The following is a 56,583-nucleotide window of genomic DNA, read 5'->3' as shown; positions in this document are numbered from 1 at the left end:
CGTCGTCATCCCGAAGTCCAGGATGTTGCTGATCGTCTGGGCCAGCGCCGGCACGATGGCGGTGGCGCCGGGTGCGCCGAGGACGATGCGCGGCCGGCCATCCCGGTCGAAGACGATGGTCGGGCATTGCGAACTGGTGCGGCCCTTGCCTGGTGCGATCGATCCCGCCCGGCCCGGCCGCGGATCGAAGCCGTTCATCAGCCCATTGTACATGAATCCCAACCCGTCCGTGATGACACCGGATGGATTGCCGAGCGTATGGGTCAGGGAGACGGCGTTGCCTTCCTCGTCCATGACGGTGACGTGGGTGGTGTCCTGCGGCTCGAAGGGCATGCGGGGCACATGGACCTTCACCCCGGCGCGGATGCGATCGGCGATCCCGCCCGCACGCTGCTTCGACAGGAGCATGTCGAGCGGGACATCGACGAATTCCGGATCCCCCACATGTGCGTCCTTGTCGAGCGCCGCCTGCTTCATCGCCTCGGCAAGGATCCGCAGATGCTCGGCGCCATTGTGATCCAGCGCGGCGAGGTCGAAGCGCTCGAGGACATGCAGGATCTGCAGCAGGCTGACGCCGCCGCCCGGTGGAGCGAGCGTCGCGACCGGATACCCCCGGTAGCTGCCCCAGACAGGGTCCGAGCGGCGGCACTGATAGCCGCGAAGATCCTCGATCGAAAGCAGGCCACCATGGCGCCGGAAGTCGGCGACGATCTCCTCGGCCATCTCACCGCCATAGAAGATCTCGGGCCCGCCCCGCGCAATTCGCTCGAGTGAGCGCGCCATGTCGGGATTCTTCACGATCTGCCCGGGCTTCTTCGGCGCGCCGTCCGGCGTGCAGTAGGTCTCGCGGCCCGTCCGGCTGAAACGCAGATAATCGATCGGGTTGAGCATCCCGGAACTGCGCTGGTCCAAGGTCCAGTAGTAGTGGACGTAGGGGCGGACCATGAAGCCGTCGCGCGCCAGATCGATCGCCGGCCGCAGCACGTCCGCCAATTCCATCGTGCCGAAATCGCGCAAGGCGTCCGTGTAGCCCCGCAGGTTTCCCGGCGTGCCAGGCGCCAGGTAGCCGATCTCGTTGGCATGGTCCTTGACCAGATAGACGAAGCCGTCGCGGGACTGGCCGACCACGGCATCCGCCCACATGTCCTCGCGCGCCGCCATCGGCGCGCGGGCGTAGAAGGTGAGATGCTGATGCACGCCGCGCCGGGGCATGTGGATTTGCATGCTGCCGTAGCCGGCGATGCCCGTCATCAACGGGTCCACCACCCCTTGCACGAAGGCCGCAGCAATGGCGGCGTCAATGGCATTGCCGCCCTTGCGCAAGGCGAGGACACCAGCCTCCGAGGCTTCAGGCTGCGCCGCAACGACCATACCGCGCATCGTTTCCATCTTCTGCAGTTGAGGAGAACAAGGAATGGACGGAGCTTGCCCTTGCGCCAATCGCCCGTCATCCACCGGGATAGGCAACAAGCCATCGGCGAACTTGGTGAGATTGGCTAGCGGCATGCGGCCCATGCAGACCGAATAGTGACCTGCCCCCCCTTTCCTGGATTGCCGTGAGCTGGAAAATGCCGGTTCAGGGCCAGGTGGAGAGACGGGAGGCAGGTCAAGTACGGCGAGACCGGTGTCTGGTATGGCATCGTGGCACCCTGAGGCGTTTCGGAAGATGCCGACCGCAAGCTGCGCGCCGCGCTGGGCGCACCGGAGATCAACGCGCGGATCGCCCGCGCAGGATTCGACCGCTTCGCGGATATGACGCCGAGCGAGACGGACGCCTCCGTGGCGCGGCAGGTCGCCTTTTGGGGGTCCCGGTGCGGGAATCTGGCCCTGTGATCGACTGAACCGGAGAATCCCGTCGCGTCATATGGCACGCTGCATCCCCATGTGGCGCAGGAGCTGGAGAGGCTCGACCGGACTGACCTGGTGGTGCTGTAGTACGGCTGGGCGGATCATTCCCGGCGTGCCGGTCTACTCGCCCTTCATCCGCCGCAAGCAGCACCTGGAACTGGAGTAACAGACCAGCCTGCGCAACGGCTCCCAACAACGGTGCTTCCATCCATGTCCAGCACAGAGACCGTCGTGATCATCGGCGGTGCCATTGTCGGATCCTGCACAGCCCTGTTCCTGCGGGAGTTGGGCTTCATGGGCCGCATCCGGGTGGTCGAGCGCGACCCCACCTACGCCAGGTCTTCGACGGCGCTCTCGGCGGCCTCGATCCGCTCACAATTCGGCTGCCCCGTGAACGTCCGGATGAGCCTTTTCGGTACCGAGTTCCTGCGCAGCATCAAGCGGCGCTTCGGTGATGACGCCGATATAGGATTTGTCGAAAGGGGGTACCTGATCCTTGGCACGCCCGATGTCGCGCCGCTCTGGAAGGAAGGCGTCGCCATGCAGAGGCAGGCGGGCGCCGAAGTGGACCTTCTGACACCCTCGGATGCGCTCACGCGCTTCCCTTGGTTGAACCTAGAAGGGCTTGGCGTCGCCACCTATGGCGTCCGAAACGAAGGCTGGTTCGACGCCTGGTCACTGCTGCAACTCGTCCGCCGCGGGGCGCGGCAGCATGACGTCGAGTATATCGAGGCAGAGGCGACGGGCATCGACACCGCCAATGGTCGCGTGACCATCGTGCGCCTGTCGGACGGCACAAGCATCCCGGCCGATTGGTGCGTCAACGCGGCCGGACCATCTTCCGGTGCCTTGATGCGACGCTTCGGGCTCGACCTTCCCGTGGAACCTCGCAAGCGGACCGTATTCAGCATCCGCGCGCCCCTCGATGGACGCGGCGTGCCCATGGTGTTCGACACGTCGGGGTTCTGGATCCGGCCCGAAGGCGAAGGCTTCATCACCGGCATCGCTCCGCCTGCCGACGCCGACCCCGATGCAACAGGCGACTTCGAGCCTGCACATGAGTTGCTGGAGGCGCTGCTGTGGCCTGCTCTGGCACACCGTATTCCTGCACTCGAGCAGCTTCGCGTCGAACGCGCCTGGGCCGGGCACTACGAGATGAACACGCTGGACCACAACGGGGTCATCGGCCCGCACGACGCATTGCCGAACCTGATCCTGGCGACCGGATTCTCCGGCCACGGCGTCCAGCACGCACCTGCGACCGGCCGGGGCGTCGCCGAGTGGATCCTGCACGGCGCCTATCAATCCCTGGACCTGAGCCCGCTCGGTCACGCCCGCATCCGGTCGGGCACACCGCTGCACGAGACCGTCGTCTACTGAACTGCGAGGTCTTCCACGAGGCTGTCCGGAAAAGTTGCCGTCGTGACCGGTGCTGCACAAGGGCTCGGTCGTGCCTGTGCCGAGCACTTCCTCGATGCGGGCGCGAAGGTCGTGCGTGCCGATCTCGACGTGGAAAGCCTTGGCCCAACAGCCGTATCGACGAACTCATGCTGTGGCACTGGGCCGCCAACGAACGCATCTGAACGTCAGGTCTGACCACCAAGGGCCTCGTCGCCACGCTGACCGAGGATGAGAACACGAAGCCGGGGAAGCTCGTGGCCAGAGCAAGCTGGACAAGGCGATGCTACAGGATGTGCTGGCAAAGAAAGCGTGACGCCTGGTCGTCGGCGCGCACTCGTCCGGCACGTGCAGGATGCGTTCGGGATGCGATGCCGCGAAGCCGGCGCCGCCGGTGGACCGGGTCGGTCGGCGACGCCTATGACAAGGCGATGGCCGAGGCGTTCTTCGCCACGCTCGAGTGCGAACTGCTCGACTGGCCCCGCTTCCGCTCCCAGGCCGAGGCGCGTAACGTAACCGAGGGTGATGCCACCTGCCCCGTGGGAGCATATGACCGATGAACGTCCCGGCCCGCTCGACATCCGCTGGAACTGCGCTTCGCGTCGTGGCTGGATGGGGCCGGCGCTGCATGGCGGTCCTGGGGCTCGGCGTGCTCGCGAGCATCGGACTGCCTGCCGGTGACGGTGCCCATGCGCAGGGGTCGCCGACCCTGGCCGCGATCCGTAGCCGCGGCAGCGTCGTCTGCGGCGTGCAGTCGAACAACCCTCCCTTCTCGCTCCCGGACAGCCGCGGGGTCTGGCGCGGGATGGACGTCGACTCCTGTCGCGCGCTGGCCGCCGCCGTGCTGGGCGATCCCGAGAAGGCCAATATTCGCCCGGTCACGGGGCTGACCCGGTTCCCCGCGGTGCAGAGCGGCGACATCGATGTCCTGTTCGGCAGCACGACCTGGACCACCACGCGCGAGACCCAGCTCGGCCTGGTGTTCGCCGCCGCGAACTACTTCAGCGGGCAGGGCTTCCTGGTGCGGCGTTCGCTCGGCGTCACGCGGCTGAACCAGCTGGACGGCGCGACCATCTGCGTTCCGCCGGGATCCACCACCGAGGTCATCCTGCAGGAATGGTTCCGGGCCAACCGGCTGACCTTCCAGCCCATCCTCATCGATGACCCGAACGAGATCATCCGGGCGTTCCTGGCCGGGCGCTGCGACGTCTATACGCGCGACATGACCGGTCTCTCCGGCTTCCGCATGTCGCAGTCCAACCCGGACGATTTCCTGCTGCTGCCCGAGAACATCACCATGGAGCCGCTGGGCGCCTGGATCCGCAAGGGCGATGACCAGTGGCTGGACGTGGTGCGCTGGACGCAGTTCGCCCTGGTCTGGGCGGAACAGCAGGGCGTGACCGCCGCGACGGCCGACAACCCCGGCCCGGGTGCATCGTCCGACGTGCGGCGCCTGCTGGGCGAGGGCGATATCGGGCCGAGCATGGGTCTCGATCGCCGCTGGGCGGCGAACGCGATCAAGGCTGTCGGCAACTACGGGGAGATGTGGGGGCGCAACGCCGCGCCCTATGGCCTGGCGCGAGGCCTGAACCGGCTCTGGGACCAGGGCGGCCTCATGTACTCGCCACCGCTCCGCTAGAAGCGATCGTCCCGGCACATTGGTCTCGCGGCAGACGCTGAAACGCGAGTTGCGCGCGGATAGGCTATCGCAAGCTCTCGGCCCGACCGAAGCATCACGCCGGAGCCGAGGGCGCCATCAAGGCACGCATCGCCCCGTTCACAAGGATAGCGGGCCAAGGTGTTCAAGGCGTCTCCACCGGTGGCCCGTCCGATGCGCTGCTTGCCGGTCGGAGATTTCGACATCGCGCCGGATTTGGACAGCGTGCGGGCGCGTGGCTCGCACCTCGGAACGGGCGCGACGATCGTGGTCGGCGAAGGCATCAGCACTCTGCGCAAGACGACAGAATGCTTCGCGTTCTTCGCCGCCAATTTCTGCGGCCAGTGTTCCTCCTGCAAGACCGGTACGAATTCGGCGATCCCAACATGCCGCCGATCGCCAATGCCGCGACCCATGGCGGCGCCAACGACTGGGGCAACAGCAGCCGCGGCCGCTGCAGCAACCCTGAGCTCGACGCACTGTTCGAGCGCGCCCAGAGCGAGATCGAACCCCAAGCGCGCGAACCCATGCTTCAGCAGGCGATGCGTATCGTGGTCGAGGATGTCGCGATGATACCGATTTTCCGCCCAAGGAACCTGGACGCGATGCGCGACAATATCGACCGTCAGCCGGTGTCGGATGGCTAGGTTCTCGCTGCCGACATGCATCCTCGGTAGAGCATGGCAGGGATCGGGCGCTTCCACCCGCGTCGTCCCTTCCTCCAGCCTGATCGCCAGGCGGGCGCGGTGCTGGCGCGGGCACGGCTCTCGGCCTAGCCTTGCGCGGGCGGCTGCCTGCCGCCGCTTCCGGAGGATCTCGCCATGATCACGCGCAGGAATGTCCTGACGTCCATGACGGGGGCAATATGCCCCGCAGTGATTGGAGCGGCGGCCGCGCAATCCCGCAACGCGGAGCCGATCACGTCCGAATTCACCGCGCAGATCCTGGCCAGCCCGGATCGCACGCCCGCAGATCGCACCAACGATGTGCGACGCAGGCCCCAGGCGATGTTGGCCTTCATCGGCATCCGGCCGGGCATCACTGCGCTCGATCTCAGCGCCGCCGGAGGCTACACCACGGAGCTGCTGGCGCGCGCCATCGGACCCACGGGCATCGTCTACGGGCAGAGCCGTCCGGCCGGTGCCGCCCGCCCGGCGACCCCACCGCCGGCGCCGGAAGGCAACAGCCGCCCGGATGTCCCGTCCGCGGCCGCGCCATCGGGTCCGCCGCGGCCTTCCCCCGTCGCCCTGGCCGAGCGCGACGCGCGGCTCCGTGCCGCAGGCGTCGCCGCGGCACCCATCATCGCGGTGTCCCGCCCCTTCGAGGATCCCATTCCGCCCGAGCTGAGCGATGCGCGCCTCGATCTCGTGACGCTGATGTTCAACTATCACGACCTCGGCCATCTCGGCGTCGATCGCGCGGCCATGAATGCCGCCGTGTTCCGTGCGCTGCGGTCCGGCGGGCACTACGTCATCGCCGACCATTCCGGTCGCCCCGGAACAGGCATTTCGGAATCCGGTACGCTGCACCGCATCGAGGAAGCGTTTCTCCGCCGCGAGGTGGAGACCGCAGGCTTCCGCTTGGTCGAAGAGGGCGATTTCCTGCGCAATCCGAACGACCCGCGCGATCGGAACACCCCTGAGCCGCCACAGCCAAAGGACGAGTTTGTTCTGAAATTCACCAAGCCCTGAAGGCGGGGCGTCACTGCCTCTACGGTGGTATCCATCTGATCGCCGGCTGAAGATGGACAGCACGGAGCCAGCGGCGTGCTGGTTCGCGGAGACGGTCCGCAGAGAATTTCAGCCCACGTTGCCTTCTGCTGCAGCAATGGGAATCGGAGACTGAAATTCTCCGGAAACGGTGACGCCTGTTTGTCGCGCAATCGCGGCGTTGCCGGCTCAGCATCGAGTGCGCCCAACCCCCGCCCCAGGCGCACCGCGATGCGCATATCCTCGGTCACCTCTGGGGCGTGAACGCCGAGCGTCGCGGACGATCCTGCGCATCAGCCGTCGTATACTTCGACGCCGCTCAACGGTGAGGCCGGCGACGTAGAGCGGGCACATCCGCTGCCGCGCCTTGTGCCCGAGCCTGACGGGAAAGGGCGCGAGCCAACGCTCCAGTTCGGCCTGCCAGCCCGTGCCAACCGCCTCTCTCACCATGATCGGCTCCCCGAAGCCGAGCCCTCATGAATCACGCAACGCAGGCCAAGGAAATCCGAAGTCGATCAGCCCAGCACATCTTCTGCCAAAGTAGTTCTAGGGTGCGCTTGGCCGATAGGCGGCTGCATCGGTCGTGAAATGGGCATGTCCCCAGGACGCAAGCTGCTTGCCGATGATCGCGACGAGACGTCGGTCGAGCGCAGCTGCAAGCACCGGTATGTTCATCCCCAGCCTGTAGGCCAGCAGGCGGCTGCCGGCCACCGCCGCGGCGATGCCGTAGCAGACCTTGTCCAGCGTATTGGGAACCACTCCCATGCTTGCAGCTTTCGCTGCATCCCCACCCGCATAGTTCTTGACGAAGAACACCTTCGAGAACCCTTTCTCCACACGGTCGAAGACGCGGGACGGGAGGGAATTATCCGGCGGGAGATAGGCGCCGAGCGTCGCGCGCAGCAGATTGCCGCAGGTCTCGTCATCAAAACCCGAACGCAGTGTCGCCAGGCTCGCGGCCATGAGCGTCACGATCTCCTTTGGCGTCGTCGCCAGAAGAGCCTCGGGCAAGCCGAGCAGGTAGCAACGGTAGCGGCTGAGTTCGACACGGGCGCGTTCCTGCGCGGTGAATTCGCTCCGGCCCTGGCGCAGCACGTCGGCTGCCATCATGGTGACCGCTATGAGACCGGCAGGCATCTGATCGACCTGCGGGATCGGGATGCCGTAGACCGAGGCATCCCAGCGACCTTTGCGCATGACGTTGAAGCGCACCATCGAATGCATCAGGCGAACCATCGCCGCCGCACGGAAGCCCTCGCCGTCACGAGCAAGCGCGCCGGGCAGCACCGAGGTCGCGAAGAACGTCGCGGTCTCCTTGACGCGCCTGGCTGCGGTCGCATTCGAGAGTGTCCCGGTCAGCGCCATCGGGAGCGCAGCATATCGGTTCATGAAGGTTGCGATGAAGGCGGCGCGGATGGCAATGGGGCTCATGATCGCCATGGCCGCACGCTCAATGCGCGCGCCTTCCTCGACCATCGCCATGTCCAGCCAGGCGGGCACGGTTTCCATCGCCGCGATGAAGTTGCGCAGTTCCGGCGGGGCATCGGCAACGGAATCAATGCCGTGTCTGCAGGCTTCGTCGACCATGCCGATCAGCCGCTTGAAGCCGTATTCCGGCATCAGAGCGACATAAGGGTCTGCCAAACGATCGCCCATGAAGGTGTAGGCGCGGATGAGCGTCATCAGGCCGTCATCGCCGAGCAGCTGTGCACGCTCCGCTTCGCTCGCCGATCGCAGTTCATTCGGATCACCGGGAGCGCCGGCAAAGCGCTCTGGCACGGCATCGAAATCGACGGCTCCGTAGATCGCAGGCGTCGCAACGGCTTGCGAACGCACCTGATCCCAGATCTGCTGCTTATCCATGCTGCTCATCCCTTTTGGAGGCGTGTCAATGCGGCCTCCGGAGCCACGCCGGGCGCACAATAGGAAGCCGCACTTAACACCGGCTTACCGTGTCCATGCTCGGTTTCGGCGTTGCTTGACGAAGCTGCCGATGATCTGGGATGCGGCAGCGCCTTGAACCGTCCCGGGTTCGTCGGAAGCTCCAACTCCCGAGAGGCGTGAGCGACGCCGAGCGAGACAACGAACAAGTATTCGCCTGAGGTTCGCGAGCGTGCGGTGCGGATGGTGCTGGACCACGAGGCGCAGCACCCGTCGCGCTGGGCGACGATCCTGTCGATCGCGGCCAAGATCGCTGCACGGGCCAGACGCTGAACGAGTGGGTGAAGCAGGCGGAGCGTGACACCGTCCGCAAGCCTGGGCCGACGACGGAGATGGCGGCCCGGCTCAAGGCTCTGGAGCGCGAGAACCGCGAGCTACGGCAGGCGAACGAGATCCTGCGCAGGGCGTCGGCGTATTTCGCCCAGGCGGATCTCGACCGCCGGCTCAAGCTATGATCGGCTTTATCGATGATCATCACGGTGCGTACGGGGTCGAGCCGATCTGCAAGGTCCGGCCGATCGCCCCGTCGACCTATCGCGTGCAAGCGGCCCGGCGGCGTGATCCGGCGAGGTCCCCTGTCCGGGCTAGGCGCGATGCCCTCGCGTGTCTGGCCGGAAAGGCGGGCCTTTCGCGGGCTGGGTGCGCAGACCGGGAAATCGTCTGCGACACCATGACTGCGTGGTTGGGGCGCCAGGATTCGAACCTGGGAATGGCGGTACCAAAAACCGCTGCCTTACCGCTTGGCTACGCCCCAGCCGCCTCGCCTCATACCCCTCCCTCCCCCGCTCCGTGAAGCCCCCCACCCCAGCGCCACCACGCCGCGGGCAACAGGGCGGCGCCCTGGGCGGCCGCGGCCGGGTCGGCGAACAGCCCGAAGCAGGTCGCGCCCGAACCGCTCATGCGCGCGAGCAGGCAGCCCGGCAGGGCCCGGATTGCAACGAGCACCTCGGCCACCGCAGGGCAAAGCGCCATCGCCGGCGGCTCGAGGTCGTTTCGCAGCGACGCCAGGTCGCGCGCCATCGCCGCCGCATTCGGCCAGGCATCGGGCAGCACCGCAGGTGCCGAGAAGTCGCCATGCCGCGCCTTGAACACGGCCGGTGTCGCCAACGCGATGCGCGGATTCGCCAGAACGAGGCCGCAGCCCGGCAGGCGCGGCGCGGGCGCCAGCACCTCCCCGATCCCACCCATGCGGCAGGGGCGGGATGCGATGCAGGCCGGGATGTCGGCACCGAGGGGCAGCGCCACCTCGGCCAGTCGCGCCTCGGTCCAGCCGAGGCCCCACAGCACGTTCAGCGCCCGCAGCGCCGCCGCTGCATCCGCGCTGCCGCCGCCGATCCCTGATGCGACCGGAAGGCGTTTCTCCAGCGCCAGCGCTGCCCGCAGTGGAACCCCGGCAGCCACGGACAGCGCCCGCGCGGCGCGCAGCACCAGGTTGTCGGGCTCGGCCGCCAGGAGGCCCGCCTCCTGGCCGGACAGCGTCAGGCCCAGCCCCTCCGCCGGCGCCGCCAGCACCGCGTCCGCGGCCCCGGCGAAGACCACCAGGCTGTCGAGCGTGTGGTAGCCATCGGCGCGCCGGCCGGTCACATGCAGGTGCAGGTTGACCTTGGCGGGCGCCGCCTCCCGGCGCGGCGTGGTCAGCGGCGGTTCTCCGCCACCGGGTTGGCCGGCAGGCCGCTGCGGATCTTGGCCTCGATCCGCGGCCCCTCCTCGCCCTCCGGGCCGAGCGCCAGGGCGCGGCGCCACTGGAACTGCGCCTCCCGCTGGCGCCCCGCGACCCAGTAGACGTCCCCGAGGTGGTCGTTGATCACGCTGTTGCGCGGCTCCAACTCGACCGCGCGCTCCAGCCAGCGGACCGCGCCGGGGATGTCGCCCATCTTGTACAGCGCCCAGCCGAGGCTGTCGGCGACGTTGCCGTCCTGCGGGCGCAACGCCACGGCGCGTTCCAGCATCCGGCGAGCCTCGGCCAGGTGCTCGCCGCGGTCCACCCAGGTGTAGCCCAGGTAGTTCAGCACGCTGGGCTGCTCGGGGCTGAGTTCGAGCGCACGGCGGAAATCCGCCTGAGCGTCCGGCCAGCGCCCGGCGCGCTCCAGCGCGATGCCACGGGCGTAGAAGAGCGGCCAGTTCGCCGCCGTCGGCGCCGGCACGCGGCGGATCGCCTCGTCATAGGCCGCCGCGGATTCCGCCCAGCGCTGGCGGGCGCGCAGCATGTCGCCGAGCCGCGCATGGGGCTGCGATGCGCCGGGGAAGGCGGCGGCGACCCGTCGGAATTCGGCCGCCGCCTCCTCCGGGCGGTCGAGCCGGTCAAGCGTCGCGGCGCGCCGCAACCCCACCATGCCGGCGAGCGGGTCGTCGGCCGGGATCTGATTGAGCTGTGCCAGCGCGGCCTCATGCTGGTTCTCGTCCGACAGTGCATCGGCGGCGAGCAGCAGCGCGGGCGCGAAGCCAGGCCGCAGCCGCAGCGCAAGCCGCGTCAGCGCCAGCGAGAACTCGGCCGCGCCCTGCCCGCGCAGGGCGCCGGCAAGGGCAAGATGCGCCTCCGCCATGCCTTCGACCGGCGAGGCCACGGCGCGGGTCGTCATCATCTGCCGCAGCCCGCGCTCGCCCATGCCAAGGGCGAGGTCGTCCTGGGCGCGCGAGAGCGCCTCGACCAGCCGCTCGGCCTCGTTCTCCTTGCCGCCGCGGGCGAGGATGCCGGCAGCAATCTGCACCAGGCGCAGCGTGTGCGGCTGGTTGTCGCCGATGGCGATGCGCACGAAGCGCTCCGCCTCCCGTGCGCGGCCGGAGAGGTCGCAGATCAACGCCGCGTGAAGCGCATAGAGCGTGCGCAGCCGGCCGCTTTCCGCAAGCGGGCGCAGCAACGCCACGGCGGCGTCCGTCTGGCCCTTCCCGTGCATCGCCCAGGCCAGCAGCATGGGCTGCAGCAGTTGGGAGGCACCCTGGCGCGGCAGGCTGCGGATGCGCGCCTCGGCGCGGTCCCAGCGCCCGGCCTGCGCCTCCGTCCCCGCGATCAGCATGGCCGCGAGCGGATTGTCCGGCAGGCGGCGCGCCAGCCGCACGGCCTCGGGCCGGCCATCGAGCAATGTTGCGATGAAGGCCCGCTGGATCACCTCGGGCTGGTCCGGATCCGCGCGCAGCGCCGCGAGGAGGCTGTCCGCTGCCACCTGCGTATCGGATTCCGAGGTGGCGAAGCGCCCCGCCAGATAGGCTCCGAAGGCGTTGCTGGGGGAAGGCGCGAACCCGGACTCCCCTGCCCTTCCCCCCTCGGCGGCGGCACATGCGGAGAGCAGGGCCGCAGCCAGCAGGAGGAACCGGGGCGGCGAGACGGAAAGGATCATGGCGTCATCCTAGCGGCCGCCGCTGCGCCGCACCACGACGGATCGCGGGGTGCGGCCGGGCTCGATCACTCGATGGTGATGCCGGCGGAGCGGATCACGGCGCCGAGTTCCGCCACCTCCCGCCGCGCCAGGATGTCCAGTTCCTCGAGCGTCATGGCCGCCGTGCTGGCGCCGCCCTGCTCGGCGCGCTGGCGTATGCCGGGCGTTTCGGCCAGGGCGCGCAGCGTGGCGTTCAGCCGGTCCTGGACCGGGCGGGGTGTCGCCGCCGGCGCGGCGAAGGCGAACCAGGCGTCGAGGGTGAAGCCGGGCAGGCCGGCCTCGGCGGTGGTGGGCACCTCCGGCAGGCCGGCGGCGCGGCGGGCGCTCGCCAAGGCCAGCGCCTTGACCCGGCCGGACTGGATCAGCGCCACGGCGGAGGATGGGGTGGTGATGAACATCTCGACGCGCCCGCCTGCCACGTCCTGCAAGGCCGGGGAGGCGCCCCGATAGGGGACGTGGACCATCTCCGCCCCGATCGCCCGGGCAAAGAGCACGCCGCCGATGTGCTGGATCGAGCCGTTGCCGGAGGAGGCATAGTTCAGCTTCCCCGGATTGGCCCGCGCATGGGCGATGAACTCCTGCAGGTTGTTCGCCGGCACGTTGGGTGCCGCCAGGATCACATGTGGCGCCATGGTCGCCATGCCGACGATGGAGAGGTCGCGGATCGGGTCCCAGGTCAGGCCCTGCATCATCGCCGGATTGCCGGCGTGGTAGCCGTTGTACTGCAGCAGCAGCGTGTGCCCGTCCGGCGCCGCGCGCGCGACGGCGTTGATGGCGATGTTGCCGTTGGCCCCCGGGCGGTTCTCGATCACCACGGGCTGGCCGAGCGCCGCCTGCAGGCCTTCCTGGTAGAGTCGCGCCGCGAAATCCGTGCCGCCGCCCGGCGGGTTGGGCACGATCACGGTGACGGGGCGGCTCGGATAGGTGGATTGCGCGCGCAACACCCCCGGCGCGGCAAGGACGGCGCCCGCGCCGAGCAGGGCGCGGCGGGTCGAACGGATCATGGCGGTTCCTCCGGTCCGGCGACGGTTGCGCCGGACTTTCCATGAAGGATCGGCCAGCCATGCCGTCCGGGCAAGGCACCCCGTCTGGCCCGGTGTCGGCCGCGGGGCTAGGGTGGGTTCACACCTGACCTGGAGGAATTCGCCGATGTCCTATCCGAACGTCCAGCTGCACGTGAACGGGGAGTGGCGCGCGGCCCGCTCCGGCAAGACCATCAACGTGCTGAACCCAGCCACCGAGGAGGTGATCGGCACCGTCGCCCATGCCGAGAAGGCCGACCTCGACGAGGCGCTGGCCGCCGCCGACAAGGGCTTCGCGGTGTGGAAGAAGGTTCCGGCCTTCGAACGCTACAAGTTGATGCGCAAGGCCGCCGAGATATTCCGCTCCCGCGCCGACGCGACCGCGCGGCTGATGACCCTGGAGCAGGGCAAGCCGCTGCCCGAGGCGAAGATGGAGGTGATGGCCGCCGCCGACATCATCGACTGGTTCGCCGAGGAAGGCCGCCGCGCCTATGGCCGCGTCATCCCCGCGCGCGGCGAGGGCATCTACCAGTTGGTGATCAAGGAGCCGGTCGGCCCCGTCGCCGCCTTCACGCCCTGGAACTTCCCGATCAACCAGGTGGTCCGCAAGCTCTGCGGCGCGGTCACCACGGGTTGCTCCATCATCGTCAAGGCGCCGGAGGAGACCCCGGCCTCCCCGGCTGAACTCATCCGCGCCTTCGTCGATGCCGGCCTGCCGCCGGGCGTGGTCGGCCTCGTCTACGGCGTGCCGGCCGAGATCAGCGAATACCTCATCGCGCACCCCGTCATCCGCAAGGTGACGTTCACCGGCTCGACCCCGGTGGGCAAGCTGCTGGCGGGCCTCGCCGGCCAGCACATGAAGCGCGTGACGATGGAACTCGGCGGCCACGCGCCGGCGATCGTCTTCGACGACGCGGACCTCGACCTCGCGGCGAAGACGCTGGCGGGGGCCAAGTTCCGCAACGCCGGCCAGGTCTGCGTCTCGCCGACGCGCTTCCTGGTGCAGGAGAAGCACTATGACGGCTTCGTCGAGAAGTTCGTCCAGTATGCCAAGGGCGTGAAGGTCGGCGACGGCCTCGCCGAGGGCACCACCATGGGCCCCCTCGCCCATGACCGCCGCGTGCCCTGGATCGAGACCCTGGTGCAGGACGCGCAGTCCAAGGGCGCCAAGGTCCATACCGGCGGCAAGCGCCTCGGCAACAAGGGCTACTTCTACGAGCCGACCGTCATGACCGACGTGCCGCTCACGGCCCGCGCCATGAGCGAGGAGCCCTTCGGCCCGATGGCCATGATCTCCCGCTTCAAGGACTTCGACGAAGTGGTGACCGAGGCGAACCGCCTGCCCTACGGGCTCGCGGCCTACGCCTTCACCCGCTCGGCCAAGACGGCGAACGCCATCGCGTCGCAGGTCGAGAGCGGGATGATGACGATCAACCATCTCGGCCTTGCGCTGCCGGAAGTGCCGTTCGGCGGGGTGAAGGATTCCGGCTACGGCTCGGAAGGCGGGTCGGAGGCGATCGAGGCCTACCTGAACACGAAGTTCGTGTCGCAGGCGGGGCTCTGAAGAAAGGGCGGGGGGAGCAGGGAACTTCTCCCCCCGCGCCCCCCTCAACCTTTCTCGGGAACCAAGGGGGCCCAATTCAGCAGCAGCGCATGCCGCCCATCTTCGACGCGCCGTAGCGTGCGGCCTGGCGGTTGCGGAAGAACTCCTCATAGGTCATCGGCGGCTCGCCCGGATGCATCCGGGCCATGTGCGCGACGTAGTCCTCATAGCGCGGCACGCCCACCATCAGCCGCGCACCATCGCAGATGCACGAGAAGAGCCTGGTCACGCGCCCTTGCCGGGCGCTCGCATTCCCGTCGCTCATTGCGCCGCCACCGCCTGCGGCCGGGGACCGCCCACTTCGCGCGCCGTCCAGACCTGGCTGCGATAGGCCTCGAAGCAGGAACGGATGCCGAAGACGATGATGCTGACCACGACGCAGACGAACACCAGCGCCAGCGCCGCATCGACATAATCGTTCACGATCACCTGCTGCATCTGCGCCATGTCCCGCGCCGGCGCCAGCACACGTCCCTCAGCGACCGCATCCTGGAACCGCGCTGCATGGGCGAGGAACCCGATCCGCGGATCGGTATGGAGGATCTTCTGCAGCCCGGCCGTGAGCGTGCAGGCGACCAGCCAGATCGTGGGCAGGATGGTCACCCAGGCATACCTCTCACGCTTCATGCGGAAGATCACCACCGTGCAGAGCGTCAGCGCCACCGCCGCCAGCATCTGGTTGGAGATGCCGAACAGCGGCCACAGCGTGTTCACCCCGCCCAGCGGGTCGGTCACGCCCTGGTAGAGGAAATACCCCCAGGCACCGACGCAGAGCGCCGTCGCGACGATGTTCGACGCCCAGCTCTCGGTCCGCTTCATCGCCGGCACGAAGACGCCGAGCAGGTCCTGCAACATGAAGCGGCCCGCCCGCGTGCCGGCATCCACCGCCGTCAGGATGAACAATGCCTCGAACAGGATGGCGAAGTGGTACCAGAAGGCCATCATCGCCTTGCCGCCCAGGGCCGAGGCGAAGATGTGCGCCATGCCCACCGCCAGCGTCGGCGCGCCGCCGACGCGGGAGATGATGGTGACCTCGCCGACATCCTGCGCCGTCTGGGCGATCTCTGCCGCCGTGACCGGGAAGCCCATCTGCGTGACGGCGGCGGCGGCGGTCTCGGCCGTCGTGCCGATCACCGCGCCGGGGCTGTTCATGGTGAAATAGATGCCCGGCTGGATCACCGAGGCCGCCACCAGGGCCATGATGGCGACGAAGCTTTCCATCAGCATCCCGCCATAGCCGATGAAGCGTGCATCGGCTTCCGTCCCGATCAGCTTCGGCGTGGTGCCGGAGGAGATCAGGCTGTGGAACCCCGACACCGAGCCACAGGCGATGGTGATGAAGAGGAACGGAAACAGCGACCCCGACCACACCGGGCCGGTGCCGTCGATGAAGCGCGTCACCGGGGGCATCTCGAGCCGCGGCGCGACGAAGGCGATGCCGATGGCAAGCGCCATGATCGTGCCGATCTTGAGAAAGGTCGAAAGGTAGTCGCGCGGCGCGAGCAGCAGCCAGACCGGCAGGATCGAGGCGACGAAGCCGTAGCCGATCAGCAGCCAGCACAGCTGCGTGCCGGTGAAGGTGAAGGCCGCCGCCCAGGCCGGGTCGGCTGCCACCCACTGCCCGCCGAGGATGGCGAGCATGAGCAGCACGAAGCCGATGACCGAGACTTCCCCGATCGCGCCGGGCCGGACGTAGCGCAGGTAGATGCCCATGAAGATCGCGATGGGGATCGTCGCGCCGACGGTGAAGGTACCCCACGGGCTCTCGGCCAGCGCCTTGACCACGATCAGGGCCAGGACCGCCAGGATGATCACCATGATCATGAAGGTGCCGAACAGGGCGATGACGCCCGGCACGTCGCCGAGTTCCCCGCGCACCAGTTCGCCCAGGGACCGGCCGTCGCGCCGCATGGACACGAACAGGACCATGAAATCCTGCACCGCGCCGGCCAGGACCACCCCGGCCACGATCCAGAGCATCCCGGGCAGGTAGCCCATCTGCGCCGCGAGCACCGGCCCGACCAGCGGCCCTGCCCCGGCGATGGCCGCGAAATGGTGCCCGAAGAGCACGTAGCGGTTGGTCGGCACGTAATCGAGCCCGTCATTGCGCCGGCCCGCGGGCGTGGGGCGCGCGGGGTCGATCTGCATGACCCGCTCGGCGATGAACAGCGCGTAGTAACGGTAGGCGACCAGATAGGTGCTGATCGCCGCGACCACGATCCACAGGGCGTTCACGGGCTCGCCGCGCTCGGTCGCCACGACCGCCAGGGCGACGGCCGCGAGAGTCCCGACAGCGATCCACGGAAGGTGCCTGAAGCCAGTGGCGGTCATGACAGTCCCTCCACCTCTCGGAGTTCTGACGTCCGCATGCCCGGCCGGCGAAATGTAGGTATCCGGCGCCCGGAATGCACGTGTGAACTGACAGCCGCTGGTGGCGCCGGTTGCGATCTGCTTGGCTGCCGCGGAAATGGAGGATCCGATGGAAGGATTGCTGCCGGCGGCCCGCGCGGTCGCCGACCGGCTGAAGGCCCGGGGCGAGACGGTTGCGGTGGCCGAAAGCTCGGCCGGCGGGCTGATCTCGGCGGCGCTGCTCGCGGTGCCGGGGGCCTCGGCCTATTTCCTGGGCGGGGGCGTGATCTACACGAAGGCGGCGCGCAGCGCCCTGCTCGGCATCACGGATGCCGAGATGTCGGGGATGCGCTCCTCATCCGAGCCCTATGCGCTGCTGCTGGCGCGGACGCTGCGGAAACGCCTCGTCGCCGACTGGGGCTTCGCGGAAACCGGCGCGGCGGGGCCGTCCGGCAACCGCTACGGGGATGCCGCCGGGCATAGCTGCCTGGCCGTGTCCGGGCCGGTGGAACGGGTGATCACCCTGGAAACCGGCATGGCGGGGCGGGAGGCCAACATGCGCGCCTTCGCGGCCGCCTTGTTCCGGCTGGCGGCCGAAGTCCTCGACTGATGGGCCCGGCATCATTGCCGGGCGCATCCGCACGCGGGGTTGGTGGGGCGGCCGCGTGCAAAACGAAGGGGTCCGGGCTTGCGCGAATGGCCGCCCGGCCCGACCCTGGCGGCCGATTTTGCACGGGGACGTAACGTGGCGCAGTTCAAGGGCACCGAAACCTATGTCGCTTCCCGCGAGCTGGAGGTGGCGGTCAATGCCGCCGTCGCGCTGCAACGCCCCCTGCTGGTGAAGGGCGAGCCCGGCACGGGCAAGACCGTGCTGGCGCAGGAGATCGCGACGGCGCTCGGCTACCCGCTGATCGAGTGGCACATCAAGTCCACCACCAAGGCGCAGCAGGGCCTCTACGAATACGACGCGGTGTCCCGCCTGCGCGACGGCCAGCTCGGCGACCCGCGCGTGCACGACATCGCGAACTACATCGTGCGCGGCAAGCTGTGGGACGCCTTCGAATCCGAACAGCCCGTCGTCCTGCTGATCGACGAGATCGACAAGGCGGACATCGAGTTCCCGAACGACCTGCTGCTCGAACTCGATCGCATGCAGTTCTTCGTCTACGAGACGCGCAAGACGGTGCAGGCACGGCACCGCCCGGTGGTGATCATCACCTCCAACAATGAGAAGGAACTGCCGGACGCCTTCCTGCGCCGCTGCTTCTTCCACTACATCCGCTTCCCCGACCGCGAGACGATGGAGATGATCGTCCGCGCGCACTACCCCGACATCCGCCGGGAATTGCTGCGCGAGGCACTGAACGTCTTCTTCGAGATCCGCGAGGTCAACGAACTGAAGAAGAAGCCCGCGACCTCCGAACTGCTCGACTGGCTGAAGCTGCTGACCATCGAGGACATGCCGCCCGAGGCGCTGCGGTCGTCCGATTCCAGGACCGCGATCCCGCCGCTCTACGGCGCGCTGCTGAAGAACGAGCAGGACGTGCACCTGCTCGAGCGGCTGGCCTTCCTCGCGCGGCGGCGCGGCGGCTGAACCGATGTTCGCGCCCTTCATCCTCGCGCTGCGCGCCGCGGGCGTGCCGGCCTCCATCACGGAGTACCTGGCGCTGCTGCGGGCGATGAAGGAAGGCGTGGCCGGCTTCAGCGTGGACGACTTCTACCACCTGAGCCGCGCCGCGCTGGTGAAGGACGAACGCCACCTCGACCGCTTCGACCGGGTCTTCGGGGAAGTCTTCAAGGGGCTGGAATCGCCGACCGGCGAGGCTCCGCGCGAATTGCCGGCCGAGTGGCTGCGCAAGATGGCGGAGAAGATCCTCACGCCCGAGGAGATGAAGCAGATCGAGGCCCTCGGCGGCTTCGACAAGCTGATGGAGACGCTGAAGCAGCGCCTCGCCGAACAGAAGGGCCGGCACCAGGGCGGCTCGAAATGGATCGGCACCGCCGGGACCTCCCCCTTCGGCGCCTATGGCTACAATCCGGAAGGCGTGCGTATCGGGCAGGAGGAGTCGCGCCACCGCCGCGCGGTGAAGGTGTGGGACCAGCGGCAGTTCCGCGACCTCGACGAGGACGAGGCGTTGTCCTCCCGCAACATGAAGGTCGCGCTGCGCCGTCTGCGGCGCTTTGCGCGCACGGGCGCGGCGACGGAACTCGACCTGCCCGGCACCATCGGCGCGACGGCGCGCAATGGCGGATCGCTCGACCTGCACATGGTCCCGGAGCGGCACAACGCCGTGAAGGTGCTGCTGCTGATGGACATCGGCGGGTCGATGGACGACCACATCCGCATCTGCCAGGAACTCTTCACCGCCGCGCGCTCCGAGTTCAAGCACCTGGAATTCTGGTACTTCCACAACTGCCCCTATGAGCGCGTCTGGCGCACCAACCGCCGCCGGCGGGAAACCGAGCGCCCGACCATGGAGATGCTCCGCACCTACGGCCCCGACTGGCGCCTGGTGATCGTCGGCGACGCGACCATGAGCCCATACGAGATCATCCAGCCCGGCGGTTCCGTGGAACACTGGAACGAGGAAGCCGGCCAAGTTTGGATGGACCGCCTGACGCGCCATTTCCGCAAGGCGGCGTGGCTCAATCCCGTGGAGCAGTCCCACTGGCGCTACACGCAGTCCATCGCGATGCTGCAGCGCCTGATGGAGAACCGCATGTACCCGCTGACGCTCGCGGGGCTGGAGACGATGGCGCGCGAACTCGCGCGCTGAAGGAGGAAACAAGAATGTCAGCCACCGCCCGCCTCCCGCGCGGACGCCAGTTCTTTGCCAATCCGGGACCGACCAACATCCCGGATTCGATCCTGAAGGCCGTCGCCCATGTGACGATCGACTTCAACGACCCGGCCTTCCTCGCCGTCTATGACCATTGCGTCGCCGGGCTGAAGCGCGTGCTGCGGACGGAGCAGGAGGTGTTCCTCTACACCGGCTCCGGCCACGCGGCCTGGGAAGCGGCGCTGGTGAACCTGTTCTCTCCCGGCGACACGCTGCTGGTGGTCGAGACGGGCTACTTTTCGGAATCCTGGGCGAAGATGGCCCAGGATCTCGGGCTGAAGGTCCGCACCATCGCCGCCGACTGGCGCCGCGGCGTGGACTACGCGGCGATCCGCGCGGCCCTCGCCGCCGACGGCGCGCACGAGATCAAGGCCGTTTGCGCCGTGCACAACGAGACGGCGACCGGCATGGTCCTGCCGCTGACGGAGGTGCGCGCCGCCCTCGACGCCGCGGGCCACCCGGCATTGCTGCTGGCCGACACCATCTCCTCCCTCGGCTCCATCGACTTCCGCATGGATGCCTGGGGTGTGGACGTCGCGGTGGGCGGCAGCCAGAAGGGGCTGATGCTGCCGACCGGCATGTCCTTCACCGGCGTCTCGGCGAAGGCGATGGCGGCGCATGCGGGATCGCGCCTGCCGAAATCCTACTTCAACTGGACCAACATGCTGGCGCGCCGGCACAAGTCCTTCATCGGCACGGTGCCGACCTCGCTCTTCTACGGCCTGAAGGAATCGCTGCGGCTGCTGGAGGAGGAAGGGCTCGACCAGGTCTTCACCCGCCATGCGCGCCTCGCCGAGGCGGTGCGCCGCTGCGTGCGCCACTGGTCGGGCAACAACGGGCCGCAACTCTTCTGCCTCTCGCCGGACCGTTATTCCGACAGCGTCACCGCCATCCTGATGCCGGAAGGGCACGATGCGGAGGCGGTTCGGCGGATCGCCCTGCAGACCTTCAATGTCTCCCTCGGGGGCGGGCTGGGGCGGCTGGGCGGCCAGGTGTTCCGCATCGGGCACCTCGGCGACCTGAACGAACCGATGATCCTCGGCACGCTCTCCACGGTGGAGGTCGCGCTGCGCCTGGCCGGGGTGCCACATGCTTCGGGCGGGGTGGACGCGGCCATCGCTTACCTCGCGGAGGCCGCCCGCGGTGGATGACGCTGCCGCGGAATGAACCTTTGATGATCGCGCCGCCGGCTTGCGCCGCCGCAAATGCGGCGGGAGCGCAACTGCGGTAAACGGGGAGCATGACCTCCGAACGCCCCCGACGCCGCCGCGCCCAGCCGGCCGCGGCGCGGTCCGCCATCGTGCCCGCCGGCCCCGCCACCTCCGCACCGCCGCCCTCCCCGACCAGGCCTCGGCCTGCGGCGGCGGCGGCGGCGGCGGCGGCGCAGCCGGAAGCGCTGGTCGGGCCCACCTTCCACACCTTCGACCGCATCCTGCGCGCAGCGCAGGCGCGGTCGACCCAGGGCATCTCTCCGCTCGCCATCGCCGGCGTGCTGACGAACTGGGCGGTGCACCTCGCACGCGCGCCGGGCAAGCAGATGGAGCTGGGCGCGCGGGCCTGGATCCAGGGGCTGCGCTACCTGCTGTGGCTACGGCATGCCGCGAGCGGGGAGCACCCGCCGCCGCTGATCGCGCCCACCAACGGCGACCAGCGCTTCGCCAGCGAGGCCTGGCAGTCCTTCCCGTTCAATGCCCTCGCCCAGGCGCACCTGATGGCCGAGGCCTGGTGGGTCGAGGCGACCCGCGGCGTCCCGGGCCTGCCCCACCGCCACGAGGACGCCGTCGCCTTCATGATGCGCCAACTCGCCGACGTCATGGCGCCGAGCAACATCCCCTGGGTCAACCCGACCATCGTCGCGCGCACCATGTCCGAGGCTGGCGTGAACCTGATGCGCGGGGCGGAGAACTGGCTCGACGACCTCGAGCGCGGCCTCGCCGGTGCGCCGCCTGAAGGCGCGGAGAAGTTCCGCCCCGGTCGCGAGGTCGCCGTCACCCCCGGCCGCGTGGTGTTCCGCAACGACCTGATGGAACTGATCCAGTACGAGCCCGCCACGCCGAGCGTGCATGCCGAGCCGGTACTGATCGTCCCGGCCTGGATCATGAAGTACTACATCCTCGACCTCAGCCCGGAGAATTCGCTGGTCCGGTGGCTGGTGTCGCAGGGCTTCACGGTCTTCATGGTGTCCTGGAAGAACCCGGATGCGCGGGACCGGGAGACCGGCCTCGACGACTACCGGCGCAGCGGCGTGATGGCGGCGATCGACGCCGTCTCGGCCATCCTGCCGGACCGGCGCATCCATGCCTGCGGCTATTGCCTGGGCGGCACCATCCTCTCGATCGCCGCCGCGACCATGGCGCGCGATGGCGACCGCCGGCTGGCGAGCATGTCCCTGCTCGCCGCGCAGACCGACTTCGCCGAGGCGGGCGAACTGATGATGTTCGTGGACGAGAGCCAACTCGCCTTCCTCGAGGACATGATGTGGGACCAGGGCTACCTGGACACGCACCAGATGTCCGGCGCCTTCCAGATCCTGCGCTCCAACGACCTGGTGTGGTCGCGCATGATCCGTGACTACGTCCTCGGCGACCGGAACGGCATGACCGACCTGACGGCCTGGAACAGCGACCAGACGCGCATGCCCGCACGCATGCACGGCGAATACCTGCGCGGGCTCTTCCTGGAGAACCGGCTGACCGCGGGGCGCTTCGCGGTGGAAGGCCACGTCATCGCGCTGCGCGACATCCACGCGCCGATCTTCGCGGTCGGCACCACCAAGGACCACATCGCGCCCTGGCGGTCGGTCTACAAGATCTCGCTGTTCAGCGACACGGACGTGACCTTCGCCCTGACCAAGGGCGGGCACAATGCCGGCATCGTCAGCGAGCCGGGGCATGCCGGGCGCAACTTCCAGATCATGACCCGCCGGCACGGGGAACGGTACATCGACCCCGACACCTGGGCGTCGATCGCGCCGCATTGCGAAGGCTCCTGGTGGCCGGCCTGGGCCGAGTGGCTGGCGCAGGCCGGTTCCCCCGAAATGGTGCCGCCGCCCGCCATGGGCGCGCCGGAGGCCGGGCTGCCCGCGCTCGAGGATGCCCCCGGCACCTATGTGCTGATGAAGTGAGGCGCCCATGGGCCTGGAGATCGAACGCCGCTTCCTCGTCCTCGGCGACGCATGGCGCGCCGCCGCCACCCGTTCGCGCCGCCTGCAGCAGGGCTACCTGGCACGGGAGGATGGCGTTTCCGTGCGGGTCCGCGTGGTCGGGAACAGTGCCCGGCTGACCATAAAAGGGCCCGGTAGCCTGGTGCGGCACGAATTCGAATACGCCGTGCCGACGGCAGAAGCGGAGGAGATGCTGACCGCCTTCTGCGGCGGCCGCAGCCTCGTGAAGACGCGCCACGACGTCCCGCATGACGGGCTGCTCTGGGAAGTGGACGTCTTCGAAGGCCCGCTCGCCGGGCTGGTGATGGCCGAGGTCGAACTTCCGGATGCGCACCGCCCCCTCGTCCTGCCTGACTGGGCAGGGCGGGAGGTCACCGATGATCCGCGCTACGCCAATGCCGCCCTGGCCTCCGCGGCCGCGCCGCCGCGGGGGTGACGGATCGCCGCACGCCCCCTAGGCTTCGCCTGCCGGCCGGGATGAGCCGGGGGTGATGACCAGGGGAAGCGTAAGCATGAGTTTGACGAGCCGCGCCGTTTATCGCCACGGCGACATGCGACGGTTGTTCGATCCCGCCTCGATCGCCGTGATCGGCGCCAGCCCCAGGGCAGGATCCTTCGCCGACCGCACCATCCAGGCGCTGAAGGACTATACGGGCCGGCTCTACCTGGTGAATTCGCGCTACGAGAAGATCGGCGAGCGCGCCTGCTTCCCCTCCGTCGCCGCGCTGCCGGAAGCGCCGGACTGCTGCATCGTGGTCGCCGCCAAGGACGCGGTGGAGGAGATCGCGACGGACTGCGCCAAGGCCGGCGTCGGCGGCATCATGATCTATGCGTCCGGCTACCGGGAAACGGGGCGCGAGGACGACATCGCCGCGCAGGACCGCCTGACCGAGATCGGCCGTGCGGCCGGCATGCGCATCGTCGGGCCGAATTGCATCGGCATGCTGAACTTCGGCACCAAGGCCGGCGTGACCTTCATGATCCCGCCGCCGATGGAACGGCCGCTGCCGCACGCGGTGGGCCTCATCAGCCAGTCGGGCGCGCTGGGTTTCTCGCTGGCGCAGGCGGTGATGCGCGGCGTCTCGGTCAGCCACTTGCTGACCACGGGCAATTCCTCGGACGTGGACGTGGCGGATTGCGTCTCGTTCCTGGCGGATGATCCGAACTGCGCGGCGATCGGCTGCGTCTTCGAGGGCATGCCCGACCCGATGCGCTTCATCCACGCGGCCGAGATCGCCGATGCGGCGAACAAGCCGCTGGTGGTGTTCAAGCTCGGCACGGGTGAGGCCGGGGCGGCGGCGGCGATGTCGCACACCGGCTCGCTGGCGGGCGAGAACGCGGCCTACCTCGCGGCCTTCGAGCGCGCCGGTGCGATCGTGGTGCAGGATTTCGAGGCGCTGGTGGAAACCTCCTCCTTCCTGGCCAAGGCGCCGGCGCCCAAGGCGCGCGGCGTGGCGGTGGTGGCCGTCTCGGGCGGCGCAGCCATCATGTCGGCGGACAAGGCGGAGGCACGCGGCGTGCCCCTGCCGCAGCCGACCCCGCCGGTGCAGGCGATCCTGGAATCGCGGATCCCGGATTTCGGTTCGGCCCGGAACCCCTGCGACGTCACCGCCCAGGTGGCGAACGATCCCGAAAGCCTGACGGCCTGTGCCTCCGCCATGCTGGGGGATGAGCATTATGGCGCGCTGATCTACGCGCAGATCTATTCGACGGAACTCTCGGCGAAGCGGCCGGGCGAACTCGCCGCCATCGCCGAGCAGCACGACAAGCCGATCTGCGTGGTGTGGACCACCGAATGGCTGGAGGGCACCGGATCGACGGAAGCGGAGCGGAACCCGCGCATCGGCCTGTTCCGCTCCATGGACCGCTGCTTCGCCACGCTGGCGCATTGGCATGCGCGGGAAGCCCGTCGCGCCGCCGGCCCGCGCGCCTACACCCGCCTGTCGCGCCCCGAGGCGAAGGCCGAGGCGGCGGCGCTGATCGCGGCATCCCAGGACCGTACGCTGACCGAGCGCGAGGCCAAGGCCGTGCTCGCCGCCTATGGCGTGCCGGTGGTGCCCGAGAAGCTGACGCAGAGCGAGGATGCGGCGGTCGCTGCCGCCGAGGCGCTCGGCTTCCCGGTGGCAATGAAGGTCGAGAGCCCCGACCTGCCGCACAAGACCGAAGCCGGCGTCATCCGCCTGCGTCTCAAGGACGCCGCGGACGTGCGGGAGGCCTACCGCGCCGTCATGGCGAACGCGAAGCACCACGCGCCGCATGCCCGCATCAACGGCGTGCTGGTGCAGCCCATGGCCAAGCCTGGTGTCGAGGTGATGGTCGGCGCCCGCGTCGATCCGCTGATGGGTCCGCTGATCGTCGCCGGCTTGGGTGGCGTGCTGGTGGAACTGATGCGCGATTCCACGCTGGCTCTCGCCCCGGTCACACCCGCCGAAGCGCGCGCCATGTTCGGGCGCCTGCGCGGCCGCGCCGCTCTGGAGGGCTTCCGTGGTGCGCCGGCCGCGGACCTCGACCGCCTGGCCGAGATCGTCGCGCGCCTGTCGGAATTCGTCGCCGACCAGCGCGACCGCGTGGCGGAACTCGATGTGAACCCGATCATCGTCGCCGGCTCCGACGCCGTCGCCGTGGATGCGCTGATCGTGAAGGCATAGGGCGGATCCCGATCAGGTGGCATCACCTGATCGGGTGAAGATACCCACGAAGACAAGGGCTTGGAGCAGGCGCCGCGAGCCGTTGCGAACGGAAGTGGCCCTGGCGCCGATGCGCATCGCCCTCGGCGATGCGCCCAGCCAAGGAAGGGAGGGGGCGCGGGGGAGGTTCCCCTCCCCCGCCCTTCATCAGTTCCACTCCGCCTTCGCGCGATCGATCGCCCCTGTCCCTGCGGCCCCGATCAGCGGGCAGGCCTTCAGGATCGCGAAGCTGTTCAGCGCGAGCAGCAGCCCTGCCGCGCTGTCGGTCGGGTAGTGCATGCCGAGCACTTCCCGGTTGCGCGCCACGCGCTCCGCGATGCGCCAGAGCGGGTTGTTCAGACGCTCGGCCGCGGTCATCGGCACCTTGGTGCCGCCGGTGCCGCTGCCCCAGGCGATGCCCGGCATCACCTCGGCCAGCACGAGGGCCAGCATGTAGCCCTCTGTGGCGTGGCCGCTCGGGTAGGCGGCGTGCCCCGGCGGGTCGATCGGCGGCATCAGTGCCGGCGACAGGCGGGATGGCCGCGCGCGCCCGTGCGCCATCTTGTGGTGCATGGCGGCGAACTGCCCGACGCGGACGGCGGCGTGGCAGAGGCGGCTGGTCCAGGGGTGGCTGCTGCCCTTGAAGGTCAGCAGGCCGCGGAAGTAGCCGATGACGTTGTCGCGCTGCTCCATCGCCTCGGACATGACGCCGGCGCGGAATTCGGCGATCTCGTGCAGCTCGCCGAGTTCCTGCTGCTGGGTGCGGCCGGCGGCCAGCAATGCCGTCGCGGGCGTGGGCAGGTGGAAGCCGAGCCAGTCCGGTGCGCCGCCGCCACTGCTGCGGGCGGCGAACTGCGTCGTCACCGTCAGCGCGAAATGGACGAAGGACCATTCCTCGGGCCGGAACGCCGGCGGGGTCGCGGCCAGCGTCGCCTGGCCGAGATTCGGCAGATCCTGCGGCGGCCAGCGGTTGGCGCGGAACCAGTCCTCGCCGGAGATACGCTGAAGGGCGGGGGAGAGGCCGACCGGCCTCGCACTCGCGCGGCCGCGGGAGTTGCCCCCACCGCCTGCGGAATCCGCGCTGTCCGCGGAATCCGCGCTGTCGGCCGAATCGGCGCTGTCCGCGGAGTCGGACGGTCCTATGCCACCGGTCATGCGGTCCTCCTGTTGTTGCCAGGCGTCATTCCGGCAGACCGGCTGCTCGCAGGTCTGCGAGGTAGCGCACACGGATCGCAGTATCGCGGAACGGCAGCCGTGTCCGCTCGTAGTTCGACAGCGTGAAGCCGGGTTCAAGCTCCACCAGCCGGGCAGCGGCGGCGCGCGCCTCCTCCGCCTGCCCGGCCGCGGACAGCGCACCGATCATGATGCGCAGGTTCGAGGTGAAGCGCGGCGTCTCCGCGTGGGACAGCCGGCACCAGCGCACCGCCTCGGCGACGTTCCCGTGGGCGTAATGCGCCATGCCGATCAGGTTGTAGTAGGTGAACAGGTTCTGGTCGAAGGGCGAGAGGCGCAGCCCGTGCTCGGCGTGGCGGATCGCCTCCTCCGTGCGGCCGACATAGGAGAGCGTGGCAGAGGACAGCAGCCAGGCCAGCGCGCTGTTCGGGGAGGCCGAGAGCGCACGCTCGAAGAACACCAGCGCGGTGTCGTAGTCGTGGAACAGGAAGGACCGCACGTGGCCGTAGGTCGCGAGCGCCAGCCCGTTCTGGCGGTCGAGCTCTGTCGCCCGCATGGCGAGCGTGGCCGCCTGCTCCATGTCGGCGCGCGGGTCGCGCGACCACCCCTGTCCGACATTCACGCTGTACCAGCGCGCCGCCCAGGCCACCGGCAAGGCGAAGCCGGGGTCGTGGGCCATGGCGCGCTCGAACAGGGTGCGCGCTTCCTCGAAATGCGCGCGTTCCAGGTCGTGGATCAGCCCGAGCCCGCGCAGCGCCAGGTCGTAGGCGGTGAAGCTCTCGGGCCGCTTGCGGAGCGCGCGCTGCAACTCGGCCACGCGCACATGCGGCGCGACGCCGGAGACGATGCGCTCGACGATGCGGTCCTGCAGGGCGAAGAGTTCCCCGCCATGGGCCTCCGCCCGGTCGCCCCAGAGCCGCGTGCCGGTATGCGCATCCGACAGTTCGATCTGCACGCGCAGGTCGCGCCCGGCCCGCCGGACGCTGCCGCTGACGACGTAGCGCACGCCGAGGGCGCGGCTGACGTCCCGCGGGTCCGCATCCCGCCCACGCCAGGCCAGGGTGGAGGAGCGGGACACCACCATCAGCTCACGCAGGTTGCCGAGCGAGACGACGATGTCCTCCACCACGCCATCGGCGAAGTAGTCGTCCTGCGGGTCCCCGCCGAGGTTGCGCAGCGGCAGCACCGCAAGCGAAGGCAAGGGCGAGACGTCCGGCGGGCTCGGCAGCCTCGCGGGCGGTGTCTCCGGGTCCAGCGCGAAGGCACGCTCGGGCGCCGGCAGGTGCTTGAGGACGAGCCAGCCGAGATCCCGGGCCGGATGGGGCAGCGCGCCGCCCGCCACCTCGTGGACATCGGCCGACAGCAGCAGCCCGCCGGCCGGCGCGTGCTCCTGCAGCCGGGCGGCGACATTCACCCCCTGGCCGTAGATGTCGTGGTCGGTCGCCGTGATCTCCCCGGCATGGACGGCGATGCGCAGCGCGAGGGTGGGCGTCTCGGCCTCCTGCGCCTCGGCGGCGGCGAGGCGGCGCTGCACCTCCAGTCCCCAGGCCACGGCCGCCCGCGGCGTCGGGAACTCGGCCAGCACGCCGTCGCCGGTGGATTTCACGATGCGCCCGCCATGCTCGGCGGCCAGCGGCCGCAGCGTGCCGTCCAGCACCGCCATCCAGCGGCGGTGGGTGCGACCTTCCTCGGTCGCCATCAGGATCGTGTAGCCGACGACGTCCGCGAAGGCGAAGGCGGCGAAGCGCCGCACGCCCAAAGCGGCCTCCATGTCCAGTCTGCGCGCGAGAGGATCGGCGGACATCGCCCGAGCAGCTTCCAGTTTCATGCTTCGGAGTGATGACCGAGATTTCACGAAACGAGGCGAAAGTGCAAGGATACCCCTCCCGTGAGTGGGGAGATCCTGACGATGGCGGAAGCGGGCGAGGACAAGCGGCCGGGCCGGCCGGTGCGGCGCAACTACGTGTTCCGCGCCGCGCACTGGCTGAAGGACGCGGAGACGGAGATCGGCGCCGCCTACGGCAAGGGGGACCTTCCCGGCCTGTCCCGGCTGCTGGTGCGCCGGCTCGGCCTCGGCACCGGGGAGGGCGCGCCCGAGGCCCTGCCGCTGCAGATCACCCATCGCCCGCTGCAGGACTGGGACCTCTACCTGCCCGGCGACCGGCCGACCGCTGATGCCCTGCCCGGCCAGCGCGAGAAGGCCGCCGATGCCGCCCTCGCCATCCGCTTTCCCTCCGAGGAGGCCGCCGAGGCCTTCCGCACCAAGGCGGAGGCCGCCCTCGGCCCCTTCGACGAGGCGGTCGGCGACATCCGCATCCGCCCGGCCCTGCACTGGGGCCCCGGCCGTGGGGAGGGCGACGCCTTCGGCGGCCTCGAGGACGCGCTGCGGCTGATCCGCGCCGATGCGCTGGCGGCGGGCCACCTCGACGGCAGCGGCGTGAAGGTCGTCGTCATCGACCAGGGGGTGGACGCGTCGCGCCTGCCCCCCGGGACGACCTTCCTCGGCGGCTGGTGGAAGCCCTCGTGGCCCGGCGCCGTGCCGCCGGGGCAGGCGGCGAAGGACAACCGCCACGGCACGATGATCGCGCGCAACGTGCTGGCGCTGGCGCCGAAGGCTATGATCCTGGACTGCCCGCTGATCCCGCCGCGCATCACCGCGAACCTGCCGGCCTTCCTGAGCGACGCCTTCGGCGCCATCACCCGGATCGCGCTGGACATCGTGCTGCTCGGGCTGATCAACCCGAAGGTCTACAAGGGCCGCTGGGTGCTGGTGAACGCCTGGAGCATCTACGACCCGCGCGGCGAGGCCTATCCCGGCGAGTACACCAAGAACCGCTACCACTGGGTCGCCTGCGCGGTGGACATCGCTGCGAAGGTCGCCGACGTCGTCTTCGCCGCCGGCAATTGCGGCCAGTTCTGCCCCGATGGCCGCTGCGCGGAGGAGGTGATCGGCCCGGGCCGCAGCATCCTCGGCGCCAATTCGCTCGACAGCGTGCTGACGGTCGGCGCGGTGCGCGCGGACGGGATCTGGAACGGCTATTCCTCCCAGGGGCCGGGGCAGTTCTCCGACTACCTGGGGCAGCCGCAGCTCAAGCCCGATCTCGCCGCGCCGGCGCATTTCCGCGTTCCCGATACGGCGCACCGGCTGGCCGCCGGATCCTCCGCAGCCTCGGCCATAGCGGCAGGCGCGGTCGCCGCGCTGCGGACGAAATGGGACGACACCGCCCTGCCCTCCGACGTGCTCTTCGACCGGCTGCGCCAGAGCGCCTGGCAGCCGGATGGCAGCAGCGGATGGAACGAGCGCCACGGCCACGGCATCCTCGACTGCCGGGCGGCGCTGGCGAGCCTCGCCGGCGTGCCCGTGCCGTGATCCGCATCACTCGCTTCCAGGCGGCCGCGAGGGCAGGCTCCGCGCGCCTGGCGCCCAGGGTCGCCGGCACGGAGGCTGTCCATGCGCGCGATCCAGGACCCGAACCTTCCGCACCTCGTCTGGCTGCGACCGGCCATGGCTGAGCCCGCACGCCCGCCTGCGCTGACCGACCTCGCCTTCTTCCGCGGCGGGTCGCCCGAAGCGATCGCCAGGGCCACCGCCGCCGCGCGCTGGCGCACCGTGGAGCCCGGCCAGGTCGTGGTGGACGAGGACGAACCCTCCACCGACATCTTCTTCGTCGCCTCGGGTGCCGTGCGGGTGCAACTGCGCGCCGCCTCGGGCCGCGAGGTGCTGCTCAACGAGTTCGGCCAGGGGGAATTCTTCGGCGAGTTGGCGGCGATCGACAGCGCGCCGCGTGCCGCGAACGTCACGGCGGTGGCGCGCTCCCGCCTCTGCATCCTGCCGGCGCAGGCCTTCCTCGATTACGTCTTCGCCACGCCCTCCGCATGCCATGCCCTGCTGAAGACGCTGGCGGGCAAGCTGCGGCTGCAGACCGAGCGGACGCTGGAGCGGGAGGCGCTGCCGGTGCGGCTGCGCCTCTTCGCGGAACTGCTGCGCCTGTCACGACCGCGCACGGGCGCGCCGGGCGAGCGCGTCGTCTCCCCGCCGCCGCCGCACCATGAGCTGGCGGCGCGCATCGGAGCGCGACGGGAAGTGGTATCCCGCGAACTCTCGGAGATGACGCGGGACGGCTGGCTGGCGCGCGACCGCCGCGCCATACGCATCCTGCGCGTGACGGAGATCCAGCAGATGGTGGCGACGGAACTGCGCGCGCCCGCCGCCTGATCTGGACGCATCCCCTCTCCTGCCGCAGGCTTCGCGGCAGACCGGAGGAAATGCCATGACCAAGCCGCTGCTCCTGCTGTGGACCGACGGAGCCGAGCCCTATGCGCGCGCGATCGCCGCGGCGGGACTTTCGGACCGGCTGCGCGTGGAGACCGTGCCGCGCGCCGCGACGCCCGGCGATGCCCTGCTGGCCGAGGCCGCGGCGCTGCTCTCCTGGGGGCCGCCGCCCGGCATGCTCGATCGCATGCCGAAGCTGCGCTTCGTGCAGGCGCTGACAGCGGGCGTGGAGCACTGGCTGGCGCGGGCGGACCTGCGGGACGACCTGGCGCTTTCCTGCGCCCGCGGCACGCACCGGGTGCAGATGCCGGAGAACATCCTCGGCGCGCTGTTCCACATCACGAAGCCCTATGCGGCGATCGTCACGGACAATGCCGAGAAGCGCTGGACGCGGCGCGTCTCGGATACGCTGGCGGGGAAGACGCTGGGCATCCTCGGCCTTGGTGCGATCGGGGCGGAACTGGCGCGCAAGGCCGCGGCGCTCGAGATGCGGGTGATCGGCACCAAGCGGGGACAGGCGGAAGTGCCGCACGTCGCGCAGGTCTTCAGTCCCGACGGCACCGACGAGGTACTGGCGCAGAGCGACTACGTCGTCCTGCTGCTGCCCGCGACGCCGGAGACCGAGAACTTCATGAATGCCGCGCGCCTCGCGCGGATGCAGAAGACCGCCTGGCTGCTGAACTTCGGTCGTGGCGCGCTGATCCGCGACGAGGACCTGGTCGCCGCCGTGCGCGCCGGCACCATCGCCGGGGCCATCCTCGACGTCTTCCGCACCGAACCGCTGCCCGCCAACCATCCCTTCTGGGGCGAGGAGAAGATCATGGTGCTCCCGCATATCGGTGGCCTGCACCCGCATCGCGACGAGATGGTCGCGGCGCTGCTGGTGGAGAACCTGCACCGCTTCCTCGACGGGAAGCCGTTGACGCAACTCGTGGACCGGCAGGCTGGCTACTGATGGCCTACAAGCCTTTCGACCTCTCCGGGAAGGTCGCGCTCGTCACGGGCGGGAATTCCGGCATCGGCCTCGGCATGGCACAGGCGCTGGCGGAAGCGGGCGCGGATGTCGCGATCTGGGGGACCAACGCGGCGAAGAACGACGCGGCGGTCGCAGCCCTGGCCGCGACGGGGGTGCGTGTGCATGCGGAACTCTGCGACGTGGGCGACGAGGCTGCGGTGGAGGCCGCCTTCGCCGGCACGCTGGCGGCGCTCGGCCGCGTCGATGCCTGCTTCGCCAATGCCGGCACCTATGGCCGGAAGGGAAAGTTCGTCGATCTCGACAGCGCGGAATGGCACCGCGTGACGCGGGTGAACCTCGACGGCGCCTTCTACACGCTGCGCACCGCGGCGCGGCACATGGTGGAACGCGGCGGCGGCGGGTCGCTGGTGGGCACGGCGTCCCTCGCCGCCATCGAGGGTGCCGCCCGCAATACGCAGTATGCGGCAACCAAGGGTGCCATGGTGGCGGTGATCCGCGCGCTGGCGGTGGAACTCGCCCGCCATGGCGTCCGCGCCAACTCCATCCTGCCCGGCTGGATCGAGACCCCGATGACCGCACGCAGCGTCGCGGATGAGAAGTTCGCCGGCGCCGTGCTGCCACGCATCCCCGCCCGCCGCTGGGGCACGGGTGCGGATTTCGGCGGCCTCGCGGTCTATCTCGCGAGCGATGCCTCCGCCTACCACACCGGCGATTGCCTGGTGGTCGATGGCGGTTACTCGCTCTTCTGACGTATCGGTTTCCAAGGGCCTTTCGGCCTTTGCCCCCCATTGGCCTTGCATCGCAACGCCAATGGGAATCCCGGCGGGGTGGGCTGGAGGGGCGACGCCCCTCCAGTCGCGTTCAGCGCATCGGAGGCGCGTAGATCAGCCCGCCGCGGTTCCACAGGTTGTTGAGCCCGCGTTCCAGTCCGATCGGCGAATTCGTCCCGAGGTGCCGTTCGAAGATCTCCCCGTAGTTCCCCACCGCCTTGATGGCGTTGTAGGCCCAGCGCCGGTCGAGCCCCATGGCCGGCCCGGTGTCCCCGGCCTCGCCGAGCAGGCGGCGGATCTCGGGGTTCGGGCTCTGCAGCATCTGGTCCACGTTCGCCTGGGTGATGCCGAGCTCCTCGGCCAGGAACAGCGCGTAGATGGTCCAGCGCATGATGTCGAACCACTGCGGGTCGCCCTTCCGCACGGCGGGGGTCAGCGGCTCCTTGCTGATGATGTCGGGCAGGATGATGTGCTCGCCGGCGGGCAGGCTGGTGCGGAAGGCGGCGAGCTGGCTGGCGTCGAGCGTGTAGGCGTCGCAGCGCCCGGCCGTGTAGGCCTTGCGCGTGTCCTCGTTGCTCTCGAAGACCAGGGGCTGGACGCGAATGTTGTTGGTGCGCGCCCAGTCGGCGAGGTTCAGCTCGTTCGTCGAGCCGGCGGTCGCGCAGACCGTCGCGCCATCGAGTTGCGCGGCGCGCGTGATGCCGAGCGCACGGCGCACGATGAAGCCCTGGCCGTCGTAGAAGACGGTCGGGCCGAACTGCAGGCCGGCGTTCACTTCGCGCGAATGGGTCCAGGTGAAGGTGCGGGCGACGACGTCGACCTGGCCCGATTGCAGCGCCGGGATGCGTGCCTGGCTGGTGAGCACGTGCCAGCGGACACGGTTGGCGTCACCCAGCACGGCGGCGGCGATGGCCCGGCAGATGTCGGGGTCGAGGCCGCGCTGTTCGCCGCGGCTGTCCGGCACGCCAAAGCCGGGCGAGCCCTGGTTGGCGCTGCAGTCGAGCATGTTCTTCCCGCGCACCGCGGAAAGCGTCGGGCCAGGCTGCGCCCCCTGGCCGAAGGCGCCACCCGGCGCGAAGGCGCAGAGCATGGCGAGCGCGGCAACGACGCCGGTATTTCGAAGCAGCTGCATGGATCTGTCGCCCTGTCGATCGGGGTAAGGGACGCCGTTCTGATGATGCTCGCCCGGCGGCGCGGATCGTCACCCGATTGACAGGGATCGGCAAGCCGCGGCGCCGGGCGCCGCCTCAGACGGAGCCGCCCGTACGAAATCCTCCACCGGAGTCACTGCCTCCGGTGCGGAACCCGCCGCCGGCATCGCTGCCGCCACTCCAGCCGCCATCGTCCTTGGAGCCGCCCCGGCCGGCGCGCTTGCCACCCCAGTCCGACGACCCTCCGGCATCGCCCCAGACGCCGCCGGAATCACCGGACCAGGGGCCCGGCATCGGCTTGCCCCATGGGCCCGGCAGGGGCTTGCCCCAGGGGCCAGGAGTGGCGGTGCCCCCCATCCCGCCGGAGCGGCGCTCGCGCTCCATCCGGTCCCAGAAGCCGTCGCGGGAGAGTGCGCCGCGCAGCAGCTCGCCGACCAGCGCCCCCACCAGGGCGCCGCTGGCGAAGCCCCAGTCGCTGCGATCCACGCCGCGGCCGCGCATGTCGTGCCGCAGGGACTGCAGGTCCTCCAGGCGGCGGCGCGCGCCTTCGGCCTGTGCCTGGGCGTCGGCCAGGGCGTTCTCGAGCCGGGCGCGCTCGGCCGCGGCGATCTCGAGACGCGCGACGATCGCATCGTCGTCGCGCGTCGGCGTGCGGGCCGCGTCCTCGCGCAGGGTGCGCAGGGAACGGGCGCCGATCGCCGTCTCCAGGGCGCGGATCGCCTCCTGCGAGGCAGCGTCGTCACCAGATGCGAGCGCACTGCGCTTCGCCTCGGCTTCGGTGAGCGCGGCGCGCGCTGCCTCGACCGCATCCTCTGCCGCATCCGTCTCCGCGGCGCTGGGGCGGCCATTGCCCTCCGGCAGCCCGGCGAGCGCGCGGCGACGGCCGACCATGGCGCGCACGGCCGCATCGGCGGCGGCCCGCATGCGCTGCGCATGCGCGGTCAGATGCCCCGGCAGCTCCGACAGCAGCGCGTAGGAACGCCGCGCCGGTTCGAACTCGATCAGGCGCGCGACCCAGCCGTCGATCATCCGCACCAGGGGAAAGGCGCGGTATCGGCCGGTTCCCCAGCCGCGGTCCCAGAGATAGGAAAACAGCGGATCGGCGCGGTAGGGACGGCCCTTCTCCTCGAAGTCGCGCTGCGCGAAGCCGGCCTTCTGCTCGGCGTGCTGGGCGGTGCGCTCGGCTTCCTCGGCGGCGGCGGAGAGGCGGTGGAACTCCTCGTCCTGCGCGGATTTCACATCGGCGTCGCGCAGCGCCGCGGCCTCCGCCTCCTGCACGGCACGCAGGCGCGCGGCCTCGGCGTCGCGCTTCGCCTCGGCCGTGGCCAGCGCATCACGCGCATCGAGGATGGCGCGCTGCGCCTCCTCAAGCCCGGCGGCGCGCCGGCGCAGACTCTCCTGCACCTGCGCGCCGGCAGCATCCAGCGCGTCCAGCGCCGCCCTGCCCTCGGCGAGTTCCGTCAGGCGCAGGCGCGCGAGGGCGCGAAGCGCCTCGGCTTCCTCCGCGCGCACCCCGTCGCGCCGCGCAGCGAGGCGGTCGACCTCCGCCTGGGTCGCGGAGGCGACGCGCTGTGCCTCGGCCATATGGCCGTCCACCTCCTGCAGGACGGCGCCGCCGCTCACCATGACAGGATTGCCCCTCCGCTGGTCTGTACCGTCCAGGTCGTGGCCAGCGAGCCGGCCGCCTTCTGCCCGATCACGGGCTGGTCGATGATGCCGTCGGCCAGCTTGTCGCGGCGGACACGCTCGAACTCCGCTTCCGGCACGCGCAGGCCCCAGCGGCTGGCGCGCGCGGTGCGTCCGTCCTCCTCGCTGGTGACGGGCACTTCCACCGGGCGGCCGTCGCGGTCGATGGCCTCGACGATCAGGTAGTAGTTGCGCGCGCGCGGATTGGCCGCGGGCACGCGCCAGACCGCGGAGGGTTCTCCCGGTCGGTTGACGATGCGCACGCTGTAGGCCGCCGCGAGCCGCGCCGCGAGGTCGGACAGCGCGGTGCGGCGGGCACGCGCCTCCGCCAGATTGCCGGCGCGCGCAGCGGCCTCGCCCTCGGCGAGCAGGCGGGCGGCATCGGCACGCGCCGTGGCATCCTGCGTGCCGGCGAGTACGCGGTCATGCTCGGCGCGCAGCGCGCGCGGCAAGTCCTGCTGCAGTTCTCGCGTGACGGCAGTGGCCTCGCGCTGGCGCGGTGCGACGACCGTGAAATGGTAAATGCCCCAGAGGATGACGATGCCGCCGAGCCCCGCCAGCGCGAAGCGCCCCCAGCGGCCGCGCGTCGCCCAGGCGATGGCGAGGCTGCGCCGCCACCCCTGCCCCTTCGGCGCATAGGCGAAGCGCTGTTCCTCCAGCGCCGCGATACCCTGGTCGAGGACGTGGTCCGCGACCTCGATGCCCTGGGACTTGTAGATCTCCCGCAGGCGTTCCCGCAGGCGCTCCTGCCGGTCGGTGCCTTCGAGTTCACGCTCGACCAGGCGATCGGCGTGGCGGATCGTGTCCACCACGTCCATCGCCAGCATGGTCTCGTCGAGCGCGGGCGCGCCTGCGCCTCCTGCTGGCGCGGCCTGAGCCGCGACGGGCTCAGGCATTCGCCTGCGCGACCACCGTGGCGCGCTGCGCGAGCTTCGCCATCCGCTGCTTCGCCTCCTCGACGGAGCGGCGGATCTCCTCGCTGTTGCGGGTAGCGGCGGTGCGCATCTCGTCGATGATCTCCATCGAGCGCTCCTGATAGTTCACGACGCTGTCCACCAGCTTCTTCACCGCATCGGCCTGGATGGTCGGGCCGTAGCCGGCCTTGAGCGCGGCCTCCTGCACCTTGCCGCCGATCTCGGCGAGGACTTCCAGCGACTGGTTCACGCCCGCCTTCATGCCTTCAAGGGTGCGCGTGCTCTCGTGCAGCCCGTGCATGCCGGTGAAGGAGGCCGTCAGCGCCGTCAGCACTGCCTCGTTGGTCGAGAAGAAGGAAACCGACTGCTGGTACACGCGTTCCTTGGCCGTCGTGGTCTGCACCAGCCGGGCCATGATGACCTCGGAGGTGTTGTAGGAGACGGTCAGGTTGTCCGCGAGGTCCTTGGCGATCTGGTACTTGCCGTCCTCCGCCTGGAGGTGGCGCAGCGCCTCGTCGCGGGCCAGTTCGAGCTTCGCGCGCTCGGCGGGCTCGATGCCGGCGGCACCCTCGGCGGTCTTCACCGCGGCGTCGGTGGCGGCCTTGGCGGCGTTCAGGCTGCCCTCGGCGGTCTTCAGCACCTCGAGCGCCAGGACCTCGGCCTGCTTCAGCGCGCCGCGGAAGTCGCGATAGGCCTCGAGGATGGCGTGCTCGCGGTCGATGTTCTCCTTCGTGTCCTTCGACACCTCGATGTAGGTGTCGCGGATCTTGTCGAAGCGCGTCGCGATGTCGCCGCGCGTCGCCTTCTGCCAGACGTTGGACAGGCGCTCCATGGTGGAGATCTTCCCGTCCTCCATCTGCGCGACCATGCTGCGCGCGTCGTCGCGGATGGAATTGAAGGCGGCGGTGATGGTCTGGTAGCGCTCGCCTACCTCCATCGCCTTGATCTGTTCCCGCACCACCTCGTTGAAGGTGGTCGCCTGGTTGAGCACGCGGGCGATCAGGGTCACGCGGCCCTGGTCCACCTCCATGATCTTGGAGAGCAGGCCGGTGATCGGGCTTTCCTCGGCGGATTGCGTCGGCATGGGCAGGCCCAGGTCGCGCAGGGCGCCCATCGCCTTGTCGAGGTAGCGCATGGGCTGCACGGTCACGGCGGTTTCGCTCATCCGGTCCAATCTCCTGCCCTGGTGTGGCCATGCCAGTGATAGCGCGCCGGGACGGACGGAGTCAGCCGATCATGTCAAAGGGGGACGAGCCTGCCAACGCCTTCACGAAATTGCCATCACGGAGCGCCCGCTTCCCGGGGCGCCAGGAGGTAGGCCGCACCAGACCGCTCGCAGATGCCGCGGATGAGGTGGTCGAGCGAGGCCGGGATCGGAATGCCATCCTTAAGCCGCCGCCGACGCTCTGCTTCCTCCGGCTCGCCGGCGACCAGCATCGGCCTTGCCGGGTCGGCGGCCGGGGTCGCATGCAGCACGTCGATCACGTCGTCGAGGTCGTTCTCGAATTCCCCCGGCGAGCGGAAGGCGTTCGGGTCGATCGCCATGAAGAAATGGCCGATGTCGTCCGGGTCCTCCGGCTTCTGCGTGCGGTTGCGGATAGGCGAGAAGGAGGACCCGACCAGCGTGCCGCCTAGGATGTGCACCATCATCGCCAGGCCGTAGCCCTTGTGGCTCGCCATCTCCGGCGAGCCGCCGAGGGGCGAGAGGCCGCCCTCCGGTTCGTCGAAGACGATCTGGAAGCCGCGCCGCGGATCGGTGACCGGCTGCCCCTTGCCGTCCAGCACCCAGCCCGCCGGCATCTGCTTCTCGTTCAGGTCATAGACCTTCACCTTGCCCGCGGCGGTCGTGGTCGTCGCCATGTCGAGCACGAAGGGCTCGTTCCGCTTCGCCGGCGCGGCGAAGGCGATGGGGTTGGTGCCGAGCACCGGCATCGCGCCGCGCGTCGGCACCATCGCCACGCCGCGCGTCGCGGAGGTGACCATGCCGATCGCGCCGCGCTTCGCCGCGATGCGCGCATAGACCCCGGCTGCCCCGAAATGGTGGGAATTGCGCACGCCGACCACACCGACGCCGGCTTCCTTCGCCTTGTCCACCGCGAGGTTCATGGCAAAGGCGGAGACCGGATGCCCGAGCCCCGCCCCGGCATCGATCAGTGCCGTGCAGGCGTTCTGCTTCTCGATGCGCGGGCGGGCGTTGAGCTTCAGCTTCCCTTCCTGCACGCGCTTCTCGTAGGTCATCAGCATCGAGATGCCGTGGCTGTCGACGCCCATCAGGTCGGTCTCGGCCATCGCCTCGACCGTTGTCTGCACCAGGTCCGGCTCCATGCCCCAGGCATGCAGGATGGCCTCGATCTGCGCGCGCACGCGCTCATGCGGAACATTCACGGAACTACGCTTCCTCACGCTGGAACGGATTGGTCAGGTGGCCGATGCCCGTGATCTCGATGTCCACCACATCGCCGGACTTCAGGTCGGGCGAGACGCCGTCCGTGCCCATCCAGATCACGTCGCCCGGATGCAGCGTCAGGTAGCGCGTCATGGTGGAGATGAACTTCGCCACGCCGAACAGCATGTGGTTGGTGGCGAACCGCGTGCGCACCTCCCCGTTCAGCCGCACCGTCGTGACCGCGGCGTCGAGGTCGAGATCGGTCTCGATCCACGGCCCCATCGGCTTGAAGGTGTCGGTGTTCTTGGATCGCCAGAAGGTGCGGTCGGACTTCTGCCAGGTGCGCTCGCTGACATCGTTGCCGATGGTCCAGCCGAGCAGACAGGACAGCGCCTCATCCTCGCTGAGATGCTTCGCCTTCCTGCCGACCACGGCGACGAGCTCGCCCTCGTAGTGCACCTTCTCGGTGGCATCGGCCGGGATGATGACGGTCTCCCCGTGCGCGATCAGGGCATTGGCGGCGCGGTAGCCCATGTCGGGCTTCGTCGGTATCTGCGGGACCTCGCCGCGCTTCGCGGCGCCTTCCCTGACGTGCTCCACGTAGTTGAGCCCGGCGGCGTAGAAGGTGGGCGGGATCACCGGCACCTCGATCTTCACGGCCGAGAGGTCGTGGCGACGGGGGGTCTCTTCATAGCCGCGGAAGGGGTCGCCCGCGACCTCGGCGATGCGGTCCCCTTCCAGGATGCCGCAGGCGGTGCGGCCCTCGGCCGTGAAGCGGATCCAGCGCATCAGGCGGCCAGCGCCTGGCGCACGAAGTCCGGCTGGAAGATCCTGTCCGCCATCACCTGGCAGCGCTTCATCAACCGGTGCTCGTTCGGCCCGTAGTCCGGGATGGCATTGTGCAGCGTGCCGATATTGTCCCAGATCAGCAGGTCGCGCTCGGTCCACACATGTGTGTGAAGGAAGCGTTGATCCAATTGGTGCTCGAAGAGTTCCTCCAGCACGCGGTCGCTCTCGGCCTCGGGCAGTTCGTTGATGCGCACCGCATAGCCCGGATTGCAGTAGAGCACCTTCCTCGCGGTGATCGGATGCGTCAGGAACACCGGATGCACCGAGGGCGGGCGCTTGGCGCGCTGTTCCGGCGTCAATGGCTGGCGGCCATTGCCGCGCTTCACCATCATGTCCCAGAACTTGTTGAAGTCGTGCGTCGCGGTGGCGTTCTCCAGCCGCCTCTTCAGCGCCGGGTCGAGTTCGTCATAGGCCGCGTGCATGTTGGCGAAGACGGTCGAGCCCAGCGCCTTCCCGTCCCGCCGCGGAACCTTGTGGGCGTTCAGCACGTTCAAGAAGCCCATGGTGTCGCGATAGGACATGTCCGTGTGCCAGTCCTGCCCCGCATCCGCGAGGCCGATCGGCTGCCCGTTCTCGACCATGTTCGAGAGGATGCCGACCTCCGGCACCTGCGGGTCCTGGAACCTGCCGGTCACCGAGGTCTGGATGCTGCCGAAGCGCAGCGAGAAGTCCCGCAACGCCGCCGGCTCCAGCAACTGGTCCGGGAAGCACAGCACGCCGTACCGCCCGAGCGCGCACAGGATCGTGGCGAAGTCCGCCGCGCTCACCGGGCGCGAAAGGTCGATATCCGTCACCCGGGCGCCGAGGACACCGCCGCTGGGCGTGATGGTGGTCATGCGGATCACTCCCTTCCTGCCATTGCCGGGAAGGGAGACGCGCCCCCATATCCCACCGGCCTTGGCCGGCCCGGCGCGTGGCACCCGACATGTCCTTCCCGCCGAAGGCTTTCGGGCGCTTCCGGCGGAGGGAAGGTTATGCGCCGCCGCCCGGACCGGCAATGCCGCCTCCAGGCTTGGACTCGGCGCGCTGCGGGTTCACCCTCGGCGCCCTCGCGGAAGAAGAAGAAGGAGCAGGCGGATGCAGAGGCCGGTGGTGGCCATCCTCGCGCAGGGGGCGATGGGCGCGGGCATCGCCGCCCGGCTCCACGCGCAGGGTGTGCGGGTGCTGACATGCCTCGATGGCCGCAGCGCCGCCAGCGCGGCCCGTGCCGCCGCGGCGGGCATGGAGCCGGTGTCCGAGGCCGGGCTGGCCGAGGCCGACGCCTTCCTCTCCATCCTGCCGCCGGCCGAGGCGCTGGCGACGGCGGAACGGCTGGCGCCGGTCTTCTCCGGCGTCGCCAGGCCCCCGCTCTACGTGGACTGCAACGCCGTCAGCCCGGCGACGATGCAGGGCATCGCGTCGCTGCTCGGCGTCCATGGGCTGCGCCTGGCGGATGCCGGCATCATCGGCGGCCCGCCGCGGGAAGGCTATGCCGGTCCGGTGGTCTATGCCTCGGGCGACGAGGCGGCGTCATTCGAGGCGCTGCTCGCGGGGCGCGGCCTCGATATCCGGGTGGTGCAGGGACCGATCGGGGCGGCCTCGGCGCTCAAGATGTCCTATGCCGGCATCACCAAGGGGCTTGTCGCGATCGGGTCGGCCATGATGCTCGCCGCTTCCCGCGCCGGGGCGGGCGATGCGCTGCGCGCCGAACTCGCCGCCAGCCAGCCCGCGCTCACCGCCTGGTTCGGGCGCATGGTGCCGGCCATGTTCGGCAAGGCCTATCGCTGGGCCGGGGAGATGGAGGAGATCGCCGACTTCACCCAGGAGGACGCGGCCGCTTCCAACATCTACCAGGGGGCCGGGGCCCTCTACGCGCGACTGGCCGATCCCGCGGCTGCGGAGGAGGTCGCCGCGCTCCGCGCCTTCCTGGACGGCACCGCGCCACGATGAGCACGAGGCTGAGGGAGCACGCGACCGGCGCATGACCGAACCGGCCGACCACCCGGGAAACACGCGGTTCTTCCGCGACTTCCTCCGCCTGGCGGGCCCCTTCTGGCTGCGCGGCCGGCAGCGCTGGGCGGCACGCTTCTGGACGGCGACGATGGCGTTGCTCGGTGCCGCCCAGGTTGCGATCGCCATCCGGCTGAACATCTGGAACGCGGATTTCTTCGATGCGCTCGAACGGCGCTCGATGGACCGCTTCATGACGCAGATCGGCATCTTCACGCTGATCGTCGGCAGCGCCGTGCTTGCCAATGCCCTCCATATGGTAGCGCGCCGCCGGGTGAACCTCGCCTGGCGGGACTGGCTGACGCGCCGCGTCGTCGGCGACTGGATGGCCGAGGCGCGCCACTACCAGGTCGCGCAGATCCCGGGCGACCACGACAATCCCGACGGCCGCATCGCCGAGGACATCCGCATCGCCGCCGAGTATGCGATCGACCTCGCGCATTCGCTGCTCTACGCGACGCTGCTGCTGATCACCTTCGTCGGCGTGCTGTGGAACCTCTCGGGCTGGGTGAACCTGTTCGGCGTTCCGGTGCCGGGACACATGGTGGCGCTCTCCCTCGTCTATGCCGTGGTGGGTTCCGCCGTCGCCTTCCTTCTCGGCCGGCCGCTGGTGCGGGCCACCGACCTGCGCCAGACACGCGAGGCCGATTTTCGCTTCGGCCTGGTGCGCGCTCGCGAGACGGCCGAGCCCATCGCATTGGCACGAGGCGAGGGGCGGGAGCGCTCTCGCATCGCCGCGCTGTTCGACACCATCGGCCCAGCCTGGTCGGCGCAGACCGCGGGGCTTTCGCGCCTGACGGGCTTCTCCGCCGGCTACCTCACCCTCGCGCCGGTCTTCCCCATCCTGGTGACGACGCCGCGCTACATCGAGGGCGTCATCTCCCTCGGCGGGCTGATGCAGACGGCGCAGGCCTTCCAGCAGGTGACGGCCGCGCTTTCCTGGCCGGTGGACAACCTCCAGCGCATCGCCGAATGGCGCGCCTCGGTGGAGCGCGTGCTGGCGCTGGAGGAAGGCGTGCGCATCGTCGCGACGGAGGCCGCGCGCACGGGGCCGGACGCCATCGTGCTCGACCGCTCGCCCGGCCGTGGGCTCGGTGCGCGCGGCCTCTGCGTCGCGGCACCGGACGGCACGGCGCTGCTCTCCGACATCACGCTGAATGTCACCCCGGGGGAACGCGTGCTGGTGGATGGCGATGCCGAATCGGCACAGGCGCTGTTCCGCGTGCTCGCAGGCATCTGGCCGTGGGGCCAGGGAATCGTGGACCTGCCGCCGGAGGAGGAAATCGCCACCGTCGGCGCGCGCCCCCACCTGCCCGAAGGCCCGCTGCACGACGCGATCGTTTTTCCCGAACCGCCCTCACGCTACGCCGCGGAGGAAGTCGAGCGAGCCCTCGCGGCGACGGGCCTCGCGGGGCTCGTGCCACGCCTGTCCGAGGAGGCGGACTGGGACCGCAACCTCGGCGTCATCGAGATGCAGCGCCTCGCCTTCACGCGCATCCTGCTGCAGAAGCCGGGCTGGATCCTGCTGGGCGACACCACGGCTGCGCTGGAACCGGACGAGGCCGACCGGATGATCGACCTGCTGGCGGCAGAATTGCCGGAAGCGGGCGTGCTCGTGCTTGGCCGCCATCCCGGCACGACGGAGCGCTTCACGCGCCGCCTGACCCTCGGCCGGCTGCCGGGCGGCGAGGTGCTGCTGCGGGAGATCCATGCCCGCCGCCAGGCCGCGCGCCAGCAGCGCCGGCGCCCGCTGCCCCTGGTGGACTGGCTCCGCCAGGGCTACGAGCACCGCGACACCTGGTGACTCAGACCGGGCTCTTGACCCCGAGCCGCGTCGCCGTGGCCAGGATGTTGGACCAGGTCTCGGCCGGCAGCGGCACGCCGTTCTTCAGGCGGTCCGCGCGGCGCTGCGCCTCCGGCTCCCCGGGCAGCAGCACGGGCTGCGCCGGGTCGGCAGGACGGGTGGCGGAGATCCAGTCGGCATAGACCAGCCCCATGCGCTCGAATTCCTCCTGCGTGCCGAAATGCTGCGGCGAGAGGAAGACCGAGAGCATGCCATTGGCGATGCGCCCACGCCCGCTGACCGGACCGGAGGTGCCGCCGGCGGTGAGGCAGCCGGCCAGCATCTCGCACATGAAGGCAAGGCCCGAACCCTTGTGCTCGCCGAACGCGCGGATCGCGCCTTGGCCGTTCGCCGGGTTGCGCGGCCCCACTGCGTCATACGGGCCGTAGAGCGTGTGCGGGTCGGTGGAAAGCCGTCCGTCCGGTTCGATCAGCGCGCCCTCCGGGAGCTTCTTGCCCCCGCTCGACGCCACCAGCACCTTGCCTTCCGCGACGAGCGACGTCGCGAAGTCCAGCACCAGCGGCTTGCCCGGCAGCGGCACGCCGATCGAGACGGGGTTGGTCGAGAACCGCCGCTCCACCCCGCCGAAGGGCGCGACCAGCACGCTGCCCGCGACATTGACGAAATGGATGGAGATCAGCCCGGCCGCGATCGCCTGCTCGGCATAGTCGCCGACGCGGCCGATATGGCCCGCATTGCGCAATGCGGTGATGCAGACGCCTTGCTGCCTGGCACGCTCGATGCCCAGCGCCACCGCCTGCGGCGCCACCGTCTGGCCGAAGCCCCACTTGCCATCGAGCACGGCGAAGGAACCGCCATCGGTGACGACCTCCGCATCCTGGCCCTTCACGACGTAGCCCGCCTCGAGCCACTCCACGTAGCGCGGCACGCGCACCACGCCATGGCTGTCATGGCCGGCAAGGTTCGCGCCGACGAGATGCGTCGCGATGCGGCCCGATTCGGCTCCATCGCAGCCGGCCGCGCTGAAAACGTCGCGCACGAGGGTTTCGAGCGCGTCGACAGGGATGTGAAGCATGTCCATCGTGGGTGTCCCGGGGAAGAAGGGCGGGGGGAGAAGAGAACGTCTCCCCCCAAACCCCCCTCGACCTTCTTCGACCGTTGGGAACTGACCGCGAAGCGCGGCACCAGGCGGCGAGGAAGGGAGGGGGCGCCGGAGGTGGTTCTCCTCCCCCGGCATCGAACTACATCGCGGCGATCTTCTTCGCCTGCGGTGCCAGCAGCCGCATATAGGTCGGTGTCACCAGCATCTCGGTGATGTTGGCGCGCGCCGGCATGGTCGCCACGAACAGCGCCATCGCGGCGATGTCCTCGGGCTGCAGCAGGCGCTCGATGTCCTCCTGCGGCACGGGCTCCGGCCGGTTCTTCAGGATGTCGGTGGCGACCTCACCCGGGCAGATGCAGCAGGAGCGGATGTTGTGGATCCCGTTCTCCTGGTTGATCGCCTGCGACAGCGCGACGAAGCCATGCTTCGCCGCCGTGTAGCCGGGGCCCGACAGGAAGGAGATGTTCTTCCCGGCCATCGAGGCGATCTGGATCAGGTGCCCGCCGCCGCGCCTGCGCATCCCCGGCAGCACCGCGACGGATGTGAGGAACGGGGCCGTCAGGTTGCCGTCCACCAGGCTGTGGATCGCCTCGGCCGTCAACTGGTGCAGGTAGCGCTTCGGCAGGTTCACGCCGGCGTTGTTCACCAGGATGTCCGGGCCTCCGATGGAGGATTCCACCTTCGCCAGCGCGGCCGCGACCTGTTGATCGTTCGTCAGGTCGGCCGGCACGACGATGGCGGCGTCGCCGATCATCCCCGCCGTTTCCTCGAGCGGGCCGGTGCGGCGGCCGGTCAGCGCGACCTTGGCGCCTTCCTGGGCGAAAGCGATGGCGATGGCGCGCCCGATGCCGCTGCCCGCCCCGGTGACCCAGGCGGACTTTCCTTCCAGACGTTTCATTCAAAGCACCTTGTCGGTCGTGGGATCGATGAGGTGCATCTGATCCATGTGCGCGATGAGGCGCAAGGGCGCGCCTACCGCGGCAGGCGTGGCCGGGTCGAGCCGCGCGGAGATCTCTGCGCCGTCGAGCTTGAAATGCGCCAGGGTCTCCATGCCCATCGGCTCGATGACTTCCGGCGTCAGCGTCAGCGGGGCCGGGTTGGTCTTGTCGGTGGGCTTGTCGTCGGTCAGGTGCTCCGGCCGGATGCCGAACAGCACGTCCTTGCCCGCATGCTGGCGGTAGCGCTCGGTGCGCGCCGCCGGAATGTCCAGGCTGATGCCCTGCGTCAGGTGCAGCCGCAGCGCGCCGGAGGCCTGCTCGAGGCGCGCGGGGATGAAGTTCATCGCCGGGCTGCCGATGAAGCCGGCGACGAACTTGGTCGCCGGGCTGTGGTAGAGCACCTGCGGCGGCCCGACCTGCTCGATGACGCCGTGGTTCATCACCACCACGCGGTCGGCGAGCGTCATCGCCTCCACCTGGTCGTGCGTGACATAGACGGTGGTGGTGTTCACCGTCTGGTGGACCTTCTTGATCTCGGTGCGCATCTGCACGCGCAGCTTGGCATCGAGGTTCGACAGCGGCTCGTCGAACAGGAACACCTTGGGGTCGCGTACGATGGCGCGGCCCATCGCCACGCGCTGCCGCTGGCCGCCCGAGAGCGCCTTCGGCTTGCGTTCGAGCAGCGGCATGATGTCGAGGATGCGCGCCGCCTCCTTCACGCGCTTGTCGATCTCCGCCTTCGGGAACTTCCGCAGCGTCAGGCCGAAGGCCATGTTCTCGTACACGCTCATGTGCGGGTAGAGCGCGTAGTTCTGGAACACCATGGCGATGTCGCGGTCGCGCGGCGGGATGTCGTTCACCACCGTGCCACCGATCGCGATCTCGCCGTCGGTGATCTCCTCCAGCCCCGCGATCATGCGCAGGGTGGTGGACTTGCCGCAGCCCGAGGGGCCTACGAGGACCACGAATTCGTGGTCCGAAATCTCGAGGTCGATGCCTTTGACCGCCTGCACGCCGCCTTCGTAGGCCTTGACGATCTTGCGAAGCGAAACCTGCGCCATGCGTGTTCAGCCCTTTGTCGCACCGGCGGTCAGGCCGGCAATGTAGTAGTCCATGAGGAAGGCATAGATGACGACCGGCGGCAGCGCCGCCAGCAGCGCGCCCGCCATGAGCTGGCCCCAGGCGAAGGTGTCGCCGCGGATGAGCTGGGAGACGACGCCGATGGTCATCGGCATCTCGGACGGCGTGGTGATGAAGGCGGTCGGATAGACGAAGGCCGCCCAGGACACGGTGAAGGCAAAGATCGTCGCCGCGATGATGCCGGGCAGCGCCACCGGGATGAAGATCTTCCAGAGCATCTGCATCCAGTTGGCGCCGTCGATCAGCGCCGCCTCGTCCAGTTCCTTCGGGATCGAGGCGAAGTAGCCGATCATGATCCAGGTGCAGAAGGGTACCGTCAGCGTCGGGTAGACCAGCACCAACCCCCAGGCGTTGTCGAGCAGCCCGAGCCCGCCGACGATCTGGTACAGCGGGATGAACAGCAGCGTATCCGGCACGAGGTAGGTGAGGAATACCCCTGTCGCCAGCGCCTGGCTGCCCCAGAACCGCATCCGCCCCAGCGCGAAGGCGGCGAGCACCGAGATCACCATGGTGAGGGCCACCACCGCGATCGTGACCTTCGCGCTGTTGAGGAAGAAGTCGATGAACATGCGGTTGCCGAGCAGCGCCCAGTAGTTCTCGAGCGTCGGGTTGCGCACCCACCAGGGCGAACCGGACTGGTCGGCGACCTCGGCGCTGGTCTTGAGGCTGGTGAGCAGCATGTAGACCGGCGGGGCGAGCATGATGATCGCGGCGACGACCAGCGAGATGTAGGCGCTCCAGAGCGCCCAGCGGCGCTCGCTCCGCAGGCTGCCGGCCGTGTGGTAGATGCCCTGCTCGGCAGGGGCCGTGGTCGTGGACATCACGCTTCCTCCCGGTTCCGGCGGTTGACGCCGCGCAGCACGAAGAAGGCGATGACCGCCAGGATCGGGAACATGAACAGCGACACCGCGGCGCCGCGGGGGATGTTGCCCGCGAGGATGCCGACCTGGAAGGCGTAGGATGCGAAGACATGCGTCAGGTCGCGCGGCCCGCCATTGGTCAGCACGCGGACGATGTCGTAGTTCGCGAAGGTGACGATGAGGCTGAACAGCACCGTGATCGAGATGATGTTGCGCATCATCGGCAGGGTCACGTAGCGCAGCCTCTGCCAGGAGGTGGCGCCGTCGATCGCCGCCGCTTCATACAGCTGCTCGGGCACCGACTTCAGCGCCGCGAGGTACATGATCATGAAGAAGGGCGCGCCGTACCACACGTTCACGATGATGACGCTGATCCGCGCCCACCACGGCTCGCCGAGCCAGGGCACCGACGGGATCGCGAAAACGTTGAGGAGCCAGTTGATCGAGGAGTAGGTCGGCTCGAACATCCACCACCAGCCGAGGGTGGACAGCGCCGGCGGGATCACCCAGGGCACCAGCAGCATGCCGCGCCATTTGCGCTGCCCGTTCGCCGGGATGTGGTGCAGCATGTGCGCCAGCCAGAAGCCGATCGCGGCCTTCAGGATCACCGCGGTGATCGCGAAGAATACCGACTGGAAGATGACCATCCGGAAGGTCTCGGATTCGAGAAGGATCTCGAAGTTGCCGAGCCCGATGAACGAGGTCATGCGCCGGTTCAGCGTCGCGAGGTGGATCGCGTAGCCGGCCGGCCATACGACGAGGCCGCCGATCACCGCGATCAGCGGCAATGTCATGATCAACGCGATAGTGGAACGCCGTCGCGCGAAACGCTTCAGGGATCCGCTGGCAGGAGCAGCGGTGCTGGGGATGGCAAGGCTCGCGCCGTCGGCCATTCGTCTATCCTCGATCGGAACATGCAGGCGCCCGGGGCCGAGGCCCCGGGCGTCGGTGCGGCGCGGCTCAGCCGCCGCGGCGCATGTTGTTGATCTCGCGCTCCAGCCAGCCGAGCGCGGCATCCACCGTCTCCCCGCCCTGCGAGATGCGGGCGATGAGCTTCGTGTTCAGCGCCTGCAGGTACATCTGCTGCGCCAGTTCCGGCGGGGCCGGCGAGAAGGCGATCGAATAGGTCGCCTGGTGGTGCGGCTTCAGCGGGTAGTTGTAGACCGAACCAACCGGCGGGCCTTCCGTCTCCCAGACCTTGAAGTCGGACATGCTGAGGAAGGGCGGGATGTCGTAGCCCTGCGACATGTTGGAGCAGAGCTCGGCGTTCTCGCGCTGCGTGATGTATTCGAGGAACGACTTGGCCGCCGTCTTGTTGCGGCCAAAGGACCAGATGCCCGTCACATAGGGCAGGTAGGCAAGGAAGCGGCCCTTGGGGCCGGCCGGCATCGGCACGGTCCAGCAGTTCTCGGCGACCTGCGGGGCGTCGCGCTTCGCCACCGCCCAGGCCGAGGGCGGATTGAAGATGAGCGCCGAACGGCCGGAGATCAGCGCCCGGTTGTTCGAGGCGTCGTCCCACGCCCAGACGTCGTTCGGTAGGAAACGCGACAGACGCACCAGGTAGTCGATCGCCTGGCGCAGTTCCGCGTTGTTGCGGATGGTCGGGTTGCCGCGCTCATCCGTCACGCGCGCGCCGTAGCCGAGGAACACCGCGCCGACCCAGTCCACCGCGTCGGTGAACTGCCCCATCGGCAGGCCGAAGGGAACGCCGGCCTTGTGGCAGGCCTCGGCGGCAGTGAGGAAGGTGTCCCAGGTCCAGCGGTCCGCGCCGGGGCCGGCACGGTTCGCGGCCGGCCACATCTCACGGATGTCGAGGCCGGCATGCTGCTTCAGCAGGTCGAAGCGCACGCAGGCCGGCTTGGCCTGGGTGCCGGAGGTCGCCGGGACGCCGCGCCAGGCGCCATTGCGCTTGGTGAGGAATTCGGCGACCGGGTTCACCGGGCCGAATTTCGCCGAGAGCCGCTGCATGACGTCGTCGCAGGGCTCGAGCTGGTCGGCGTAGGTGCCCGGATCCCACGGCAGCAGGCTGATGCCGTCATGCCCGCTGCGCGACTGCGCCTGGGCGGCGATCGTCAGCTGAAGCTGGTTGCCGGTGGTATTGATGAAGTCGAGCGTCATGTTGATGCGGTTCTGCTCGCCGAAGCGCTGGGCGAGCTGTTTCAGCGCATCGTTGCCGCCCGGGACCCAGTGGTCCCAGAATGCGAAGCGCAGGCTGCCGGCAGTGCCCTGCGCATGCACCATCGGCGCGCCGACCGCGGTCGCCGCCAGAACGCCAGCCCCATTGCGCAGCACATGGCGCCGGGTGATCCCGTGCTTCGACATGCTTTCCCTTCCGTTCTCTCCCCGGCGCGGACCTCGGATGGCGGGCCCGCTTGTCGGTAACCGGAAGGTTAGTCAGGGAAAATCGGGAATGGCAACCGGTTATGACCTTTAAGCTGGATTACAAAACCCTGGCTTGCACATGACGCCTGCGGACATCACGCTGACGTCGCCATGGATCACCACGAATTCGATGCCCTCGTCATCGGCGCCGGCATCGCCGGCGCCACCGCCGCCGCTCATCTTTCCGCCACCCGCCGGGTCGCCCTGCTGGAAGCCGAGGAAAGCGCCGGCTACCACGCCACCGGGCGCTCCGCCGCCATCTGGATCCGCAACTACGGCGGCCCGGATGTGCGCATCCTGACTGCCGTCTCGCGCGCCTTCTTCGAAGCGCCGCCGCCCGGCTTCGCCGAGGCCCCGCTGATGCGCGCGCGCCCGGTGATCCACCTCGCCCCGCCCGATCAGGTCGGCCACCTCCGGGAGATGATCGCGGAGGGCGATGACATACGCGAGATTTCGCTCGGCGAAGTGCGCGCCATGGTCCCCGCACTGCGCGACGGCTACGCCGCGCTGGCGGCGGTGGAGGCCGACTGCTTCGACATCGATGTCGCTGCCATGCACCAGGGCTTCCTGCGCCAGGCGCGCGCAGCAGGGGGCACGATCGCGCTGCGCAGCCGCGCCGGGCGCGTCTGGCGGCAGGACGGCCGGTGGCATGCCGAGACCTCCTCCGGCGACGTCTTCTCCGCCGCCGTCATCGTCGACGCCGCCGGCGCCTGGGGCGACGAGGTGGCGCGCATCGCCGGCCTCGATCCCATCGGCCTGCAGCCCAAGCGCCGCACCGCCTGCATCGTCGATCCCGGCGAGTACGACTGCTCCGACTGGCCGCTGCTCGGCGATGCGGGCCACACCTGGTACGCGCGAGCGGAAGCACGGCGGAAACTGATGGTCAGCCCCGCCGACGAGACCGACAGCGACCCCTGCGATGCGCAGCCGGACGAGTACGACGTGGCCGTCGCCGTGGACCGCATGCAGCAGGCGCTCGACATCCCCGTCTCGCGCATCGAGCACCGCTGGGCCGGCCTGCGCACCTTCACGCCCGACCGCGGCCTCGCGATCGGCGAGGGCACGGAAAAGGGCTTCTTCTGGATGGTCGGCCAGGGCGGCTACGGCATGCAGACGGCGCCCGCCGCGGGCGCGCTGCTCGCGGCGCTGGTCGCGGGGGAGGATCCCGGTCCGCTCGCCGCCGCGGTGCCGCTGTGCGACCCGCGGCGCTTCGCGAAGAGGAAAGCGGCATGAGCGACACCCTCCCCACCTTCGAGGACGTCCGCGCCGCCGCGGCCCGGCTTGCGGGACGTGTCCTGCACACGCCGCTGCTGCGTCACCCCCTGCTCGACGAACTCACCGGCGCGACGGTGCTGGTCAAGCCCGAGCCGCTCCAGCGCACGGGGTCCTTCAAGCTGCGCGGCGCCACCAACGCGGCGCTGCTGATGGACCCGGAGGCGAGGCGCCATGGCATCGTCACGCATTCCTCGGGCAATCACGGCCAGGCCTGCGCGGCGGCCGCGCACATGCTCGGCATGAAGGCGACCATCGCGATGCCGTCGGATGCCGCAGCCATCAAGATCGCAGCGACGCGCCGCTGGGGTGCGGAGATCGTTCCCTTCGACCGCCACGGCGTCGACCGGGACGTGCTGGCAAGCGTCCTCGCTGCCGAGCGCGGCGCCACGATCATCCCGCCCTTTGACCATCCGGACGTCATCGCCGGCCAGGGCACCGTCGCGCTCGAACTGCTGGAGGACGCCGCCGCGCTCGGCCTGGTGCCGGACGTCTTCGCGGTCTGCACCGGCGGCGGCGGCCTGACCGCTGGCTGCGTGCTGGCATTCGAGGCTCTGGCGCCGCGGGCGGATGTCTGGGCGGTGGAGCCGGAAGGCTGGGACGATACGAGACGATCACTGGAGGCCGGCCACATCGTCGCGAACGGGCCGCCCGCGAGCGGGTTGTGCGATTCGTTGTTGTCGAAGCAGCCTGGCGCCCTGACCTTCCCGATCAACCATCGCCACCTGGCCGGCGGCGTCGCGGTGACGGAAGCCGAGGTCTTCCGCGCCATGCGCTTCGCCTTCGACCACCTGAAGGTGGTCGCGGAGCCCGGGGGCTCCGTCGCGCTCGCCGCCGTGCTCGCGGGCAGGGTGGCGGCGAAGGGCGGCGTGATCGGCGTGGTCATCAGCGGCGGCAACGTCGACCCGGCGGTCTTCGCGCGGGCGCTGGCGGCCTGACACACTTGCCGGCGCCGGCATTCGGCGCTTCCCTGCGGATCGAAACGATAACAACCGTGGGAACGTCCGCATGCATCGCCGCAGCCTGATCGCACTTGCCGCCCTCGCCGCGCCCGCCGTGGCGCGGGCGCAGTCCTTCCCTGACCGCGTCATCACCTTGGTCAGCGGCTTCGCGCCAGGCGGTTCGACGGACATCACGGCGCGGCTGCTGGCAGACCGCATGCAAGGCCAACTCGGGCCCAATGCCCGCATCGTGGTCGAGAACCGCCCCGGCGCGTCCGGCACCGTCGCGGCGGACTGGCTGCGCCGGCAGCCGGCCGATGGCTACGTGCTGATGCTGAACGAAGCGTCGTCCCACGCGCTCATTCCGCACGCGATGCAGGGCGGCACGCGCTACAATCCAATGGACGACTTCACCCATGTCGCCGTCGTCGCGAACGGCCCGCTCATCATGGTCGCCAAGCCGAACTTCCCGGCGGCGAACGCGGCGGAGGCCGTCCAGAAGCTGCGCGCCGGGCCGCAGGACGACCTGCCCTACGCCTCCTCCGGCGTCGGCTCCATCCCGCACTTCGCTGCCGAATCGATCGCGGTGACGCTCGGCCTCGGCGGCAAGTTCGCCCATGTGCCCTACCGCTCCGGTGGGCTGATGGTGGAAAGCATCGCGCGCGGGGAAACCGCCTGGGGCGTGGCAGTCCTGGCCTCCGCCGCCGCGCAGGTGCGCGACAACCGCGTGCGCGGCATCGCCATCACCGGCCTCGAGCGCTTCCCGGCCTTCCCGAACATCCCGACGCTCGCGGAATCCGGCATGCCGGGCTTCGACATCGGCAACTGGTTCGCCGTGGTCGGCCCGCCGCGCATGCCCGCGGCGGTCACCGACGCGCTGAACCGCGCCATCAACTCCGCGCTGCGCGACCAGCAGTTGAACGAGCGCTTCCTCGTCGCCGGAATCACACCCTATCGCCGCGCGAACGCCCCGGCCGATGCGCGCGCCTTCTTCCAGTCCGAACTCGACAAGTTCAAGGGCGTGGTGGAGCGCACCGGCGTGCGTATGGAGGCGTGAGCGGCCTGTCCGATGACCGCGGCACCGAAGGGCATGAAGGTCTGAGTCGGCCGGGCCAAATGAAGGCCGAGGCGGACATCGTCATCGTCGGTGGCGGGTCCGCCGGCTGCATCGCGGCCGCGCGGCTGTCGGAGGATCCCGCCTGCCGCGTGCTGCTGCTGGAAGCCGGACCGCCGGATCGCGACATCTGGATCAGCCTGCCGGCCGGCTACGCCAAGCTCTATGCCAGCCAGAGATACGACTGGGACTACCGGACCGAGCCCGAGCCCAACCTGAACGGCCGCAGCATCCACTGGCCGCGCGGCAAGGTGCTCGGCGGCTCGGGCAGCGTGAACGGCCTCGTCTTCCTCCGCGGCTCACCGAACGACTTCGACCGCTGGGCACAATCCGGTGCGCGCGGCTGGTCGCATGAGGAGGTCGAGCCGGTCTTCCGCCGCATCGAGCACTGGGACGGCGCGCCCGACCCTGCCCGCGGCAGCGCCGGCGCGATCCATGTGCGCGAACCGCGCGCGCTCGCCCCCGCCGCCGCCGCCTTCGTCGAGGCCTGCGTCGCCGCCGGCCTGCCCCGCAACGCGGACTGGAACAACGGCCGCCCGATCGACGGCGCCGGGCCGGTGCAGCTCAACGTCAATGGCGGCCGCCGGTCCTCCACGGCCAAGGAATACCTCCGCCCGGCCATGGCGCGCGGCAATCTGCGCGTCGAGACCGGCGTGCTGGCGACGCGCATCATCGTCGAGAACGGCCGCGCCGTCGGCGTCGAGGCGCGGCAGAACGGCCAGCCCGTCACCTTCCGCGCGACCCGCAGCGTGGTCTGTTCCGCCGGCGCGATCGAGACGCCGAAGCTGCTGATGCTCTCGGGCATCGGCGACGGCGCGGCGTTGCAGGCGCTGGGCATCCCCGTGGTCCACCACAGCCCCGGCGTGGGGAAGAACCTGCAGGACCACCTGATCGCGAAGTTCATCTACCGCGCGAAGCCCTGCGGAACGCTGAACGAGATGCTGCGCTCGCCTTTCGGCAAGGCGAAGATGGGCCTCGACTACCTGCTCTCCCGCAAAGGCCCGCTGTCCATCGGCGCGGGGGAGGCCAACGCCTTCGCGCGCGTGACGCCCGGCGCCGAGGAAGCGGAGGCCCAGTTCCTCTTCGTGAACTTCTCCACCTTCGACTACATGAAGGGGCTGCAGGACTTCCCCGGCTTCATGTTCAACTACGGCGCCTGCCGCCCCGACAGCCGCGGGGAGGTCTTCCTGAAATCCCCCCGCTTCGAGGACAAGCCCGGCATCCGCGCGAACTACCTCGACCACCCGAACGACATCCGCGTCATGCTCGGCGCGGCGCATCTCGGGCGGAAGATCGCCGCGCAGGCACCGCTCGCCTCGCTGATCGAGGAGGAACTGCGCCCCGGCCCCGAAGCGGCGACGGACGAGGCGATCCTCGAGAACATCCGCGCCACCGCCGGCACCGTCTTCCATCCCTGCGGCACCGCAAAAATGGGCACGGATCCGATGGCGGTGCTCGACCCTGAATTGCGCGTTCGCGGCATCGAGGGCCTGCGCGTGGCGGATGCCTCCGCCTTCCCGCTGATCCCTTCCCCGAACATCCAGCCCGCCGTGATGCTGGTTGCCGAGCGCCTTGCGGAGTTCATGCGGCGCCCCTGACCCGCCCCGCCGGCTCAAACTATCCAAAGAAGGGAGGGGGTTCGGGGGAGGTTCCCCTCCCCCGACCTTCCCATCACCCCGCCGCCGACCACCCGATGCGCCCGACCGTCCCGCAAGCCGCGCACTCCGCCTTCCAGGCATTGTGCTCGGCCCCGCAGGACGCGCAGCGCCAGCGCGGCGCGCCCTGCGCGTTGGCCGCCGCGCGCAGCCACTTCGCCTGCGCGGCCCGGGCATCGGCGGTGTCGCCGTGCTCCACTTCCTCGAGCTCGGCGAGCATCAGGTAGGCCCGCCGGTCCGCCGCGCCGGCCCCGACCAGCGCCTCCAGCTCCGTCCGTGCACGCCCGGTGAGCCCGGCATCGATCGCGGTGCGCGCCATCAGCAGGCGGCTTTCCGGATGCTCGCGATTGCGGTGGATAAGGTCCTCCACCGCCTTCACGCGAGCGAGGCTGTCCTTCTCCCCCGCGATCCACGCCGCGCCGACGTCGGGATGCGGTGCCGCGAACCATGACTGTTCCAGCACCGCCCGCGCCCGGCGCGCCGAGCCAGTCGCGGCCAGCCGCCTGGCATGGGCCAACGCCGCGGGCGCGAAGGCGGAATCGGCGGCGAAGGCCTGTTTCTCGAACTCGGCGGCGCGCGCCGGGTCCTCCTCCTGCATCGCCGCCGCCAGCGCCAGCGCCGCGCGCGACGCGTCGGGGGGCGACAGGGCCAGCGCCTCGCGCCAGTCATGGGTGCGCAGCGCCAGCACCTGGCGCTCCTCGCGCAGCCAAGCGGCACCGGGCTGCGCGGCCTCGGCCTCCTTCGCGAGGCGCTGGGCGGCGGCCCAGTCCTGCCGCTGCATCGCTTGGCGCAGCAGGCCGCGCAGGCCGAGGAAGCGCGCATCGCCGCGGTCGGCGAGTTGCTTGAACACGGTCGCAGCAGCGTCCTCGCGGCCTGCCAGTCGCTCGGCTTCGGCCGTGAGCAACAGGGTCTGCGGCGTCTCGCCGAGCAGCATCCGCGCGCGGCGCACCTCGACGCGCGCCGCCTCCGGCGTGCCGGCGGCGAGCGCCACCAGCGCCCGGGTCACCGCGGCATCACCATCGGCGCGTCGTTGCTCGCGCCGCGCGGCGCGGCGGCGGGCCGGCAGTTCACCCACCCAGTGGAAGGCAGTCAGGATGGTGTGGAACAGCGCGAAGAGGATGGCGAGGCCCATCACCGCGATCGGGAAGGTGATGCCGACCCAGATCTCGCCAACCTCGACCTCCACGCTGCCGCCGACGCGGGCGAGCCAGAGCGCGAGGGCAGTGACGGCGCTGAGCGAGGCCAGCAGCAGGAGCGCGCGGCGCATGACGCGACCTCAGCCCGCGGCCAGCGTGGCGAGGGCGGCACGCGCCTCGGTCAGCGCCCGGGCCTGATCCGTCCAGGCGCGCATCGCCTCCTGCGCCGGGGCCGGCAGGCGCGCCAGGTGCGCCAGCGCGCCCTCGACGTCACCGGCCTCGACGGCGCGGCGGGCGCGCTCGATCTCGGCGGCGGCGGCGTCACCCCAGACCACCTCCTGCCCGCGGCGGACGGTGACGAGGCCCGAAAGCCGCGTCACGGCGGAATCGAGCACGCCCTGGCCCTCGCGGGAGGCCTCGCTGGCGGCGCGGCCGGCGCGGGCGGCGTCCTCGAAGGACAGGCGCAGCGTCGCATCGGTCGGCGGGGCGGCTGCGGCGAAGC

General features: G+C 69.9%; 47 protein-coding genes, 1 tRNA gene, 4 pseudogenes and 1 other annotated feature (1 of these 53 only partly in view). Of the genes and pseudogenes, 26 read left to right on the top strand and 26 right to left on the bottom strand.

What is annotated here, in order from left to right; genetic code table 11:
- Window positions 1–1,515, bottom strand: partial view of a gamma-glutamyltransferase gene (gene ggt / locus GXW76_RS00250; protein WP_246513794.1) — the 5' portion only. It extends 225 nt beyond the left edge of the window; the window shows 1,515 of its 1,740 coding nt (coding positions 1–1,515); its start codon is at window positions 1,513–1,515; the stop codon falls past the left edge of the window.
- Window positions 1,516–1,882: 367 nt separating this feature from the next.
- Here ggt and GXW76_RS25895 point away from each other — a divergent pair, with 367 nt between their 5' ends.
- The 7 genes and pseudogenes from GXW76_RS25895 (at window position 1,883) to GXW76_RS00220 (ending at window position 6,594) form a co-directional block, all read left to right on the top strand.
- A complete protein-coding gene (locus tag GXW76_RS25895) occupies window positions 1,883–2,014 on the top strand; it encodes a hypothetical protein (protein ID WP_272875993.1) in 132 nt (43 codons plus the stop codon).
- 44 nt (window positions 2,015–2,058) lie between these two features.
- Complete coding sequence (locus GXW76_RS00245; protein WP_211859897.1) at window positions 2,059–3,228, top strand: NAD(P)/FAD-dependent oxidoreductase; 1,170 nt, start codon at window positions 2,059–2,061, stop codon at window positions 3,226–3,228.
- A 42-nt stretch (window positions 3,229–3,270) separates the two neighbouring features.
- Window positions 3,271–3,444: a hypothetical protein gene (locus GXW76_RS26235; protein WP_408904286.1), complete on the top strand. Its 174-nt coding sequence runs from the start codon at window positions 3,271–3,273 to the stop codon at window positions 3,442–3,444.
- A gap of 162 nt (window positions 3,445–3,606) precedes the next feature.
- A pseudogene (locus tag GXW76_RS00235) lies at window positions 3,607–3,755 on the top strand (IS3-like element ISMxa1 family transposase); the annotation flags it as partial.
- A gap of 119 nt (window positions 3,756–3,874) precedes the next feature.
- The gene (locus GXW76_RS00230) at window positions 3,875–4,885 is read left to right on the top strand and encodes an amino acid ABC transporter substrate-binding protein (RefSeq protein WP_211859895.1); all 1,011 of its coding nucleotides are present in this window, start codon (window positions 3,875–3,877) and stop codon (window positions 4,883–4,885) included.
- A 326-nt stretch (window positions 4,886–5,211) separates the two neighbouring features.
- On the top strand, window positions 5,212–5,550 hold the full coding sequence (locus GXW76_RS00225; RefSeq protein WP_211859893.1) for a hypothetical protein: 339 nt from the start codon (window positions 5,212–5,214) through the stop codon (window positions 5,548–5,550).
- 174 nt (window positions 5,551–5,724) lie between these two features.
- Window positions 5,725–6,594 carry a class I SAM-dependent methyltransferase gene (locus GXW76_RS00220; protein WP_211859891.1) on the top strand — a complete coding sequence of 290 codons (870 nt, stop codon included), beginning with the start codon at window positions 5,725–5,727 and terminating at the stop codon, window positions 6,592–6,594.
- 297 nt (window positions 6,595–6,891) lie between these two features.
- Here the strand turns inward: GXW76_RS00220 and GXW76_RS26305 are convergent.
- A pseudogene (locus tag GXW76_RS26305) lies at window positions 6,892–7,062 on the bottom strand (IS701 family transposase); the annotation flags it as partial.
- A gap of 96 nt (window positions 7,063–7,158) precedes the next feature.
- Window positions 7,159–8,475: an oxygenase MpaB family protein gene (locus tag GXW76_RS00215; RefSeq protein ID WP_211859889.1), complete on the bottom strand. Its 1,317-nt coding sequence runs from the start codon at window positions 8,473–8,475 to the stop codon at window positions 7,159–7,161.
- A gap of 261 nt (window positions 8,476–8,736) precedes the next feature.
- On the opposite strand from GXW76_RS00215, the pseudogene GXW76_RS25550 reads away from it, so the two are divergent.
- A pseudogene (locus GXW76_RS25550) lies at window positions 8,737–9,151 on the top strand (IS3 family transposase); the annotation flags it as partial.
- Window positions 8,963–9,079, top strand: a sequence feature (AL1L pseudoknot). Its footprint overlaps the pseudogene before it by 117 nt.
- An 81-nt stretch (window positions 9,152–9,232) precedes the next feature.
- Here GXW76_RS25550 and GXW76_RS00205 read toward each other — a convergent pair.
- The 4 genes from GXW76_RS00205 to GXW76_RS00190 form a co-directional block, all read right to left on the bottom strand.
- Window positions 9,233–9,307, bottom strand: a tRNA-Gln gene (locus GXW76_RS00205).
- Between the two features lie 11 nt (window positions 9,308–9,318).
- Complete coding sequence (locus tag GXW76_RS00200) at window positions 9,319–10,191, bottom strand: 4-(cytidine 5'-diphospho)-2-C-methyl-D-erythritol kinase (protein WP_211860061.1); 873 nt, start codon at window positions 10,189–10,191, stop codon at window positions 9,319–9,321.
- Window positions 10,188–11,888 (bottom strand): tetratricopeptide repeat protein, encoded by a 1,701-nt coding sequence (locus GXW76_RS00195; RefSeq protein ID WP_211859885.1) that lies wholly within the window; start codon window positions 11,886–11,888, stop codon window positions 10,188–10,190. The genes GXW76_RS00200 and GXW76_RS00195 overlap by 4 nt, the downstream gene beginning before the upstream one ends.
- A gap of 65 nt (window positions 11,889–11,953) precedes the next feature.
- Window positions 11,954–12,931, bottom strand: a complete 978-nt coding sequence (locus GXW76_RS00190; RefSeq protein WP_211859883.1) for a Bug family tripartite tricarboxylate transporter substrate binding protein — start codon at window positions 12,929–12,931, stop codon at window positions 11,954–11,956.
- Between the two features lie 145 nt (window positions 12,932–13,076).
- Here GXW76_RS00190 and GXW76_RS00185 point away from each other — a divergent pair, with 145 nt between their 5' ends.
- On the top strand, window positions 13,077–14,513 hold the full coding sequence (locus tag GXW76_RS00185) for an NAD-dependent succinate-semialdehyde dehydrogenase (protein ID WP_211859881.1): 1,437 nt from the start codon (window positions 13,077–13,079) through the stop codon (window positions 14,511–14,513).
- Window positions 14,514–14,589: 76 nt separating this feature from the next.
- Here GXW76_RS00185 and GXW76_RS00180 read toward each other — a convergent pair whose 3' ends face one another.
- The gene (locus GXW76_RS00180) at window positions 14,590–14,781 is read right to left on the bottom strand and encodes a YbdD/YjiX family protein (protein ID WP_338150855.1); all 192 of its coding nucleotides are present in this window, start codon (window positions 14,779–14,781) and stop codon (window positions 14,590–14,592) included.
- Window positions 14,782–14,813: 32 nt separating this feature from the next.
- A complete protein-coding gene (locus GXW76_RS00175; protein WP_211859877.1) occupies window positions 14,814–16,883 on the bottom strand; it encodes a carbon starvation CstA family protein in 2,070 nt (689 codons plus the stop codon).
- Window positions 16,884–17,031: 148 nt separating this feature from the next.
- On the opposite strand from GXW76_RS00175, the gene GXW76_RS00170 reads away from it, so the two are divergent.
- The 7 genes from GXW76_RS00170 (at window position 17,032) to GXW76_RS00140 (ending at window position 25,552) form a co-directional block, all read left to right on the top strand.
- Window positions 17,032–17,511: a CinA family protein gene (locus GXW76_RS00170; RefSeq protein ID WP_211859875.1), complete on the top strand. Its 480-nt coding sequence runs from the start codon at window positions 17,032–17,034 to the stop codon at window positions 17,509–17,511.
- Between the two features lie 135 nt (window positions 17,512–17,646).
- Window positions 17,647–18,495, top strand: coding sequence for an AAA family ATPase (locus GXW76_RS00165; protein ID WP_211859874.1), 849 nt, complete (start codon window positions 17,647–17,649; stop codon window positions 18,493–18,495).
- Between the two features lie 4 nt (window positions 18,496–18,499).
- A complete protein-coding gene (locus GXW76_RS00160; protein ID WP_211859873.1) occupies window positions 18,500–19,678 on the top strand; it encodes a vWA domain-containing protein in 1,179 nt (392 codons plus the stop codon).
- A 14-nt stretch (window positions 19,679–19,692) separates the two neighbouring features.
- Entirely contained in the window at window positions 19,693–20,892 is a 1,200-nt protein-coding gene (locus tag GXW76_RS00155; protein ID WP_211859872.1) for a pyridoxal-phosphate-dependent aminotransferase family protein, read from the top strand.
- Window positions 20,893–20,981: 89 nt separating this feature from the next.
- Window positions 20,982–22,865, top strand: coding sequence for a PHA/PHB synthase family protein (locus GXW76_RS00150; protein WP_211859871.1), 1,884 nt, complete (start codon window positions 20,982–20,984; stop codon window positions 22,863–22,865).
- A gap of 7 nt (window positions 22,866–22,872) precedes the next feature.
- On the top strand, window positions 22,873–23,340 hold the full coding sequence (locus GXW76_RS00145) for a CYTH domain-containing protein (RefSeq protein ID WP_211859870.1): 468 nt from the start codon (window positions 22,873–22,875) through the stop codon (window positions 23,338–23,340).
- 76 nt (window positions 23,341–23,416) lie between these two features.
- Window positions 23,417–25,552, top strand: coding sequence for an acetate--CoA ligase family protein (locus GXW76_RS00140; protein ID WP_211859869.1), 2,136 nt, complete (start codon window positions 23,417–23,419; stop codon window positions 25,550–25,552).
- A 186-nt stretch (window positions 25,553–25,738) separates the two neighbouring features.
- Here the strand turns inward: GXW76_RS00140 and GXW76_RS00135 are convergent, their stop codons facing one another.
- On the bottom strand, window positions 25,739–26,725 hold the full coding sequence (locus GXW76_RS00135; protein WP_211859867.1) for a phosphatase PAP2 family protein: 987 nt from the start codon (window positions 26,723–26,725) through the stop codon (window positions 25,739–25,741).
- Window positions 26,726–26,750: 25 nt separating this feature from the next.
- Window positions 26,751–28,547: an adenylate/guanylate cyclase domain-containing protein gene (locus GXW76_RS00130; protein WP_211859866.1), complete on the bottom strand. Its 1,797-nt coding sequence runs from the start codon at window positions 28,545–28,547 to the stop codon at window positions 26,751–26,753.
- A gap of 84 nt (window positions 28,548–28,631) precedes the next feature.
- Between GXW76_RS00130 and GXW76_RS00125 the strand changes: the two genes are divergently transcribed.
- From GXW76_RS00125 to GXW76_RS00110, 4 genes are all read left to right on the top strand, one after another.
- Window positions 28,632–30,113, top strand: a complete 1,482-nt coding sequence (locus GXW76_RS00125) for a S8 family serine peptidase (RefSeq protein ID WP_211859865.1) — start codon at window positions 28,632–28,634, stop codon at window positions 30,111–30,113.
- An 81-nt stretch (window positions 30,114–30,194) separates the two neighbouring features.
- A complete protein-coding gene (locus GXW76_RS00120) occupies window positions 30,195–30,959 on the top strand; it encodes a Crp/Fnr family transcriptional regulator (protein WP_211859864.1) in 765 nt (254 codons plus the stop codon).
- Window positions 30,960–31,014: 55 nt separating this feature from the next.
- Window positions 31,015–31,971 carry a D-2-hydroxyacid dehydrogenase gene (locus GXW76_RS00115; protein ID WP_211859863.1) on the top strand — a complete coding sequence of 319 codons (957 nt, stop codon included), beginning with the start codon at window positions 31,015–31,017 and terminating at the stop codon, window positions 31,969–31,971.
- Complete coding sequence (locus GXW76_RS00110) at window positions 31,971–32,741, top strand: SDR family NAD(P)-dependent oxidoreductase (protein ID WP_211859862.1); 771 nt, start codon at window positions 31,971–31,973, stop codon at window positions 32,739–32,741. Before GXW76_RS00115 ends, GXW76_RS00110 begins: the two co-directional genes overlap by 1 nt.
- Window positions 32,742–32,853: 112 nt before the next feature.
- Here the strand turns inward: GXW76_RS00110 and GXW76_RS00105 are convergent, their stop codons facing one another.
- The 7 genes from GXW76_RS00105 to GXW76_RS00075 form a co-directional block, all read right to left on the bottom strand.
- The gene (locus tag GXW76_RS00105; RefSeq protein ID WP_211859861.1) at window positions 32,854–33,894 is read right to left on the bottom strand and encodes an amino acid ABC transporter substrate-binding protein; all 1,041 of its coding nucleotides are present in this window, start codon (window positions 33,892–33,894) and stop codon (window positions 32,854–32,856) included.
- 115 nt (window positions 33,895–34,009) lie between these two features.
- The gene (locus GXW76_RS00100) at window positions 34,010–35,539 is read right to left on the bottom strand and encodes a hypothetical protein (RefSeq protein WP_211859859.1); all 1,530 of its coding nucleotides are present in this window, start codon (window positions 35,537–35,539) and stop codon (window positions 34,010–34,012) included.
- Complete coding sequence (locus GXW76_RS00095; RefSeq protein WP_211859857.1) at window positions 35,533–36,495, bottom strand: DUF6384 family protein; 963 nt, start codon at window positions 36,493–36,495, stop codon at window positions 35,533–35,535. Before GXW76_RS00095 ends, GXW76_RS00100 begins: the two co-directional genes overlap by 7 nt.
- Complete coding sequence (locus GXW76_RS00090) at window positions 36,488–37,678, bottom strand: hypothetical protein (protein ID WP_211859856.1); 1,191 nt, start codon at window positions 37,676–37,678, stop codon at window positions 36,488–36,490. The genes GXW76_RS00095 and GXW76_RS00090 overlap by 8 nt, the downstream gene beginning before the upstream one ends.
- Window positions 37,679–37,794: 116 nt before the next feature.
- Window positions 37,795–38,898 (bottom strand): Ldh family oxidoreductase, encoded by a 1,104-nt coding sequence (locus GXW76_RS00085; protein ID WP_211859855.1) that lies wholly within the window; start codon window positions 38,896–38,898, stop codon window positions 37,795–37,797.
- 4 nt (window positions 38,899–38,902) lie between these two features.
- Complete coding sequence (locus GXW76_RS00080) at window positions 38,903–39,688, bottom strand: fumarylacetoacetate hydrolase family protein (protein WP_211859854.1); 786 nt, start codon at window positions 39,686–39,688, stop codon at window positions 38,903–38,905.
- Window positions 39,688–40,584, bottom strand: a complete 897-nt coding sequence (locus GXW76_RS00075) for a TauD/TfdA dioxygenase family protein (protein WP_211859853.1) — start codon at window positions 40,582–40,584, stop codon at window positions 39,688–39,690. Before GXW76_RS00075 ends, GXW76_RS00080 begins: the two co-directional genes overlap by 1 nt.
- Window positions 40,585–40,825: 241 nt before the next feature.
- On the opposite strand from GXW76_RS00075, the gene GXW76_RS00070 reads away from it, so the two are divergent.
- Both GXW76_RS00070 and GXW76_RS00065 read left to right on the top strand, forming a co-directional pair.
- Window positions 40,826–41,677 (top strand): NAD(P)-dependent oxidoreductase, encoded by an 852-nt coding sequence (locus tag GXW76_RS00070; protein WP_211859852.1) that lies wholly within the window; start codon window positions 40,826–40,828, stop codon window positions 41,675–41,677.
- Between the two features lie 31 nt (window positions 41,678–41,708).
- Window positions 41,709–43,541, top strand: a complete 1,833-nt coding sequence (locus GXW76_RS00065; protein WP_211859851.1) for an ABC transporter ATP-binding protein/permease — start codon at window positions 41,709–41,711, stop codon at window positions 43,539–43,541.
- 1 nt (window position 43,542) lies between these two features.
- On the opposite strand, the gene GXW76_RS00060 is transcribed toward GXW76_RS00065, so the two are convergent.
- The 6 genes from GXW76_RS00060 to GXW76_RS00035 form a co-directional block, all read right to left on the bottom strand.
- Entirely contained in the window at window positions 43,543–44,622 is a 1,080-nt protein-coding gene (locus tag GXW76_RS00060; protein ID WP_211859849.1) for a malate/lactate/ureidoglycolate dehydrogenase, read from the bottom strand.
- 160 nt (window positions 44,623–44,782) lie between these two features.
- Window positions 44,783–45,541, bottom strand: a complete 759-nt coding sequence (locus tag GXW76_RS00055; RefSeq protein ID WP_211859848.1) for an SDR family oxidoreductase — start codon at window positions 45,539–45,541, stop codon at window positions 44,783–44,785.
- Complete coding sequence (locus GXW76_RS00050; RefSeq protein ID WP_211859847.1) at window positions 45,542–46,642, bottom strand: ABC transporter ATP-binding protein; 1,101 nt, start codon at window positions 46,640–46,642, stop codon at window positions 45,542–45,544. It abuts the gene before it with no gap.
- Window positions 46,643–46,648: 6 nt separating this feature from the next.
- Window positions 46,649–47,542 carry a carbohydrate ABC transporter permease gene (locus GXW76_RS00045; protein WP_211859846.1) on the bottom strand — a complete coding sequence of 298 codons (894 nt, stop codon included), beginning with the start codon at window positions 47,540–47,542 and terminating at the stop codon, window positions 46,649–46,651.
- A complete protein-coding gene (locus GXW76_RS00040) occupies window positions 47,542–48,474 on the bottom strand; it encodes a carbohydrate ABC transporter permease (RefSeq protein ID WP_211859845.1) in 933 nt (310 codons plus the stop codon). Before GXW76_RS00040 ends, GXW76_RS00045 begins: the two co-directional genes overlap by 1 nt.
- Window positions 48,475–48,541: 67 nt before the next feature.
- A complete protein-coding gene (locus GXW76_RS00035; RefSeq protein WP_211859844.1) occupies window positions 48,542–49,903 on the bottom strand; it encodes an ABC transporter substrate-binding protein in 1,362 nt (453 codons plus the stop codon).
- A gap of 171 nt (window positions 49,904–50,074) precedes the next feature.
- Here GXW76_RS00035 and GXW76_RS00030 point away from each other — a divergent pair, with 171 nt between their 5' ends.
- The 4 genes from GXW76_RS00030 to GXW76_RS00015 all read left to right on the top strand — a co-directional run bounded on the left by GXW76_RS00030 (window position 50,075) and on the right by GXW76_RS00015 (window position 54,888).
- A complete protein-coding gene (locus GXW76_RS00030) occupies window positions 50,075–51,196 on the top strand; it encodes an NAD(P)/FAD-dependent oxidoreductase (protein ID WP_211859843.1) in 1,122 nt (373 codons plus the stop codon).
- Window positions 51,193–52,173 (top strand): threonine ammonia-lyase, encoded by a 981-nt coding sequence (locus tag GXW76_RS00025; protein WP_211859842.1) that lies wholly within the window; start codon window positions 51,193–51,195, stop codon window positions 52,171–52,173. The genes GXW76_RS00030 and GXW76_RS00025 overlap by 4 nt, the downstream gene beginning before the upstream one ends.
- 70 nt (window positions 52,174–52,243) lie before the next feature.
- Window positions 52,244–53,233, top strand: a complete 990-nt coding sequence (locus GXW76_RS00020; RefSeq protein WP_211859840.1) for a Bug family tripartite tricarboxylate transporter substrate binding protein — start codon at window positions 52,244–52,246, stop codon at window positions 53,231–53,233.
- Between the two features lie 59 nt (window positions 53,234–53,292).
- On the top strand, window positions 53,293–54,888 hold the full coding sequence (locus tag GXW76_RS00015) for a GMC family oxidoreductase (RefSeq protein WP_211859838.1): 1,596 nt from the start codon (window positions 53,293–53,295) through the stop codon (window positions 54,886–54,888).
- A gap of 73 nt (window positions 54,889–54,961) precedes the next feature.
- Here the strand turns inward: GXW76_RS00015 and GXW76_RS00010 are convergent, their stop codons facing one another.
- On the bottom strand, window positions 54,962–56,212 hold the full coding sequence (locus GXW76_RS00010) for a heme biosynthesis HemY N-terminal domain-containing protein (protein ID WP_211859836.1): 1,251 nt from the start codon (window positions 56,210–56,212) through the stop codon (window positions 54,962–54,964).
- A 9-nt stretch (window positions 56,213–56,221) separates the two neighbouring features.
- Window positions 56,222–56,583: pseudogene (locus tag GXW76_RS00005) on the bottom strand (COG4223 family protein); the annotation flags it as partial.

It is taken from the genome of Neoroseomonas soli (assembly GCF_018129065.1).
Classification (GTDB): domain Bacteria; phylum Pseudomonadota; class Alphaproteobacteria; order Acetobacterales; family Acetobacteraceae; genus Neoroseomonas; species Neoroseomonas soli.
This window is presented reverse-complemented; position numbering and strand designations above follow the sequence as displayed.

Excerpts from the sequence above, each read along its gene's own strand:
- GXW76_RS25895 (WP_272875993.1), top strand. The coding sequence starts at position 1,883 with ATGTGGCGCAGGAGCTGGAGAGGCTCGACCGGACTGACCTGGTGGTGC.
- GXW76_RS00245 (WP_211859897.1), top strand. The coding sequence starts at position 2,059 with ATGTCCAGCACAGAGACCGTCGTGATCATCGGCGGTGCCATTGTCGGA.
- GXW76_RS00230 (WP_211859895.1), top strand. The coding sequence starts at position 3,875 with ATGGCGGTCCTGGGGCTCGGCGTGCTCGCGAGCATCGGACTGCCTGCC.
- GXW76_RS00225 (WP_211859893.1), top strand. The coding sequence starts at position 5,212 with ATGCTTCGCGTTCTTCGCCGCCAATTTCTGCGGCCAGTGTTCCTCCTG.
- GXW76_RS00220 (WP_211859891.1), top strand. The coding sequence starts at position 5,725 with ATGATCACGCGCAGGAATGTCCTGACGTCCATGACGGGGGCAATATGC.
- GXW76_RS00215 (WP_211859889.1), bottom strand. The coding sequence starts at position 8,475 with ATGGATAAGCAGCAGATCTGGGATCAGGTGCGTTCGCAAGCCGTTGCG.
- GXW76_RS00195 (WP_211859885.1), bottom strand. The coding sequence starts at position 11,888 with ATGATCCTTTCCGTCTCGCCGCCCCGGTTCCTCCTGCTGGCTGCGGCC.
- GXW76_RS00190 (WP_211859883.1), bottom strand. The coding sequence starts at position 12,931 with ATGATCCGTTCGACCCGCCGCGCCCTGCTCGGCGCGGGCGCCGTCCTT.
- GXW76_RS00185 (WP_211859881.1), top strand. The coding sequence starts at position 13,077 with ATGTCCTATCCGAACGTCCAGCTGCACGTGAACGGGGAGTGGCGCGCG.
- GXW76_RS00175 (WP_211859877.1), bottom strand. The coding sequence starts at position 16,883 with ATGACCGCCACTGGCTTCAGGCACCTTCCGTGGATCGCTGTCGGGACT.
- GXW76_RS00170 (WP_211859875.1), top strand. The coding sequence starts at position 17,032 with ATGGAAGGATTGCTGCCGGCGGCCCGCGCGGTCGCCGACCGGCTGAAG.
- GXW76_RS00160 (WP_211859873.1), top strand. The coding sequence starts at position 18,500 with ATGTTCGCGCCCTTCATCCTCGCGCTGCGCGCCGCGGGCGTGCCGGCC.
- GXW76_RS00155 (WP_211859872.1), top strand. The coding sequence starts at position 19,693 with ATGTCAGCCACCGCCCGCCTCCCGCGCGGACGCCAGTTCTTTGCCAAT.
- GXW76_RS00150 (WP_211859871.1), top strand. The coding sequence starts at position 20,982 with ATGACCTCCGAACGCCCCCGACGCCGCCGCGCCCAGCCGGCCGCGGCG.
- GXW76_RS00145 (WP_211859870.1), top strand. The coding sequence starts at position 22,873 with ATGGGCCTGGAGATCGAACGCCGCTTCCTCGTCCTCGGCGACGCATGG.
- GXW76_RS00140 (WP_211859869.1), top strand. The coding sequence starts at position 23,417 with ATGAGTTTGACGAGCCGCGCCGTTTATCGCCACGGCGACATGCGACGG.
- GXW76_RS00135 (WP_211859867.1), bottom strand. The coding sequence starts at position 26,725 with ATGACCGGTGGCATAGGACCGTCCGACTCCGCGGACAGCGCCGATTCG.
- GXW76_RS00130 (WP_211859866.1), bottom strand. The coding sequence starts at position 28,547 with ATGTCCGCCGATCCTCTCGCGCGCAGACTGGACATGGAGGCCGCTTTG.
- GXW76_RS00120 (WP_211859864.1), top strand. The coding sequence starts at position 30,195 with ATGCGCGCGATCCAGGACCCGAACCTTCCGCACCTCGTCTGGCTGCGA.
- GXW76_RS00115 (WP_211859863.1), top strand. The coding sequence starts at position 31,015 with ATGACCAAGCCGCTGCTCCTGCTGTGGACCGACGGAGCCGAGCCCTAT.
- GXW76_RS00110 (WP_211859862.1), top strand. The coding sequence starts at position 31,971 with ATGGCCTACAAGCCTTTCGACCTCTCCGGGAAGGTCGCGCTCGTCACG.
- GXW76_RS00105 (WP_211859861.1), bottom strand. The coding sequence starts at position 33,894 with ATGCAGCTGCTTCGAAATACCGGCGTCGTTGCCGCGCTCGCCATGCTC.
- GXW76_RS00100 (WP_211859859.1), bottom strand. The coding sequence starts at position 35,539 with ATGGTGAGCGGCGGCGCCGTCCTGCAGGAGGTGGACGGCCATATGGCC.
- GXW76_RS00095 (WP_211859857.1), bottom strand. The coding sequence starts at position 36,495 with ATGCCTGAGCCCGTCGCGGCTCAGGCCGCGCCAGCAGGAGGCGCAGGC.
- GXW76_RS00090 (WP_211859856.1), bottom strand. The coding sequence starts at position 37,678 with ATGAGCGAAACCGCCGTGACCGTGCAGCCCATGCGCTACCTCGACAAG.
- GXW76_RS00080 (WP_211859854.1), bottom strand. The coding sequence starts at position 39,688 with ATGCGCTGGATCCGCTTCACGGCCGAGGGCCGCACCGCCTGCGGCATC.
- GXW76_RS00075 (WP_211859853.1), bottom strand. The coding sequence starts at position 40,584 with ATGACCACCATCACGCCCAGCGGCGGTGTCCTCGGCGCCCGGGTGACG.
- GXW76_RS00070 (WP_211859852.1), top strand. The coding sequence starts at position 40,826 with ATGCAGAGGCCGGTGGTGGCCATCCTCGCGCAGGGGGCGATGGGCGCG.
- GXW76_RS00065 (WP_211859851.1), top strand. The coding sequence starts at position 41,709 with ATGACCGAACCGGCCGACCACCCGGGAAACACGCGGTTCTTCCGCGAC.
- GXW76_RS00060 (WP_211859849.1), bottom strand. The coding sequence starts at position 44,622 with ATGGACATGCTTCACATCCCTGTCGACGCGCTCGAAACCCTCGTGCGC.
- GXW76_RS00055 (WP_211859848.1), bottom strand. The coding sequence starts at position 45,541 with ATGAAACGTCTGGAAGGAAAGTCCGCCTGGGTCACCGGGGCGGGCAGC.
- GXW76_RS00050 (WP_211859847.1), bottom strand. The coding sequence starts at position 46,642 with ATGGCGCAGGTTTCGCTTCGCAAGATCGTCAAGGCCTACGAAGGCGGC.
- GXW76_RS00045 (WP_211859846.1), bottom strand. The coding sequence starts at position 47,542 with ATGTCCACGACCACGGCCCCTGCCGAGCAGGGCATCTACCACACGGCC.
- GXW76_RS00040 (WP_211859845.1), bottom strand. The coding sequence starts at position 48,474 with ATGGCCGACGGCGCGAGCCTTGCCATCCCCAGCACCGCTGCTCCTGCC.
- GXW76_RS00035 (WP_211859844.1), bottom strand. The coding sequence starts at position 49,903 with ATGTCGAAGCACGGGATCACCCGGCGCCATGTGCTGCGCAATGGGGCT.
- GXW76_RS00030 (WP_211859843.1), top strand. The coding sequence starts at position 50,075 with ATGGATCACCACGAATTCGATGCCCTCGTCATCGGCGCCGGCATCGCC.
- GXW76_RS00025 (WP_211859842.1), top strand. The coding sequence starts at position 51,193 with ATGAGCGACACCCTCCCCACCTTCGAGGACGTCCGCGCCGCCGCGGCC.
- GXW76_RS00020 (WP_211859840.1), top strand. The coding sequence starts at position 52,244 with ATGCATCGCCGCAGCCTGATCGCACTTGCCGCCCTCGCCGCGCCCGCC.
- GXW76_RS00015 (WP_211859838.1), top strand. The coding sequence starts at position 53,293 with ATGAAGGCCGAGGCGGACATCGTCATCGTCGGTGGCGGGTCCGCCGGC.
- GXW76_RS00010 (WP_211859836.1), bottom strand. The coding sequence starts at position 56,212 with ATGCGCCGCGCGCTCCTGCTGCTGGCCTCGCTCAGCGCCGTCACTGCC.